Origin of the sequence: Micromonospora sp. NBC_00858 (assembly GCF_045207365.1) — a bacterium.
Taxonomy (GTDB): Bacteria; Actinomycetota; Actinomycetes; order Mycobacteriales; family Micromonosporaceae; genus Micromonospora.
On sequence record NZ_CP108828.1, the window covers coordinates 5379492 to 5436198 of the forward strand.

Annotated in this window: 55 protein-coding genes (2 of these 55 only partly in view); 17 read left to right on the forward strand and 38 right to left on the reverse strand. The window is 72.0% G+C overall.

The genetic code is table 11. The annotated features are described in order from the left end of the window. The 8 genes from OG990_RS24975 to OG990_RS25010 all read right to left on the reverse strand — a co-directional run. Positions 1-152 carry the 5' portion of a uracil-DNA glycosylase gene (locus OG990_RS24975; protein ID WP_406077356.1) on the reverse strand. Its footprint begins 589 nt before the window's first position, so 152 of the gene's 741 nt are visible here — the first part of the coding sequence; its start codon is at positions 150-152; the stop codon falls past the left edge of the window. Continuing rightward, on the reverse strand, positions 145-831 hold the full coding sequence (locus tag OG990_RS24980) for a dienelactone hydrolase family protein (protein ID WP_406077357.1): 687 nt from the start codon (positions 829-831) through the stop codon (positions 145-147). Before OG990_RS24980 ends, OG990_RS24975 begins: the two co-directional genes overlap by 8 nt. A 213-nt stretch (positions 832-1044) precedes the next feature. Next, positions 1045-1557 (reverse strand): hypothetical protein, encoded by a 513-nt coding sequence (locus OG990_RS24985; protein ID WP_406081871.1) that lies wholly within the window; start codon positions 1555-1557, stop codon positions 1045-1047. A gap of 100 nt (positions 1558-1657) precedes the next feature. Continuing rightward, positions 1658-2674: an HAAS signaling domain-containing protein gene (locus tag OG990_RS24990; RefSeq protein ID WP_406077358.1), complete on the reverse strand. Its 1017-nt coding sequence runs from the start codon at positions 2672-2674 to the stop codon at positions 1658-1660. After that, a complete protein-coding gene (locus tag OG990_RS24995) occupies positions 2671-3003 on the reverse strand; it encodes a PadR family transcriptional regulator (RefSeq protein ID WP_074316865.1) in 333 nt (110 codons plus the stop codon). The genes OG990_RS24990 and OG990_RS24995 overlap by 4 nt, the downstream gene beginning before the upstream one ends. Positions 3004-3191: 188 nt before the next feature. Beyond that, on the reverse strand, positions 3192-5051 hold the full coding sequence (locus OG990_RS25000) for a protein kinase domain-containing protein (protein WP_406077359.1): 1860 nt from the start codon (positions 5049-5051) through the stop codon (positions 3192-3194). Positions 5052-5296: 245 nt separating this feature from the next. After that, the gene (locus OG990_RS25005; RefSeq protein WP_406081872.1) at positions 5297-6238 is read right to left on the reverse strand and encodes an exopolyphosphatase; all 942 of its coding nucleotides are present in this window, start codon (positions 6236-6238) and stop codon (positions 5297-5299) included. Positions 6239-6260: 22 nt separating this feature from the next. After that, positions 6261-7304, reverse strand: coding sequence for an ArsR/SmtB family transcription factor (locus OG990_RS25010; protein WP_406077360.1), 1044 nt, complete (start codon positions 7302-7304; stop codon positions 6261-6263). 105 nt (positions 7305-7409) lie between these two features. On the opposite strand from OG990_RS25010, the gene OG990_RS25015 reads away from it, so the two are divergent. Further along, a complete protein-coding gene (locus tag OG990_RS25015; RefSeq protein WP_328423587.1) occupies positions 7410-8291 on the forward strand; it encodes a PHB depolymerase family esterase in 882 nt (293 codons plus the stop codon). On the opposite strand, the gene OG990_RS25020 is transcribed toward OG990_RS25015, so the two are convergent. Genes OG990_RS25020 through eno form a run of 4 tightly spaced genes read right to left on the reverse strand, consistent with a single transcriptional unit; the run spans position 8292 to position 11380 of the window. Next, positions 8292-8834, reverse strand: a complete 543-nt coding sequence (locus tag OG990_RS25020) for an amino-acid N-acetyltransferase (protein ID WP_406077361.1) — start codon at positions 8832-8834, stop codon at positions 8292-8294. Further along, positions 8831-9388, reverse strand: a complete 558-nt coding sequence (locus OG990_RS25025) for a DUF501 domain-containing protein (protein ID WP_328423583.1) — start codon at positions 9386-9388, stop codon at positions 8831-8833. The genes OG990_RS25020 and OG990_RS25025 overlap by 4 nt, the downstream gene beginning before the upstream one ends. Before the next feature lie 34 nt (positions 9389-9422). Beyond that, the gene (locus tag OG990_RS25030; protein ID WP_328426311.1) at positions 9423-10064 is read right to left on the reverse strand and encodes a septum formation initiator family protein; all 642 of its coding nucleotides are present in this window, start codon (positions 10062-10064) and stop codon (positions 9423-9425) included. A 32-nt stretch (positions 10065-10096) separates the two neighbouring features. Further along, positions 10097-11380 carry a phosphopyruvate hydratase gene (gene eno / locus OG990_RS25035; protein ID WP_328423581.1) on the reverse strand — a complete coding sequence of 428 codons (1284 nt, stop codon included), beginning with the start codon at positions 11378-11380 and terminating at the stop codon, positions 10097-10099. A gap of 213 nt (positions 11381-11593) precedes the next feature. On the opposite strand from eno, the gene OG990_RS25040 reads away from it, so the two are divergent. Then, complete coding sequence (locus OG990_RS25040) at positions 11594-12286, forward strand: hypothetical protein (RefSeq protein WP_355602547.1); 693 nt, start codon at positions 11594-11596, stop codon at positions 12284-12286. Beyond that, a complete protein-coding gene (gene nudC / locus OG990_RS25045) occupies positions 12283-13140 on the forward strand; it encodes an NAD(+) diphosphatase (protein ID WP_406077362.1) in 858 nt (285 codons plus the stop codon). The genes OG990_RS25040 and nudC overlap by 4 nt, the downstream gene beginning before the upstream one ends. Before the next feature lie 31 nt (positions 13141-13171). Here nudC and OG990_RS25050 read toward each other — a convergent pair whose 3' ends face one another. The 4 genes from OG990_RS25050 to mfd form a co-directional block, all read right to left on the reverse strand. After that, the gene (locus tag OG990_RS25050; protein ID WP_406077363.1) at positions 13172-14791 is read right to left on the reverse strand and encodes a DUF885 domain-containing protein; all 1620 of its coding nucleotides are present in this window, start codon (positions 14789-14791) and stop codon (positions 13172-13174) included. A 95-nt stretch (positions 14792-14886) separates the two neighbouring features. After that, complete coding sequence (locus OG990_RS25055; RefSeq protein ID WP_406077364.1) at positions 14887-15879, reverse strand: nucleoside triphosphate pyrophosphohydrolase; 993 nt, start codon at positions 15877-15879, stop codon at positions 14887-14889. A 2-nt stretch (positions 15880-15881) separates the two neighbouring features. Continuing rightward, positions 15882-16670, reverse strand: coding sequence for a hypothetical protein (locus OG990_RS25060; RefSeq protein WP_355602540.1), 789 nt, complete (start codon positions 16668-16670; stop codon positions 15882-15884). A gap of 47 nt (positions 16671-16717) precedes the next feature. After that, entirely contained in the window at positions 16718-20359 is a 3642-nt protein-coding gene (gene mfd, locus OG990_RS25065; protein ID WP_406077365.1) for a transcription-repair coupling factor, read from the reverse strand. Positions 20360-20802: 443 nt separating this feature from the next. Here mfd and OG990_RS25070 point away from each other — a divergent pair, with 443 nt between their 5' ends. After that, a complete protein-coding gene (locus OG990_RS25070; protein ID WP_406077366.1) occupies positions 20803-21717 on the forward strand; it encodes a cyclase family protein in 915 nt (304 codons plus the stop codon). A gap of 85 nt (positions 21718-21802) precedes the next feature. Here the strand turns inward: OG990_RS25070 and OG990_RS25075 are convergent, their stop codons facing one another. After that, the gene (locus OG990_RS25075) at positions 21803-22378 is read right to left on the reverse strand and encodes a hypothetical protein (RefSeq protein WP_406077367.1); all 576 of its coding nucleotides are present in this window, start codon (positions 22376-22378) and stop codon (positions 21803-21805) included. Continuing rightward, on the reverse strand, positions 22378-23418 hold the full coding sequence (locus OG990_RS25080) for a S66 peptidase family protein (RefSeq protein WP_406077368.1): 1041 nt from the start codon (positions 23416-23418) through the stop codon (positions 22378-22380). The genes OG990_RS25075 and OG990_RS25080 overlap by 1 nt, the downstream gene beginning before the upstream one ends. Before the next feature lie 297 nt (positions 23419-23715). Between OG990_RS25080 and ppc the strand changes: the two genes are divergently transcribed. Further along, positions 23716-26502, forward strand: coding sequence for a phosphoenolpyruvate carboxylase (gene ppc, locus OG990_RS25085; protein ID WP_406077369.1), 2787 nt, complete (start codon positions 23716-23718; stop codon positions 26500-26502). A gap of 64 nt (positions 26503-26566) precedes the next feature. On the opposite strand, the gene OG990_RS25090 is transcribed toward ppc, so the two are convergent. Continuing rightward, positions 26567-27400, reverse strand: coding sequence for a hypothetical protein (locus OG990_RS25090; protein ID WP_386985122.1), 834 nt, complete (start codon positions 27398-27400; stop codon positions 26567-26569). A gap of 54 nt (positions 27401-27454) precedes the next feature. Between OG990_RS25090 and OG990_RS25095 the strand changes: the two genes are divergently transcribed. Then, the gene (locus OG990_RS25095; protein WP_328423557.1) at positions 27455-28618 is read left to right on the forward strand and encodes a DNA recombination protein RmuC; all 1164 of its coding nucleotides are present in this window, start codon (positions 27455-27457) and stop codon (positions 28616-28618) included. A 45-nt stretch (positions 28619-28663) separates the two neighbouring features. Here OG990_RS25095 and OG990_RS25100 read toward each other — a convergent pair whose 3' ends face one another. Then, the gene (locus tag OG990_RS25100) at positions 28664-29089 is read right to left on the reverse strand and encodes a hypothetical protein (protein WP_386985124.1); all 426 of its coding nucleotides are present in this window, start codon (positions 29087-29089) and stop codon (positions 28664-28666) included. Positions 29090-29147: 58 nt separating this feature from the next. Further along, positions 29148-30134, reverse strand: coding sequence for a 4-hydroxy-3-methylbut-2-enyl diphosphate reductase (locus OG990_RS25105; RefSeq protein ID WP_328423553.1), 987 nt, complete (start codon positions 30132-30134; stop codon positions 29148-29150). Positions 30135-30313: 179 nt separating this feature from the next. Between OG990_RS25105 and xseA the strand changes: the two genes are divergently transcribed. Both xseA and OG990_RS25115 read left to right on the forward strand, forming a co-directional pair. After that, entirely contained in the window at positions 30314-31528 is a 1215-nt protein-coding gene (xseA, locus tag OG990_RS25110; RefSeq protein ID WP_406077370.1) for an exodeoxyribonuclease VII large subunit, read from the forward strand. Positions 31529-31574: 46 nt separating this feature from the next. Beyond that, the gene (locus tag OG990_RS25115) at positions 31575-31796 is read left to right on the forward strand and encodes an exodeoxyribonuclease VII small subunit (RefSeq protein WP_203174416.1); all 222 of its coding nucleotides are present in this window, start codon (positions 31575-31577) and stop codon (positions 31794-31796) included. Positions 31797-31869: 73 nt separating this feature from the next. Here OG990_RS25115 and OG990_RS25120 read toward each other — a convergent pair whose 3' ends face one another. From OG990_RS25120 to OG990_RS25130, 3 genes are all read right to left on the reverse strand, one after another. Further along, positions 31870-32718, reverse strand: a complete 849-nt coding sequence (locus tag OG990_RS25120) for a hypothetical protein (protein ID WP_406077371.1) — start codon at positions 32716-32718, stop codon at positions 31870-31872. A 235-nt stretch (positions 32719-32953) separates the two neighbouring features. Next, positions 32954-33757: a hypothetical protein gene (locus OG990_RS25125; RefSeq protein WP_406077372.1), complete on the reverse strand. Its 804-nt coding sequence runs from the start codon at positions 33755-33757 to the stop codon at positions 32954-32956. Between the two features lie 117 nt (positions 33758-33874). Next, positions 33875-34648, reverse strand: a complete 774-nt coding sequence (locus OG990_RS25130) for a DUF4245 family protein (RefSeq protein WP_406077373.1) — start codon at positions 34646-34648, stop codon at positions 33875-33877. Positions 34649-34804: 156 nt separating this feature from the next. Between OG990_RS25130 and glpX the strand changes: the two genes are divergently transcribed. Beyond that, a complete protein-coding gene (glpX, locus tag OG990_RS25135; protein WP_328423540.1) occupies positions 34805-35836 on the forward strand; it encodes a class II fructose-bisphosphatase in 1032 nt (343 codons plus the stop codon). Then, entirely contained in the window at positions 35833-36804 is a 972-nt protein-coding gene (locus tag OG990_RS25140) for a DMT family transporter (protein WP_406077374.1), read from the forward strand. The genes glpX and OG990_RS25140 overlap by 4 nt, the downstream gene beginning before the upstream one ends. Before the next feature lie 33 nt (positions 36805-36837). Here the strand turns inward: OG990_RS25140 and OG990_RS25145 are convergent, their stop codons facing one another. Beyond that, positions 36838-37755, reverse strand: a complete 918-nt coding sequence (locus OG990_RS25145; protein WP_406077375.1) for an NAD-dependent epimerase/dehydratase family protein — start codon at positions 37753-37755, stop codon at positions 36838-36840. Between the two features lie 138 nt (positions 37756-37893). Between OG990_RS25145 and OG990_RS25150 the strand changes: the two genes are divergently transcribed. Next, positions 37894-38595, forward strand: a complete 702-nt coding sequence (locus tag OG990_RS25150; RefSeq protein ID WP_406077376.1) for a TetR/AcrR family transcriptional regulator — start codon at positions 37894-37896, stop codon at positions 38593-38595. A 19-nt stretch (positions 38596-38614) separates the two neighbouring features. Here the strand turns inward: OG990_RS25150 and OG990_RS25155 are convergent, their stop codons facing one another. The 7 genes from OG990_RS25155 to OG990_RS25185 all read right to left on the reverse strand — a co-directional run bounded on the left by OG990_RS25155 (position 38615) and on the right by OG990_RS25185 (position 45679). Continuing rightward, positions 38615-40207, reverse strand: coding sequence for a hypothetical protein (locus OG990_RS25155; RefSeq protein WP_406077377.1), 1593 nt, complete (start codon positions 40205-40207; stop codon positions 38615-38617). Positions 40208-40272: 65 nt separating this feature from the next. Then, positions 40273-41241 (reverse strand): NAD(P)/FAD-dependent oxidoreductase, encoded by a 969-nt coding sequence (locus OG990_RS25160; protein ID WP_406081873.1) that lies wholly within the window; start codon positions 41239-41241, stop codon positions 40273-40275. Positions 41242-41346: 105 nt separating this feature from the next. Beyond that, a complete protein-coding gene (locus tag OG990_RS25165; protein ID WP_355602508.1) occupies positions 41347-42000 on the reverse strand; it encodes a rhomboid family intramembrane serine protease in 654 nt (217 codons plus the stop codon). Between the two features lie 113 nt (positions 42001-42113). Beyond that, positions 42114-42791 (reverse strand): lytic transglycosylase domain-containing protein, encoded by a 678-nt coding sequence (locus OG990_RS25170; RefSeq protein WP_328423524.1) that lies wholly within the window; start codon positions 42789-42791, stop codon positions 42114-42116. Positions 42792-43069: 278 nt separating this feature from the next. After that, positions 43070-44485: a PhoH family protein gene (locus OG990_RS25175; protein WP_355602506.1), complete on the reverse strand. Its 1416-nt coding sequence runs from the start codon at positions 44483-44485 to the stop codon at positions 43070-43072. A gap of 428 nt (positions 44486-44913) precedes the next feature. Further along, the gene (locus tag OG990_RS25180; protein WP_406077378.1) at positions 44914-45303 is read right to left on the reverse strand and encodes a hypothetical protein; all 390 of its coding nucleotides are present in this window, start codon (positions 45301-45303) and stop codon (positions 44914-44916) included. A gap of 31 nt (positions 45304-45334) precedes the next feature. Beyond that, a complete protein-coding gene (locus OG990_RS25185) occupies positions 45335-45679 on the reverse strand; it encodes a hypothetical protein (protein ID WP_328423520.1) in 345 nt (114 codons plus the stop codon). Between the two features lie 264 nt (positions 45680-45943). Here OG990_RS25185 and OG990_RS25190 point away from each other — a divergent pair, with 264 nt between their 5' ends. The 3 genes from OG990_RS25190 (at position 45944) to otsB (ending at position 47795) form a co-directional block, all read left to right on the forward strand. Next, a complete protein-coding gene (locus OG990_RS25190; protein WP_328423519.1) occupies positions 45944-46387 on the forward strand; it encodes an XRE family transcriptional regulator in 444 nt (147 codons plus the stop codon). A gap of 162 nt (positions 46388-46549) precedes the next feature. After that, complete coding sequence (locus tag OG990_RS25195) at positions 46550-46903, forward strand: hypothetical protein (protein ID WP_355602500.1); 354 nt, start codon at positions 46550-46552, stop codon at positions 46901-46903. Between the two features lie 67 nt (positions 46904-46970). Next, entirely contained in the window at positions 46971-47795 is an 825-nt protein-coding gene (gene otsB, locus OG990_RS25200; RefSeq protein ID WP_355602498.1) for a trehalose-phosphatase, read from the forward strand. Positions 47796-47826: 31 nt separating this feature from the next. Here otsB and OG990_RS25205 read toward each other — a convergent pair whose 3' ends face one another. The 4 genes from OG990_RS25205 to OG990_RS25220 form a co-directional block, all read right to left on the reverse strand. Further along, positions 47827-48597, reverse strand: a complete 771-nt coding sequence (locus tag OG990_RS25205) for an isoprenyl transferase (RefSeq protein ID WP_328423513.1) — start codon at positions 48595-48597, stop codon at positions 47827-47829. Positions 48598-48628: 31 nt separating this feature from the next. After that, on the reverse strand, positions 48629-49771 hold the full coding sequence (locus OG990_RS25210; protein WP_406077380.1) for an NAD(P)/FAD-dependent oxidoreductase: 1143 nt from the start codon (positions 49769-49771) through the stop codon (positions 48629-48631). Between the two features lie 874 nt (positions 49772-50645). Beyond that, positions 50646-51518, reverse strand: a complete 873-nt coding sequence (locus tag OG990_RS25215; protein ID WP_406077381.1) for a hypothetical protein — start codon at positions 51516-51518, stop codon at positions 50646-50648. 37 nt (positions 51519-51555) lie between these two features. Next, the gene (locus OG990_RS25220) at positions 51556-53400 is read right to left on the reverse strand and encodes a phosphoenolpyruvate carboxykinase (GTP) (RefSeq protein ID WP_328423503.1); all 1845 of its coding nucleotides are present in this window, start codon (positions 53398-53400) and stop codon (positions 51556-51558) included. A gap of 439 nt (positions 53401-53839) precedes the next feature. Between OG990_RS25220 and OG990_RS25225 the strand changes: the two genes are divergently transcribed. The 3 genes from OG990_RS25225 (at position 53840) to OG990_RS25235 (ending at position 55730) form a co-directional block, all read left to right on the forward strand. Next, on the forward strand, positions 53840-54376 hold the full coding sequence (locus OG990_RS25225; RefSeq protein WP_406081874.1) for a GtrA family protein: 537 nt from the start codon (positions 53840-53842) through the stop codon (positions 54374-54376). A gap of 62 nt (positions 54377-54438) precedes the next feature. Beyond that, complete coding sequence (locus OG990_RS25230) at positions 54439-55152, forward strand: GtrA family protein (RefSeq protein ID WP_406077382.1); 714 nt, start codon at positions 54439-54441, stop codon at positions 55150-55152. Further along, positions 55149-55730, forward strand: coding sequence for a MaoC/PaaZ C-terminal domain-containing protein (locus OG990_RS25235; RefSeq protein ID WP_406077383.1), 582 nt, complete (start codon positions 55149-55151; stop codon positions 55728-55730). The genes OG990_RS25230 and OG990_RS25235 overlap by 4 nt, the downstream gene beginning before the upstream one ends. Before the next feature lie 40 nt (positions 55731-55770). Here OG990_RS25235 and OG990_RS25240 read toward each other — a convergent pair whose 3' ends face one another. Further along, positions 55771-56343, reverse strand: a complete 573-nt coding sequence (locus OG990_RS25240) for a PH domain-containing protein (RefSeq protein WP_328423497.1) — start codon at positions 56341-56343, stop codon at positions 55771-55773. A 178-nt stretch (positions 56344-56521) separates the two neighbouring features. Continuing rightward, positions 56522-56707, reverse strand: partial view of a biotin--[acetyl-CoA-carboxylase] ligase gene (locus OG990_RS25245; protein ID WP_386985157.1) — the end only. 690 nt of this gene lie beyond the right edge of the window; the window shows 186 of its 876 coding nt (coding positions 691-876); the start codon falls outside the window, past its right edge; its stop codon occupies positions 56522-56524.

The following is a 56707-nucleotide window of genomic DNA, read 5'->3' on the forward strand; positions in this document are numbered from 1 at the left end:
AAGGCGGCCCGGCGGGTGCGGGCCACCTCCTCCCGCCACCGGACCAGTCGGGGGCAGGCGAAACAGTCGCTCACCGCGGCGTCCAGGTCGGCCAGGTCGGTCGCCCGCGCTGCGCGGGCGACCACCTGCTCCGGGGTACGCGGCTCAGCCAAGCTTGGCCCGGAAGAGTTCCAGGGTGCGGGCGAAGGCGCTGGCGGCGGCGCGCTGGTCGAACGCCTCCGGCCGGTCGTCGTTGAAGAAGGCGTGCGAGGTGCCCGGGTAGTCGTAGAGGTGGCAGGTGCCGCCGGCCTCCTCGATGGCCTGGCGGGCGGTCTGCACGCCGTCGGCGGCGGAGGTGCCGTCCTCTTCGGAGCAGTGGATGACGGCGGCCTTGCCGGCGTAGTCGCCCCACACGGGGCTCATCGACTCCCAGGGCAGCACGGGGTAGAAGCCAGCGGTGGCGACGATCCGCTCGGAGAGGGTCGCCGACCAGAGGGCCAGGCTGCCGCCAGCGCAGAAGCCCACCGCACCGACCTTGCCGGTGACCTCCGGTCGCCCGGCGAGGTAGTCGGCAGCGCCGGCGATGTCCTTCGCCGCCTCGTCCATCCGCATCGCCATCAGCAGCCGCTGCGCCTCGTCCGGCTCGCTGGTGGTCTCACCGTGGTAGAGGTCCGGGGCGAGGGCGACGAAGCCGGCCTCGGCGAACCGGTCCGCCACCGACCGGATGTGCGGGACCAGGCCCCACCACTCCTGGATGACGATGACGGCGGGGCTGGCCAAGCCGCTGGCGGGTATCGCGAGATACCCCTCGCTCGTCCCCCCGTTGCTGCGGTAGCTCACCATCTCGCCCATCGGCCGTCCTCCTAGCGGTCAGTCATCGTTGGCTGGTCGCCCAGTGGTCCTACGTGCCGGTAGCCTGCCACGCCACGCCACCCCCCGGGAAGACGCGGGAACAGTGGCATTCACCTCCCGTTCGCCCGGCGGTGACCCCGGGTACGCCGACGGCGGCGGGGGAAGCTTCCCCGCCGCCGTCGTTCGTGCTGCTGCCGTCTGTCGGTGCTCCAGTCAGGCCTTCTTCGTCAGGCACAGCAGGTAGCCCGTCTTGCCCGGCTCGATGTTGTAGAAGACGTAACCCTCTTCGCCTTCCTTCAGGTACTGGTCACAGGCGGTGCCGGCCTTGGCCTGGGCCTCGGTCTGCCCGTCCACCCGACCGACCACGCTGTACGCCGCGTCCGTGGAGGTGCACTCCACGACCTTGGCGCCGTCGACCTCCTCCTCCTCGGTGCCGGTGATCTCGGGCAGCTCGGCGATGCAGTCGCCGGCCTTGGCGTCGGCGGTCTCGTCCTTGTTCAGGTAGTTGCCGATCGCCGAGCCGACACCGAACTTCAGGCCGGCGATGACGACGAACACGAGGATCGCGCCGACGATGCCGAGCGCCTTCTTTGCACCGGACTTCTTCGCCTCCGGCTCGGCCGGCGGCGGCGTCTCGACGGCCGGCTGGGGCGGCACGGCGTCGGACGCGGGGGGCGGTGCGACCTGCTCTGACACGGGGGGTCCTTCCGAGGGATTGATGAGCAGACGACACCGTAACGATCATTGATTTACGGCGTCGTCCCGCTCGCCTCGTCCGTTCAGCTATTTCCCAGCTTCGTCTGCATGATCCAGTTCACATCGTCCGTCAGCCCGTCACAGTGGGAGTCGGTTCGCCACTCGGGGTGCTGGTCGGCGTCGCGGTCGGGCCCGCCGTGGGCTCACCGGTGGCCGTCCCGGGCGTCGTGGCCGGGGGCGCCGTCGGCGCCGGGCTCGGCGTCGTCGCCGGAGCTGCGGTCGGTGCGGGCGCGCCCGGAGCCCGGGGTCCGAAAGGCGCCTGGTCCGGGCAGTACGGGTACGCCCGCAGCAACGGCTTGGCATAGGCGTCGGCCAGGTCCGCGCAGTCCGGGTAGCCGAGCCGGATCGGGTCGCCGTTCTGGTCGAAGAGCCGGGCATTTTCCACGAGCCGGCCCTCGCTGTCGTAGACGAAGACGTCCCGGACCCGGTCGTACGGATTGTCGACCGACGTCGGGTCGTAGCCGTAGTCGCCGTAGCGCATCCGGTCCTCCGCCTGCATCAGAGCGGCGAGCGCGAAGACCACCAGCACCGCGCTGCCGACCTGCATCGCCGATCGCGGCCAGCGGGTCAGTCGGGCGGAGCGACGACCGAGCCAGATCGAAGCGAGCACGAAGCCGACCAGCATGATCAGCCCGGCGAGCAACTCGCCGCCGAACCGGGGCAACAGACCGAAGCTGCCACCGGTGCTGATCACGGTGACGAGCATCGCCGCCAGGTAGCCGCGCAGCACCCACCAGCCGGGACGTAGCAACCGGAGGAAGTCGCTGGCCGTCTCGTACCCCAGCGGTGGACCGAGCCGGGTATCGACGGCACGCAGCCGGCTGCGGAACCGGACCACGGTCGCGGCGACCCGCTGGTCGAGGTTGCGCCCGCTGGCCGGGGCACCGGCGGCGGCCCGCAGCTCGGCGGCGTACGCCTCGGGCTCGCCCAGCCGCTCGACCAGCGTGCCGTCGGCCTCGGCGGCCACCTCGGCGAGGTGGTCGGGCAGGTCCTCGGTCAGCTCGTCGCGCTGGGTGGGCGGCAGGTCGGCCAGCGCCGCCCGGACCCGTGCCACGTAGTCGGTGATTTCCTGCTCCGTGACGGTCATGCCGCCATCCCCCGATCGTCGAGCAGACTGTCCATGGTGGTGGCGAACGAGCGCCAGAGCTTGCCGGAGCGGGTCAACTGGTCACGCCCGGCGGCATTGAGCGAGTAGTACTTCCGGTGCGGCCCGGATTCGCTCGGCACGACGTAGGTGGTGAGCAGGCCGGCGGCGAAGAGGCGGCGCAGCGTGCCGTAGACCGAGGCGTCGCCGACCTCTTCCAGGCCGGCCTCGCGCAGCCGGCGCAGGATGTCATAACCGTAACCGTCCTCCTCCCGGAGCACGGCGAGGACGGCCAGATCGAGCACGCCCTTCAGCAACTGTGTGGTGTCCACGCACTGCACACTACTGTGCAATGCGAAATAGCGTCAACGAAACGCGCCGCGCGGTCGAGCCACGCACCTGGATCGCCTCCGGATGCTCGCCCGGACCGCGTACCTGAGCAGCTACTTCTCCCGCAGCGGGCGTTCGCCCCCGACTCGCCTGCGGCCTCGGACAGCCGGTCAGGATCGCAGGATGAAGCTCACGACACCACCCGCCAAAGCTGGTTCTGGCTGCTGTTGCACACACCATAGGAAACCTGCTGGCCGGGGCCCTCGGAGGTCAGGCACCCGCTCGTGTTCCGCTTGCGGAGCTGACGCCTCTCCGAGTCGTAGACCCACCCGAAGCCGTTTCCGCTGCCGACCGATGACAGCACGCCGACCCCGTCGTAGCCGACGGTGAGCTGCTTGGAGGGTGCGGACTTCACGACCAGGGCATCGCCAGACGACTCGAGTTGCCATCTCTGGCCGGGAAGGTTCCGCCAGTCGGCGGTCACCACCTTCGAGCCGTCATTCGTGCCGGTGGTGCTGAGAACGGTGCCGTCGGAGCTCACGATCACCATGTTGTCGGGGTTGAACGGCCCCGAGGGCAACGCCGGGGCACGAGGAGCGGTCTTGGTCGGTTCCGCGGTGCCCGAATCGTCCTTGGCCGGCGTCGCACCGACCGAAGGGCTGGTAGCCGCCCCTGGGCCACCGCTAGCCGCCCCTGGGCCACCGCCGGGCGTACCGGTCACACCGGGCGTACCGGGCGCGTTGGGATCGTTGGCAGGGCGGGAGGTCCCGTCGGCAGGTGGGGAGGAGACGGCTGCGGCGGCAGCACCGATCGGAGAGTTGCCGACCGAAGGGTCGCGGGGTGTCGCGCCGCCATTGGCGAGATAGGTCCCGCCCAGTACCGCCACAAGCACGCCGATCGCCGCGGCGATAGCCGGTCGACGCCATTTCCGGCGCCGGGTGTCGATCGGCGACATGGCATGGGTCGTCAGATCCGGTAGCTTCGTCGGGTTCGCGGCGACCGGCTCGGGAACGGTATCCCGTTCAACAGCGACGGTCGTGAGCCCGTCCGGGCCGATCGATGCGGTGGCGGTCAAAGTCGGTGCGAGGCCGGTCAGAGTGGGTGCGAGGCCGGGTGGCCTGACCGGGATGGTCAAAGCGGTCCCGGCCTGGGGAAGGGTCTCCTCAAGGCCGACGGGCAGCCAGCCTTGCCCGGCGGCTGCCGCGCTGCGGTCGGTGTAGGCGGCGATGACGTCCTGCGACGTCGGGCGCAGATGCGGCTCCTTGGCCAGGCACCGACTGATCAGCTCCCGCAGTCCCGGATCGGTGATTCCGTCAAGATCGGGTTCGCCCTGCGTGACACGGTAGACGAGCGCCACGTCGCTGCCGGCGCGGAACGGAGCCCTCCCGGTGGCGGCGAAGGCGACGACCGAGCCGAGCGCGAAGACGTCCGTGGCAGAAGTGGATCGCTCCCCGCGCAGTTGTTCCGGTGACATGTAGGACGGGGTGCCCATCCGGATGCCGGTCTGAGTGAGGTCGAGCTCGCCGTCGGCCCGGGAGATGCCGAAGTCGATGACGCGGGGGCCGTCGGCGGCGAGCAGCACGTTGCCGGGCTTCAGGTCTCGGTGGACGATGCCGGCGGCGTGGATGGCTTTGAGGGCTTCGGCCACCCCTGCGGCGAGTCGCCACACGCCGTGCAGCGGCAATGTTCCGTGGCGCGCGACGGCGACGGCGAGATTGGGACCCGGCACGAAGGCGGTCGCCAGCCACGGGCGGACGGCTTCGGAGTCGTGGCTGACCACGGGGGCGGTGAACACACCGCCGACCCGCCCGGCGATCGCGGCCTCGCGCGCGAAGCGGGCGCGGAAGGAGGGATCGGTCGAGTAGGGATCCTTGACGACCTTCACCGCCACAGCCCGGCCGGCCTGGGTCACTCCAAGATAGACACGACCCATGCCACCTTCGCCTATCCGGCCGAGCAGCCGGATGTCGCCCACCGCATCGGGATCGCCCGGGTCGAGAGGGAGGAACTCCAGCCCCAGATCGGGCAAGGTCGGGATGAAGTCGTTCACTCGGCGCTCCCTCGTCGTCGCAGCGATGCTACAGAGTTGGAAAGGCCGCGACGCGTCGGCACTGTCTAATCACGACGGACGGGTGATTGACGCCCCTTCAGCGCGATTCATCCAACACCGTGAACGTTTGTCGCCGCACCAGTGCCTCGCCATGCAGCCGTGAAAGGGTAATCCGCGCTCCGTGGAGCGGTGCTGGTCGCCGAGCCGGTCCCCCGACATCGCCGATCTCGTGTCGATCAACCCAGCTAGTTCGAGGCCGGCTGGAGGCTCCAGGCGATGCCGTCGAGGATGTCGTGCTCCGAGGCGACCACCGACGGCATCCCGGCCCGCTCCATGATCACGCGGAGCACCAGCGCGCCCGCCCCGATCACGTCGGCCCGACCCGGGTGCATCACCGGGATCGCCAACCGCTGCTCACGGGTCTGACCCAGCAGGTCCGCGGTCACCTGAGCCACCGCCTCGTACGACACCCGGGCGTGGTGGATCCGCTCCGGCTCGTACTCCTGCAGGCCCTGCGCGATGGCGACCACGGTGGTGACCGACCCGGCGAGGCCGACCAGCGTGGCCGCCTCCCGACCGGGCACCGCCGCGAGCGCCCGGTCCACCGCGGCCGCGATGTCGGTCTGCGCGGCGGCGACCTGATCCGGCGTCGGTGGGTCTCCGGCCAGGTGCCGCTCGGTCATCCGGACACAGCCGATGTCCACCGAGATCGCCGCACGGACCCCGTCGGCCCGGTCACCGACCACGAACTCGGTGGAGCCACCGCCGATGTCGACGACCAGGAACGGCTCCTTCGCGTCGGCGGGCAGCCCGCGTACCGCACCGGTGAACGAGAGCCGGGCCTCCTCGTCGCCGGTGACCACCTCGGGCGCGACCCCGAGGGTGCGCTGCACCATCTCGGTGAAGTCGGCGGCGTTGGCGGCGTCCCGGGAGGCCGAGGTGGCACACATCCGCACCCGCTCCGCACCCAGCTTCTCGATGTCGGCGGCGTACGACGCCAGCGCCACCCGGGTCCGCTCGATCGCCTCCGGCGCCAGCCGGCCGGTCCGGTCCACGCCCTGCCCCAGCCGGACGATCTCCATGCGCCGGGTCAGGTCGACCAGCGGAGCCTGCGGCCCGGCCGACGAATCGGGCAGGTCAGCGACCAGCAGTCGGATCGAGTTGGTCCCGCAGTCGATGGCCGCCACACGCGTCGTCACGGCAGCAACCTTACGGTAGGACCGGCGGCCCTCCGGCGGCTTGCCCAGCCGAGGGCCACGCCTCGGAGCAGGCCGCCCCCGGGCCCGCCCCCAGCACACCCGCACCGAGCGGTGTCACGTGGTGCCGGACGGCCCCACCGTCCCGCTCGCTGGCGATCAGGCCGGCCTCCCGCAACGCGGTGGCATGCTCCGACGCCGACGAGAGACTGATCCCGACGGCCCGGGACAGCGTGGTCGTGCTCAGCCCGCCCTCGTCCGCGAGCCGCCGCAGCACCAGCGCCCGGGTCGTGCCGAGCAGCCGCCCGAGGGAGTCGCCCGCCGCCGTGGCGGGCCGGTGCGGCATCGACGCCGGATAGACGAGCAGGATCGGGCGGCCCGGCTCGACCAGCACCCGGGGGCGGGGACCGGCCAACGGGGTGGGCAGCAGGAGGATCCCGTGGCCGGTGCCGCTCAACTCCCCATCCCACCAGGTGCGCACCTCCAGCACCGGCTCACGCCACCGGATCGCCGGGTGAAGCCCCCCGAAGAGGCCGGCCAGGCCGTGCAGCGCCAGTCGCTGGCTGGCGCAGGTCACCTGCTGCCGGTGCGTGGACACCAGATCGGGCCAGTGCGGCGCGAGGACGACATCGAACCAGGTGCGCACGGCCTGACCGAACAGGTCCAGCACCTCCGGGTCGGCCGCCGCGAACCGCCGCCGCAGCGGGGTGGCGGCCGCGTCGGCGTACGACTCGGTGACCTCGGCGCGGACCCGCCGCGCCGGCGCGGCCCGGATCGCTTCGAGGCCGGCCGCCACGGACTCCAGACCGTCGAGGGGGGTGACGAAGTCCGGCAGACGCCCCCGGTCGGGCAGCAGGTGTCGCAGGATCGCGGTGGCGGCCTGCGCGTCGCCGGCGCCCTCGACCGCCGCCGCCCGCTCGGCCAGGGCCGGCGCCATCACCGCGACCGTCGGATCGCGCAGCCACTGACCGGCCAGCAGCGCGGTCCCGACCGGGTGCAGCCGGTCACCGAACCGCACCCGGCACAGGTCCGCCGGCCCGAGCCGAAGCCGAAGCATGGGAACAGCCTGCCTGCCTTCGCCCTGGACCGAAAGGGTTGATCCACGAACGGAACACGCCCACTGTGGACCACGGGTCGACGAGGGGTGGCCGACGTGCGACGGATGTTGGCATTGCTGACGGGGCTGTGCCTCATCGTGGTGGTCGCGGCGTGTGGTCAGCGGGGGCGACCCTCGTCGACCCTGTCCGCACAACCCTCGGCGTCGACCGAACGCCCGGCGCCCGGCGACCACCGGCTCACCCTGCGACACAACGGGGTGGACCGCGCCTACCTGCTGCACGCCCCGCCCGGGTACGACCCGAACCGGCCGCCCGCCCTGGTCATCGCGCTGCACTTCTACCCCGGAACCGGCCCCTTGATGCAGGAGCTGGGGGGCCTGGACGCCAAGGCCGACAAGGACAACGTGCTGGTCGCCTACCCCGACGGGCTGGGCGGCGGCTTCAACGCGCTGATCTGCTGCGGCAAAGCGGACGACGTCGGTTTCCTCACCACCCTCACCGACCACCTGGTGCAGACCTGGCGCGCGGACCCGAACAGGGTCTTCCTCACCGGCATCTCGAACGGCGGCGACATGAGCTTCCGGGCGGCGGTGGAGGGCGAGGGCCGGTTCGCCGCGATCGGGGTGGTCAGCGGCGGCTACAGCGGGTCCCTGACCACGTCCGAGAGCTACGTGCCGAAGAGCCCGGTCTCCGTGATCACCTTCATCGGCGGCCAGGACCGGTACGCCTCGATCTTCCAAACCGGCATGCAGACCTGGCAGCAGCGGCTCACCTGCCGGCCGAGCCCGAAGGCGTCCGGGGTGCCGGGGGTGACCCGGACGGTGGCGGGCTGCGCGGACGGCAGCGAGGTCAGCGTCTACACCATTCCCGACATGGGCCACAGCTGGCCGGGAGCGACATCCGGGCAGCTCGCCGCATCCACCGCAGGCCTGTCGGCCACCGACCTGATGTGGGAGTTCTTCGCCGCGCATCCCCGGCGGGCCTGACTACAGGCGCAGCAGCATCCGGGTGTTGCCCAGGGTGTTCGGCTTGACCCGCTCCAGGTCCAGGAACTCCGCGACACCCTCGTCGTACGAGCGCAGCAGCTGCTCGTAGACCTGCTGGGGCACCGGCGCACCGTCGATCGCCCGGAACCCGAACGAGGCGAAGAACCGGGTCTCGAAGGTGAGCACGAAGATCCGCGCCACACCCAACTCCCGGGCCGCGTCGATCAGCTCGCCCACCAGCCGGTGGCCGATCCGCAGGCCGCGACACGACGGATCCACCGCGACCGTGCGGATCTCCGCCAGGTCCTCCCACATCACGTGGAGCGCGCCGCAGCCCACCACGGCGCCGTCCTCGGACCGGACCGCCACCCGGAACTCCTGCACGTCCTCGTAGAGGGTGACGGTGGCCTTGCTCAGCAGTCGCCGGTCGTCGGTGTAGGTGTCGACCAGCCGCCGGATGCCCCGCACATCCCCGGTGCGGGCACGCCGCACCAGGATCTGAGCGTCGGCACCCGCTACCGGGGACACGGCGTCCGCGCTCATTCGGCCGTCGGCACGTCCACGCACGGGCCGGCCGTCCACCAGGGTTCGACCAGCTCCAGCGTCTCGTCGCCGAACGGGTTCACCCCGGGGCCTGCGCCCAGCGCGTGCCCCAGGTGCACGTGCAGGCACTTCACCCGGCCCGGCATCCCGCCGGCCGAGATCCCGGCGATCTCCGGCACCTCGCCGATCGCCGCCCGGCGGGCGAGGTAGTCCTCGTGCGCGGCCCGGTAGTGGGCGGCCAGCTCCGGATCCGTCGACAGCCGCTCGGCCATCTCCTTCATCAACCCGGCCGACTCCAGCCGGCTGCACGCCGCCGTGGCCCGGGGGCAGGTCAGGTAGTACAACGTCGGGAACGGGGTGCCGTCGGCGAGACGAGGCGTCGTCTCGACCGCGTCCGGCAGGCCGCACGGGCAGCGGTGGGCCACCGCCCGGGTACCCCGGGGCGGGCGGCCGAGCTGCGCGGCCACCGCGGCCAGGTCGGCCTCAGTGGCCGGCTCGCGCTGCGGCAGGGGTACGGAATCCGCCGCCGACTCCGGCGGTGGTACGACAGTCACGGTGCCCATCTCTCCTGGTGCGCTGGTCGGTGGATCACTTGCCCGGCTGTTGGCTGTCCGCCGCCTGGACGCTCGACCAGAGCGTGTCGTACCAGGTCACCGGACCAGCCGGGGCGCCCGAACCGGCCGGCTTCCCGGCGTCCCGGGCGGCGCCCTCCGGGTCGTGCAGCACCACCATCATCTTCTCGCCCGGCCGGCCCATGAAGAACCGCTCCCGGGCCTGCGTCTTGATGTACTCGGCGTCCTGCCACTTGGCCGCCTCGCTGGCGAGCTTGGCGATCTCTTCTTCCTGCGCCGCCTGGGCGGCCTCCATCCGCTCGATGTCGGCCTGCTGGTCCAGGTAGACCCGGACCGGGTAGGTGTAGGCGAGGGCAAGGGCGATCAGCACCGCGAACAGCACGGTGGCCCGGCCGGTGAAGCGACGGGGGTGGGGTGCGGCGAGCCGCTTGACGGCACCGCCAGCGGCGGTCCGTCGGGCCGCGGCGGGGCGGTTCGCGGAGCGGACCCCGTCGGCACCCCGGGCCGCGCCCGGTGCCCGACCGGCGGCGCCTCGCGGCTCGGCGCGTACGCCGGCCTCACGGACCGATCCCCGGGTGGCCCGGCCACCGCCCGGCCGGCCGGACTGACCCGACCGGCGGGCGGGACGCTGACCACCCGGTGTGCGGCGCTGCTGCATCGTCACACCCCTCCCCCGAGGCTTCTCGCGTCTCAGGCCGAACGGTAGCGCGGGAACGCGCCGGCACCGGCGTAGCGCGCCGCGTCGGCCAGCTCCTCCTCGATCCGGAGCAGCTGGTTGTACTTGGCGACCCGGTCCGAGCGGGCCGGCGCGCCGGTCTTGATCTGACCGCAGCCGGTGGCCACCGCCAGGTCGGCGATGGTGGTGTCCTCGGTCTCGCCGGAGCGGTGGCTCATCATGCACTTGAAGCCGGCCCGGTGGGCCAGGTCCACCGCGTCCAGGGTCTCGGTCAGCGAACCGATCTGGTTGACCTTGACCAGCACCGCGTTCGCCGCCTTCTCCGCGATGCCGCGGGCGATGCGCTGCGGGTTGGTGACGAACAGGTCGTCGCCGACGATCTGCACCCGGTCACCGATCGAGGCGGTCAGCGTCTGCCAGCCGCTCCAGTCGTCCTCCGCCAGCGGGTCCTCGATCGACACGATCGGGTAGTCGCCGGCCAGCTTGGTGTAGTAGTTGCTCATCTCCTCGGCGGACTTCGCGGCACCCTCGAAGGTGTAGGTGCCGTTGTCGAAGAACTCCGTCGCCGCCACGTCGAGGGCGAACACGATGTCGGTGCCGAGCCGGTAGCCGGCCTTCTCGACCGCCTCGGCGATCAGGTCCAGCGCCGCGGCGTTGGTCGGCAGGTTCGGCGCGAAGCCACCCTCGTCGCCCAGCCCGGTCGACAGGCCCTGCTTCTTCAGCACCGACTTCAGCGCGTGGTAGACCTCCGCGCCGGAGCGCAGCGCCTCACGGAAGGTGGGCGCGCCGATCGGCGCGATCATGAATTCCTGGATGTCGACGTTGGAGTCGGCGTGCGCGCCACCGTTGAGGATGTTCATCATCGGCACCGGCAGCAGGTGCGCGTTCGGGCCGCCCAGGTAGCGGAACAGGCTCAGCTCAGCGCTGCCGGCGGCCGCCTTCGCGACCGCGAGGGAGACGCCGAGGATGGCGTTCGCGCCCAGCTCCGACTTGCTGTCGGTGCCGTCGATGTCGAGCATCTTCTGGTCGATCAGCCGCTGCTCGCTGGCCTCGTACCCGATGATCTGGTCGACGATCTTGTCTTCGACGTTGGAGACCGCCTTCTCCACGCCCTTGCCCTGGTAGCGGTCGGCGTCACCGTCGCGCAGCTCGATCGCCTCGAAGGCGCCGGTGGAGGCGCCGGAGGGCACCGCGGCGCGGGCCACCGTGCCGTCGTCCAGGCCGACCTCGACCTCGACCGTCGGGTTGCCCCGCGAGTCGAGAATCTCCCGGGCGACGATTCCCTCGATGGTTGCCACTGAGTCGCTCCTCGTTGTTGTGATCCGGTCCGTGGGTGGGCCGCGACGGTGCGGCTGAGGCAGGTGTTGAACGCAGCGTATCGGGCCACGGGAACGGGCACGGCGTCGCCCGCGCACCCGAGTCGCCTCTCACTGACGGACATTCCCGGATTTCCGGGCGTCAACCGGCAACTGGTTTGCGCTGCGCCGACCCGATCCACCAGGCTGGTCGCCATGCCCGCCGCCTCGACCACCCTCCGCATGCTCGCCGTGTCGGTCATCGCGTCGCTCACGGTCACCGGCTGTCAGACATTCGAGGACGCCGGACGCGCCATGGGGCGTTCCGATCTCGTCAACGACCTCGCCGCCCGGCTCGACCGGGCCCTGGAGTTGACCTACTCGGCCGAGTATCAGCTCCCCGGCGGCGAGAGCGCCGCGATAGCGCAGGCGCAGGACCCGGCCCGCTCCACGTACAGCTACCCGGGTGGGCGGCTCACCGTCACCCCGGAGGCGGTAACCCGGTGCACGGCGGCCGGCGGCCGCACGGAGTGCACCATCGTCGCGCCGCCGACCCCGGCCAGCAAGCCCACCGTGGCGCTCTTCGACGAGGCCAACCGGCAGGGCCTGGTCACCCCGCCGGTAGTGGTCGGGCTGCTGACCGCCGCCGCACTCGACCCGCAGGCGGTCATCAAGCAGAGCGACACCACCATCGCCGGGCACCACGCCACCTGCGTCGAGGTACAGCGGTCGGACGGCGACTTCACCGCCTGCGTGACCACCGACGGCGTGCTGGGCAGCTTCACCGGGCCGATCGACGGCAAGCCGATGGAGTTGGCGCTGAGCCGCTACTCCGAGACGGTGGCGAAGGACGCGTTCGACCCGCCCGCCGGCGCCGGGGTGGTGGACCGCCGGCCGGGCGGCTCGTGACCGGCCCGACCGTCGGGTCCGCGCCGCACGTCGGGTTCCAGCCGGCGGCCGACCTCGGCCGCCCGCCCGCGCCCACCGACCTCGCCCTGCCGGTGATCGGCGCGAAGCTGCTGACCGCCGCCGACGGGACCGTGGCGCGGGTCGCCGACCTGCCCGCCGACATCCGATGGGTGCCACTGGGCACCCTCGACGGGGTGCCCGCATGGGCGACCGACCTGGCCACGGCCGACGAGTTTTCCGGCCGGGCGCGCGGCTGGGCGTCGCTCGCCGCCGAGGTGCCCGAGCCGCTCGCCACCCTGGCCGGCCGAGCGTTGGCGGTGGTCACCTGGCGGCGTACCCACCGGTGGTGCGGCGCCTGCCGGGCCGAGCTGACCGACCTGCCCGGCGAGTCGGCCCGCCGCTGTCCCGACTGCGACCTGTACGTGCCGATGCAGCTCTCCGCCGCGGTGCTGGTCGCGATCACCCGGCCAGGCCGGGCCGGCGAGGCGGACCAGTTGCTGCTGGTCCGGCACGCCACCGGGCCGACCGGGCTGTGGGCACTGGTGGCCGGCTTCGTCGAGGCCGGCGAGACGCTGGAGGCGGCCGTGCACCGGGAGGTCGGCGAGGAGGTCGGGCTGACCGTCGACGGGCTGGCCTACTTCGGCAGCCAGCCGTGGGCGATCTCCGGCCCCGGGGTGCTGCTCGCCGGCTTCACCGCCCGTGCCGCCGACCCGCATGCCGAGCCGGTGGTCGACGGCCGGGAGCTGACCCAGGCCCGCTGGTTCGGCCTGGACGCGCTGCCGGCGGAGCTGCCGCCCGCGTACTCCATCTCGCGCTGGCTGATCGACGCCACGGTGACCGCCGCGCGGCGCTGAACGCACCCGGACGGCGCTCGATCGGGGCGGGTCAGACCCCGAGCAGGGTCCGCAGGTGGCGCGGGGGCGGGCAGTCGTGGGCGAGCATGGCGTCGTGCCAGTCGCGCACCGACACCCCGTCCGGGCGGGCGGCGGCGATCTCAGCCACCTCGCTGTACCCCACGAAGTAGGTGGAGAGCTGGGTGGAGGTGAGCAGCGACCGGCGCCACTTGCCGGCCGCCTCGCCCTCCTCCTGGAAGCCGCGCTCCGTCATCAGCGCCATCGCCTCGGCCTCAGGCAGATCCTCGGCGTGCACCAACTGGTCGAGCAGCGCGTTGATGGTCATCCGCAGCTGCATCTTGAGCTGCTGCAACCGCACCGGGAGGCCACCGAAGCCGAGCCCGGCCATCAGCTCCTCGGCGTAGACGGCCCAGCCCTCGACGAACGGGCCGGACCTGGCCAGCGCCCGGACCCGGGTGCCGCCGACGTAGTGCCGGGCGTGGGCGAGCTGGAGGAAGTGCCCGGGCATCGCCTCGTGCACGGTCAGGTTGCGGATCATGTGGTCGTTGTACTCACGGTAGAACGACTCGACCCGGTGCGCCGGCCAGTCCGACGGGGTGGGCGCGATGCAGTAGAAGGTCGGCAGGGCGGCGGTCTCCAGCGGGCCGGGCGCGTCGCAGTACGCCACCGCGACGCCCCGGGCGAACTCCGGCATCTCCTGGATCACGCACCGGTCGTCGACCAGAGAGACCAGGTCGTGCGCGCGGACGAAGTCGGTCGCCTCGTCCAGGGTCACCCCGGCCAGCTCGACGATGGTCCGGTCGTCCGGGTGCTCGGCGGCGAGCACGTCCAGCGCCCGGCGTACCGCCGCGTCGTCGGCCTGGCCACCGACCAGCTCGACGGCCGCCTCGCGGATCTCCGCGGTGACCCGGTCCAGGTTGGCCCAGGCGCGGCGCTGGATCTCGGCGGCGCCCAGCTCGGTGTCCAGGGTGTGCCAGAGCCGGGCCTCCCAGCGGCGGCGGCCCAGCCGAGGGTCACGGCCCGGGCTGGCGTCGGCGGCCAGGCCGATGCGCAACCAGGCGACGAACTCCTCCAGAGCGGCGATCGCCGCGGTGGCCGCCGGCTCCACCCGGTCCAGGCTGCTCGGCGCCTGGGCGAGCAGCGCCGGCAGCTCGTCGCGGATCAGCGCGGCCGTGCCGGTGAACTGCCCGACCGCCGTCTCGGCGTGGATCCGCGGCATGTCCCGCAGTGTCGCGCGCGCGGTCGCCAGGGCGTCCGGTACGGCGGCGAGCCGGCCGGCCAGCTGGGTCAGCCGCACCTCGGCCGGGGCGTACGGGCGGGCCAGCAGCGCATGCAGCAGCGGGCCCGGGTTGTGGCGCAACGGGTTCCACTCGTGCGACCGGATCTCGGTCAGCTCGAACAGCTCCCGATCCACGAAGGAGGTGAGCAGCGCGTGATCGACCTGCTCCTCGACGTCGAACGAGTCAGGGTCCTGTTCGGACAGCGCGTTCGCCGCGTCGGAGAGCATCGCCCGGTCGGCGGCGAGCGCGTCGGCGGACAGGTCCGGCAGCCGATCGTCGTACCGATGGTCCCCGGCTGCGGTGGCGGCCCCCGGCCGACTCTCCAGCAACGCCTCGACAACCCGCTCCGCCAAAACCCCGAACGCTTCCACCCCCCGACCCTACCGACCGCCCTCCCCCAGCCGCGTTGATCAAGAGGTTTGCGTCAGGATCCGGCCCGGAGCTGACGCAAACCTCTTGATCAACATCATTCGGCGGGGGGTTCGGCGGGTGGGGTTTCGGCGGCGCGGACGGCCTTGGCGTACGCCAGGGTGGTGCGGCGTAGGGCGGCTTCCGGGTCCAGGTTGGCCTGGCGGGCTGCGGCGACCGTGGCCAGGAGGCTGGCGCCGAGCCTTGCCTCCTCGTCCACCTGGGAGTCGGCCAGTGGGGGCGGGACGGCCAGACCGACCCGGGCGGCGCGGTCCAGGATCGTCGCGGCCAGGGCGAGGGCGGGCTGGCTCAGCGCCACACCGTCCAGCACCGAGTCACGTGCCTTCTCGGCCCGCTTGATCCGTTCCCAGTTGGCGGTGATCTCCTCCAGCGTCCCCGCCTCGGCACCGGCGAAGACGTGCGGGTTGCGCCGGATCATCTTGTCCACCAAGCCACCGGCGACGTCATCGACATTCCAGCGCTCGCCCTCGGGCAACTCCTCGGCGAGCCGGGCGTGCAGCACCACCTGCAGCAGCACGTCACCCAACTCCTCGCGGAGCGCGTCGGTGTCGTCGGCGCTGATCGCGTCGTACGCCTCGTAGCTCTCCTCCAGCAGATAACCGGCGAGGCTACGGTGCGTCTGCGCCCGCTTCCACGGGTCGCCGCCCGGGGAGGCCAGCCGATCCAGCACGGCCACCGCGTCCAGCAGCCGCGCGCCCGGCGGATCCCACGAGCCGTACATCAGCTCCAACTCGGCCAGACCCGGCTCCCGGGCCAGCCGTAGCCCCAACTGCCGGGCCAGCGACTCGTCGCCGGCCGGGCCGGCCAGCCAGACCACCGTGCCGTGTGCCGCCACCGTGTCCAGCAGCGGCTGCGTCGCCGGGCCGTCCACGAGGGTGACCTCGGCGCCCGCCTGGCGCATGGCCGTGGTCAGCTCGCTCTCCGCGCCGGTCAGCACTGGATGCGCGCGTACGACATCCCAGGCGGCGGAGGTCAGCAGGCCGGCCGGGAGTCGGGGCGAGGTGACCAGCAGGACGATCCGTGCCGTCATGCTCAGCTGGCCGTGCCCTCGGCCTCCGGGGCCGCGCTCGACGGCACCGGCTCCGGGGTGGAGATGTCGGTGACCGGGCCAGCCTCGTTGATGTACGGAAGCGAGTAGAAGACCAGCGCCTCGCCGGTGCTCACCACCGACGGCACCCCGACCGCCCGGTAGCGCGGGTTGATCGAGACGTCGACCTTGGTGGCTTCCTCCTCCAGCGCGGTGCTGAGCGCGGTGGCGGCGCGGACGAAGCCGCCGTCACCGAACGCCCGGCGGACGTCGGCCACCGACATCCCGCCCTGGATCGCGCCGGTCTTCGTGAGGGCCTGGTAGACGGCCATCATCGAGTCGTCGCTCAGGTCAGCCGGCGGAAGCTGCTGGTTGAGCACCTGGAGCAGGTCGATCCACTCGCCCCAGAGCTTGGCGTACTCGGTGCTGGCCGGCACCCGCAGGTTCTGTTCCAGCTGCTGCGGGGTCACCTCGTCGGGCACCTGGAGGTTCTTCGCCGCCGCCACCCGCTTGCCCAGCTCAAGGCTGATCAGCAGGTTCACCACGTCCTGCCGGGTGACGGCGGACCGCAACTGCTCGGGCGAGGGCGTCGCACCGGCCTGGCTGGCCTCCTGCCGGACCGCGTCGCCGAACTTCGCCTGCACGTCGGCGTAGATCGCATCGACACGGTCCACCGAGTAGGTGGCGTCACCGACGTACGCGGCGACGTCCGGTGCGGACTTTCCGCAGGCGGCGAGGGAGAGGACACCCAGGGCCGCGACGCTGGCGGCGGCGATCAGACGGCGAGCACGCATGCCCGCCACTCTCTCATGCCCTCTCCCGTGCTGTGACGGCCCCCACCTCACCCGGCCGCGACCGCCAGCGGGGCGGGGGCGCCCAGCACATCGGAGAGCAGTTGGGCGCACCACTCCAGCAGCGCCTGGTCGCGCAGCGGCTCGCCACCGACCCGACGGGTGCTCGGCCGGGGCACGCTGACCTGGTCGGTGGCCTGCTTGTAGACCGCGTCCGGGTGGTAGCGCTTCAGCCGTAGCTGCTTGGAATCCGGCAGCGGCAGCGGCCCGAACCGCACGTGCTTGCCCTGCATCGACACGTCGGCGAGGCCGTACCGGCGGGCCAGCAGGCGGAACCGGGCCACCGCGACCAGGTTCTGCACCGGTGCCGGCGGCTCGCCGTACCGGTCGGTCATCTCGGCGACCACCTCGCGCAGCCGTTCCTCGTCGCGCGCCTCGGCGAGCTTGCGGTACATCTCCAGCCGCAGCCGCTCCACGCTCACGTAGTCGTGCGGCAGGTGCGCGTCGACCGGCAGGTCGATCTTGACGTCCGCCTCCTCCTCCGGCCGTTCGCCCTTGAACGCGGAGACCGCCTCGCCGACCATTCGCACGTACAGGTCGAAGCCGACCCCCTCGATGTGCCCGGACTGCTCGCCACCCAGCAGGTTGCCGGCACCCCGGATCTCCAGGTCCTTCATCGCCACGTACATGCCGGCGCCCAGCTCGGTGTGCTGGGCGATGGTGGCCAGGCGCTCGTGGGCGTGCTCGGTGAGTGGCTTCTCCGGTGGGTAGAGGAAGTAGGCGTACGCCCGCTCCCGGCCCCGGCCGACCCGGCCACGGATCTGGTGCAGCTGGGCCAGGCCGAGCAGGTCGGCCCGCTCCACGATCAGGGTGTTGGCGTTCGGGATGTCGATGCCGGACTCCACGATCGTGGTGCAGACCAGGACGTCGAACTCCTTCTCCCAGAAGCCGACCATGACCTTCTCCAGGGCGTCCTCGCCCATCTGGCCGTGCGCCACCGCGACCCGCGCCTCGGGCACCAGCTCGCGCAGCCGCCGCGCCGTCCGGTCGATCGACTCGACCCGGTTGTGCAGGTAGAAGACCTGCCCGTCACGGAGCAGCTCGCGGTGGATCGACGCGGCCACCTGCCGGTCGTCGTGCGCACCGACGAAGGTGAGGACCGGGTGCCGCTCCTCCGGCGGCGTGGCGATGGTGGACATCTCCCGGATGCCGGTGATCGCCATCTCCAGGGTGCGCGGGATCGGGGTGGCCGACATGCTCAGCACATCGACCGAGGCCCGCAGGGTCTTCAGGTGTTCCTTGTGCTCGACGCCGAAGCGCTGCTCCTCGTCGACGACCACCAGACCCAGCTGCTTGAACCGGGTGGCGGTCTGGAGCAGCCGGTGGGTGCCGATCACGATGTCGACGGTGCCGTCGGCGACCATCTCCAGCGTCCGCTCGGTCTCCTTCGGGGTCTGGAACCGGGACAGCTGCCGGATCTCCACCGGGAACTGGCTCATCCGCTCGGCGAAGGTGTTGTAGTGCTGCTGCACCAGCAGCGTGGTCGGCACCAGCACCGCCACCTGCTTGCCGTCCTGCACCGCCTTGAACGCCGCCCGGACCGCGATCTCGGTCTTGCCGTAGCCGACGTCGCCACAGATCAGCCGGTCCATCGGGACGGTCTGCTCCATGTCCCGCTTGACCTCGTCGATCGCGGCGAGCTGGTCCGGCGTCTCCTGCCAGGGGAAGGCGTCCTCCAACTCCCGCTGCCAGGGCGTGTCCGGGCCGAACGAGTGACCCTTGGACGCCTTGCGGGCGGCGTAGAGCTGGATCAGCTGCGCGGCGATCTCCCGGACCGCCTTGCGGGCGCGGGCCTTGGACTTCTGCCAGTCCGAGCCGCCCATCTTGTGCAGGGTCGGCTGCTCACCGCCCACGTAGCGGGAGAGCTGGTCGAGCTGGTCGGTCGGCACGAAGAGCCGGTCGCCGGGCTGGCCCCGCTTGCTGGCCGCGTACTCGATGACCAGGTATTCCCGGCTGGCGCCGTTGACGGTGCGCTGCACCAGCTCCACGTACCTGCCGATGCCGTGCTGCTCGTGCACCACGTGGTCGCCGGCCTTGAGCTCCAGCGGGTCGATGGTGTTGCGCCGCCGGCTCGGCATCTTGCGCATGTCCCGCGTCGAGGTGCCCCGGCCGCCGGTCACATCGTTGCCGGTGAGCACGACGAAACGGGACGCCTCGTCGACGAACCCGCTGCTCAACGCCCCACAGGTGACCACCAGCTCGCCGGGGACCGGCGCGGTCGGCACCTCCTCGACCAGCCGGGCGCCCAGCCCGGCGTCGCGCAGCACCTCCACTGCCCGCTGGGCGGGACCGTGCCCCTCGAAGACCAGCGCGATCGACCAGCCCTCGCCGGCCCAGCGCTTGAGGTCGTCGACCAGCCGCGCGGTCTCACCGTGGTAGAGCGGGGCCGGCTGGGCCGCCAGGGTCACCGCGATGGCGTCGTCGGGGCTGACGGCGGCCTGCTCCGGCGCGTCCTCCCAGGGCTGCCGCGTCTCGGCCGTCTCCGCCTCGACAAGGCCGAACGGGGACAGCGTCCACCACGGCTGGCCGAGCTTGCCGGCGGCGGCCCGCACCTCACCCAGGGTGCGGAAGGCGGCGGCGCCGACGTCCACCGGGGCCTGGCCGCCGATCGCGGCGGCGGCCCAGCTGGCCTGGAGAAACTCCTCCGAGGTACGCACCAGGTCGTGCGCCCGGGTGCGGATCCGCTCCGGGTCGCAGAGCAGCACGTGGGTGCCGACGGGCATGGCATCCAGCAGCAGCTCCAGCGAGTCGGGGCCGACCAGCACCGGCGCCAGCGACTCCATCCCCTCCACCGGGATGCCCTCGGCCAGCTTGTCCAGGATCTCCGCCAGCTCCGGGTGCTGCTCGGCGAGCGCGGCGGCTCGATCGCGGACCGGCGGGGTGAGCAGCAGCTCCCGGCAGGGCGGCGCCCAGAGCAGGGGGACCTGCTCGATGGTCCGCTGGTCGGCGACAGCGAAGGTGCGGATCTCCTCCACCTCGTCGCCCCAGAACTCGACCCGGGACGGGTGCTCGTCGGTGGGCGGGAAGACGTCCAGGATGCCGCCGCGCACCGCGAACTCACCGCGCTTGGTGACCAGATCGACCCGGGCGTACGCCATGTCGATCAGCCGGCGGGCGACCTCCTCCAGGTCCGCCTCGTCGCCCGCGGCGAGCTGCACGGGCTCCAGGTCACCGAGCCCCTTGAGCTGCGGTTGGAGCAGCGAGCGGACCGGGGCCACGAGCACCCGCAGCGGCCCGGTGCGGCCGTGCGCGTCGGCCGACTCCGGGTGCGCCAGCCGGCGCAGCACAGCCAGCCGCCGGCCGACGGTGTCCGAGCGGGGGGAGAGCCGCTCGTGCGGCAGCGTCTCCCAGGATGGGAAGACCGCCACCTGATCGGCCGGCAGCAACCCGGCCAGCGCGGCGGCCAGGTCGTCGGCCTCCCGGGTGGTGGCGGTCACCGCCAGCACGGGCCGCCCGGCCCCGCCACCGGTGCCGTCGGGGTCGGCCGCGACGGCGGCCACCGCGAACGGGCGCAGCGCCGATGGGGCCGTGATGTCGAGGCCGTCGACCTGCGCGGCACCGGAGCGCGCCAGGTCACGCGCCCGGGCCAGCCCGGGGTCGGCCAGCGCGGCGGAGAACAGACCGGTGAGCATGTGATCACTTCCAGGGGATTCGACGCACACGACTGCTACCCCTCGTCCGGTCGGACGGGGGGTGCACGAGAACCAGCCTATCCCCGTCCACCGACATACACCCCCTTCCGCCCAGGTCCACGCCGCGCGCCGTCACCCCGCGCCACTCGCCCCGCCCCACAGCCCGCGCCGCCCCGGTCCCCGGTGCCCTGTGCCCCGCGCCAGAGCCCGTGCCGCCCCGCGCCCCGCGCCCCGCGCCCCGCGCCCCGCGCCCCGCGCCCCGCGCCCCGCGCCCAAGATCGACACAACTTCAGGGAAATAGTGGCCTCAGCGCGCCGGGACACCACTACTTCCTTGAAGTTGTGTGGATCTTCCCGCACGCACCGCGCGGAACGACCCGCGATCCCGCGGACCGCGCGGATATAGATCTTGACGGGTACGGGGGGTCGTGATCAGGTTCGGGTATGAGCGGGCAGTGGAGGGCACAGTTCGACGCTGAGGTGAGCTTCGCCAATGGCGGTGGGCTGCGCACCGAAGGGTTCCGGCTGGACATCCCGGGTCGGGAGATCACCGACGAGGACCTGGCCGCGCTGTTCGTCCGGCATCTCGGGCTGCTGATGGTCGCCGAGGTCCGGATCAGCGCGAAGACAATCATCGAAGAGCCGCACAAGGGCGGCCGAGGAGTCACCGTCGGTGAACCCGGCGCTGGCCGTCGGCTCGTCGAGCTGAGCCACGTGATCAGCGACGGGATGACCACTCTGCCCGGCTGGCCAGGGCCCCGGATCGGCGACTGGCTGACCTTCGCGGCGTCGCGGGCGAACTACGCGCCGGGCACCGAGTTCCGGGTGGCTCGGATCGACATGATCGCCAACACCGGTACGTACCTGGACACCCCCGCCCACCGCTGGTCCGACGGAGACGACATGGCCGGAGTGCCGCTGGACCGGCTCGCCGACCTGCCCGGCGTCCTGGTCCGGGTGCCGGCGGGGACCCGCGCGGTGGACCGGCTGATGCTGGCGCCGTACGAGGTGGCCGGGCGCGCGGTGCTGCTGCACACCGGGTGGGATGCGCACTTCGGCACCGAGCGGTACGGCGCGCCGGAAGCGCCACACCTGACCGGGGACGCCGCCCAGGCGCTGGTCGACGCCGGTGCGGCCCTGATCGGCATCGACTCGATCAACATCGACGACATGAGCCCGTCGGCCGGCGGTGAACGCCCCGCGCACAGCACGCTGCTCGCCGCCGGCATCCCGATCGTGGAGCACCTGACCGGTTTGGACGCGCTGCCGCCGAGCGGTTTCCGGTTCACCGCCGCCCCACCGATGGTGGCCGGCATGGGCACCTTCCCGGTCCGCGCCTTCGCCACCCTCGACGCCTGACGCCGGCGTCGCGGGCGCCCCAGCGGACGCGGAGGTCCCGGTCGACACGGCTCTTGCCGCTTGCCAGCGTGCGACCGGAGACACCTCACGAGCCATGTACGCCAGGGCCGAGCACGGTCAGACCAGCGACCCGGGCCAGCCACTCGGCGCGTGCCAACTCCCGCTCCTGGGCGCCGACGTGCACGAAGACGGTGTGCTCGTCGGCCGGCTCGGTGGCCCAGATGTCCGCGGCGTTGAGCACCAACTGGACGTACGCGTGCTTGAACTGCCCGGGCAGGTCCCGACAGGGCACCGCAGGCCAGCCGTAAAGCCACCAGTCCAGCCGCGCCCGGTCCGGCCCGACGGCCTCCGCCAGCCGCCCCTCCAACAGGCCGAGACCGCACACCACCACCTCGACGTCGAACGGCGGATCCGCAGGGTCCTGCGGCCCCGTCTCGTCCTCCCGGGCCAGCTCCGCCCACATCCGGTCCTCCCCGTCCGCGCCCAGCCAATGGCCGTACGCGTCGAGGTAGCGGGGCAGACCCGAATGCCGCCCGGTACGCGCCAAGAGCTGCACCTCCGTGTCGCGCAGGTTGGCCACGCTCAGCAGGTGGCCGACGGCGTGCAACGCCCGGTCGACGTCCGTCGTCCGCAGAATCGGGTACGCCCGCGAGTTGCTCATCAGTAGCGCACGGAGATCCGGCGCTCGACGGCGTCGACGAGGACCTCCCCGCCGTACGGGATGATCAGCTGCGGGTCGGCGTGCCCGAAGTCGACGTCGAAGACCAGCACCGAGTCCGGGGCGTACTCGGCGCATGCCCGGGTCACGGCGGCTCGCTGCGCCGCCGCGTACGCCCGGCGCTGGTCGAGGGTGTGCGGCCGGTCGAAGTCCCACGCCTTGGCCCGGCCGACCAGCACCGCCGGGAAGCCGGCGAGCAGGCCACGCTCCCCCAGGTTGCGCAGGATCCGGTACACCTCGGTGTCGGAGGGCAGCTCCTGCGAGGTCTCGATCAGCAGGACCGACCCGGCCAGGGCCGTCGCCGAAGGGACCCGGTCGGCGGCGAGCAGCCAGTGCAGCACCTCCAGGTTGCCGCCCCAGGTGCGCCCCCGCACCACGCTCGACGCCCCCTGCCAGTGCCAGCCCTCGCCGGGGAACATCACCGGCTCGTCGGCCAGCGTCGCGGGATCCCGCCAGTCGCCCGGCTCGTCGCCCCACTCGGTCGCCGGGGCGAGGTCGTACCAGCCGGTGGTGAACAGCGCCGCCCGCAGCGAGTCGAAGGTCAGCGGGTGCGGCGCACCCGGCCGGCCGAGGTGCACCAGCACCGACCCGCCGTGGTACCCCACGATCCCCAGCCGGTGCAGGTGGTTGAGCACGTTGGTGTTGTCGGAGTAGCCGAAGTAGGGCTTCGGGTTGGCCCGCAGCACGTCGTCGTCGAGGTGCGGGGTGACCGTGATCAGGTCCTCCCCGCCGACGGTGGCGAGCACCGCCGTGATCGTCGGGTCGGCGAACGCGGCGGTCAGGTCGCGGGCCCGGTCGCGCGGGTCGGCCCCCATCACCCGGGTGGTCGGGTACTCCACCGGGTCCAGGCCGAACGCGTCGCGCAGCCGCCGCAGTCCCAGCTCGTAGACGTGCGGGAACAGAGCCGGCAGACCGGCGGAGGGGGAGACGACGGCGACCCGGTCGCCCGGCTTCGGCTTGGTGGGATATCGGGGCGCGTCCATGATCAAACGGTAGCGGGCGGGGCCAGCGGATTTCGCCCGGCGAAACGCCGCAAGCCGGACAACGGCCGCCCTAGGCTGGGCTGGTGGACGAGGTGGTGCTCGGGCTGGCCACGCTGCTCGCCGCGACCCTGGTCCGGGGCCGTCGGGCGAGCATCCGCGCGGGGCGTTGAGTGATCTCCGAGGTGTTCCGCGTCACGGCGCACCACGCGGAGAGCCCCTCCTGCCACCCGGCCCCGCGCGGATACCATCCAGGTAGTCGGACAGCGCTGTCCTTCGTACTCACGTAAGGAGCGCATCGTGACCGACCAGCATGACCACGACGGCCCGGACGCCGCGCTGCGCGCCGACATCCGCCGGCTCGGCACCCTGCTCGGCCAGACGCTGGCTCGCCAGGAGGGCCGACCGCTACTCGACCTCGTCGAGGAGATCCGCGCCCAGGTACGCACCGACGCCCCGGCGGCCGCCCAGCGGCTCGGCGGGCTCGACGTGACCACCGGCACCAAGCTGGCCCGCGCCTTCTCCACCTACTTCCACCTGGCCAACATCACCGAGCAGGTGCATCGCGCCCGGGACCTGCGCCGCCGCCGCGCCGTCCAGGGCGGCTGGCTGGACCAGGCGGCCAAGATGATCGCCGAGCGCGGGGTGCCGGCCGAGGAGATCGCCGCCGCGGCCCGTCGGCTGGCGGTCCGGCCGGTCTTCACCGCGCACCCCACCGAGGCGGCCCGCCGCTCGATCCTGTCCAAGCTGCGGGCCATCGCCGACGAGCTGGACACCGAGACGGCCAACGCGATCCTCTACGGCGCCAGCGACGAGGGCCCGGCGAACCGCCGGCTGGCCGAGCTGCTGGACCTGATGTGGCAGACCGACGAGCTGCGGCTGGACCGGCCGGACCCGACCGACGAGGCCCGCAACGCGATCTACTACCTGCGCGACCTGTACGCCGAGGCCGCCCCCCAGGTGCTCGACGACCTGGCCGACACGCTGCGCACGCTCGGCGTGGAGACCTCGCCGACGGCCCGCCCGCTGAGCTTCGGCACCTGGATCGGCGGTGACCGGGACGGCAACCCGTTCGTCACCCCGGCGGTCACCCGCGAGGTGCTGACCATCCAGCACGAGCACGGCATCGCGGCCACCGAGAAGGCGATGGACCACCTGATCAACGAGGTCTCCGTCTCCCGCCGGCTGCGCGGGGTGTCACTGGACCTCTCCGCCAGCCTCGCCGCCGACCTGGACGCGCTGCCCGAGGTGGCGCCCCGGTTCCGCCGGGTCAACGCCGAGGAGCCGTACCGGCTCAAGGCGCGCTGCGTGAAGGCCAAGCTGGCCAACACCCGGCAGCGGCTTCGTCAGGGCATGGCGCACACGCCGGGCCGGGACTACCGCGGCTCCGCCGAGCTGATCGCCGACCTGGAGCTGCTGCGCGCCTCGCTGGCCCGCAACTCCGGGCAGCTCACCGCCGTCGGTCGGTTGGCCTCCACCATCCGGACGGTCTCCGCGTTCGGTCTGCACCTGGCCACCATGGACGTCCGGGAGCACGCCGAGGCGCACCACGCGGTGCTCGCCCAGCTGTACGGGGCCGTCGGCGAGGTCTCCGACTACCCGGCGCTGACCCGGCTGGAACGCACCAAACTACTCGCCGACGAGCTGACCGGCCGCCGGCCGCTGTCCACCCTGGACACTCCGCTCTCCGAGGCGACCCGCAAGACGTTCGACGTGTTCAGCACCATCCGCGAGGCACAGGACCGGTTCGGCGCCGAGGTGATCGAGTCGTACATCATCTCGATGACCCTGGGCGTGGACGACGTGCTGGCCGCAGTGGTGCTGGCCCGCGAGGCCGGGCTGGTGGACGTGCACAGCGGTCGCGCCCGGATCGGGTTCGTACCGCTGCTGGAGACCCCCGCCGAGTTGAACGCCGGCGGCGAACTCCTCGACGAACTGCTGTCGCTGCCCGCGTACCGGGCGCTGGTGGCGGCCCGGGGTGACGTGCAGGAGGTCATGCTCGGCTACTCGGACTCCAACAAGGAGGCCGGGATCACCACCAGCCAGTGGTCGATCCACCGGGCACAGCGCGCGCTGCGCGACGTGGCCGCCCGACACGGGGTGCACCTGCGGCTGTTCCACGGCCGGGGCGGCACGGTGGGGCGCGGCGGAGGGCCGACGCACGAGGCGATCCTGGCCCAGCCGTACGGCACCATGGACGGCGCGATCAAGGTGACCGAGCAGGGCGAGGTGATCTCCGACAAGTACACCCTGCCGTCACTGGCCCGGGAGAACCTGGAGCTCACCCTCGCCGCGGTGCTTCAGGCGACGCTGCTGCACACCGCCCCCCGACAGCCGGCGGAGATGCTGGAGCGCTGGGACGCCACGATGGACGTGGTCTCCGAGTCGGCGTACCGGTCGTACCGGTCGCTGGTCGAGGACCCGGACCTGCCGGCGTACTTCTGGGCGTCCACCCCCACCGAGCTGCTCGGCGCGCTGAACATCGGCTCCCGGCCGGCGAAGCGTCCGAACACCGGCGCGGGACTGTCCGGGCTGCGGGCCATCCCATGGGTGTTCGGCTGGACGCAGACCCGGCAGATCGTGCCGGGCTGGTTCGGCGTCGGGTCCGGGCTGGCCGCCGCCCGGGAGGCCGGGCTGGCGGACGTACTGGCTGAAATGCATCGCAACTGGCACTTCTTCCGCACGTTCCTGTCCAACGTCGAGATGATGCTGACCAAGACCGACCTGAGCATCGCCCGCCGGTACGTCGAGACGTTGGTGCCGAAGAAGCTGCACCCGATCTTCGAGCAGATCGAGCAGGAGTACGAGCTGACCAAGCGGGAGGTGCTGGCGGTGACCGCCTCGCCCGCCCTGTTGGAGAACTCGCCGGTGCTCCAGCGCACCCTGGCCGTACGGGACACCTACCTGGAGCCGTTGCACCACCTTCAGGTGGCGCTGCTGCGGCAGTACCGGGAGTCCGGCGCCGCCGGACGGGCGGTGGCCACCGCGCCGGGTGGGCGACGCGCCCCGAGCGATGGCACGGCCCTGGAGCGGGCGCTGCTCACCACGGTGAACGGCATCGCCGCCGGGATGCGCAACACCGGCTGAGCGACGGCACAGACAGGCCCCGGTCGCGCTGACCGGGGCCTGTCCGCGTGTCACTCAGCGACGCTCACCAGTCGCCGCCGCCGAAGTCCCCGCCACCGAAGTCGCCACCGCCAAAACCGCCACCGCCGAAGTCGCCTCCCGCGTAGTCGCCACCGCCGTAGTCCCCGCCCGCGTAGTCCCCGCCGCCGGCGTCGCCACCCTGGTCCGCGCCACCGAAGTCCTGGTCGCCGCCCTGGTCACCGCCGTCCGCGCCCTGCTCGGCACCGGCACCGCCGTCCTGGTAGCCGGGGTCGGCGAAGGCCGGCGAGAACAGCGCGTCGGCGATCAACATGCCGCCGAGCACACCGGCACCCGCGCCCAGCGCCGTCTTCCACCACGGCGTCGAGTACCAGCCGGACGGCACCGGCCGGCCCTGGTACCGGCCACCGGGGTAGTAGTAGGGCGTCTCCCGGCCGGGTTGCGGGCCGGCCCGGAAGGTCTGCCCCTGCACGTCGACCTCGCGCTCCTTGGTGAGCTGCCCGACGCCACGCGCCGCAGCCAACTGCGGCACCTCGGGGCCGGGATCGATGCCCAGCGCCGTCCGTGCCGCCCGGATGTACGCCAGCCCCTCCAGAGCGGTCTCCCGGGCCAACCCGAACTGGTGCGGCGTACGCGCCTGCTCCAGCTGCGAGCCCGCCGCGTTGTACCGCTCACCGGCGTCGGACAGGGCCTGGCGGACCGCCGGCTCGTCACCGTGCAGGTTCATCAACTGCCCGCCGAGGCGCTCGTACCAACGCTGCGCCTCCGCGCGGGCGTCGCCGAGCTCGGTGCGCCGACGGGCGGTGGCCTGGGTACGGATGAGCGCCGCGGCGCCCAGCGCGCCCACCAGCACGATGGCGAGGCACAGCACAAGTTCCATGTATCCGAACGTACCCCCGGGTGTCCCGTCGTATCCGTCTGGCAAGCTCCGGTGATGGACGTCTCGACGCTGCTCCTGGTGATCGTGTGCCTCGGCACCGGTGGGGCGGTGGGCTGGCTCGCGGCCCGGTCGCGGTCGGCGGCCGACATCGCCCGGCTGGATGCCACCCTGACCGCCACCCGGGAGGGCGAGGGGCGGCTGGAGCAGTCGATGCGGGCGCTGAGCTACGAGGCCACCGCCCAGTCCCAGGAGGCGGTGGCCCGCGCGGTGGCGCCGCTGCACGACACCCTGCGCCGCTACGAGCAGCGGGTGGCCGAGCTGGAGCACGACCGGGTCGACGCGTACGCCGAGCTGCGCGAGCAGGTCCGCTCGATGAGCGCGGTCTCTGGCGAGCTGCGCACCGAGACCAAACAGCTGGTGGCCGCGCTGCGGGCGCCGCAGGTGCGGGGCCGCTGGGGCGAGCACCAGCTGCGCCGGATCGTCGAGGCTGCCGGCATGCTGGAGCACTGCGACTTCTCCGAGCAGGTCACCGCCGACGCCGACGGGCAGGTCGTCCGCCCGGATCTGGTGGTCCGGCTGCACGGCGGCCGGTCGGTGGTGGTGGATGCCAAGGCGCCGTTCGACGCGTACCTCACGGCGATGGAGGCCCGCGACGAGCGCGGCCGGGACACCCACCTCGACGCGCACGCCCGGCACCTGCGCGGGCATGTCGACGCGCTGGCCGCCAAGTCCTACTGGACCGCGTTCGACAGCTCGCCCGAGTTCGTGGTGCTGTTCGTCCCCGCCGACCCGTTCCTCGACGTGGCGCTCCAGCGTGACCCGACGCTGCTGGAGCACGCCTTCACCCGCAACGTGGTGCTGGCCACGCCGGCCACCCTGGTCGCCCTTCTGCGCACGGTGGCTTACTCCTGGCGACAGGAGGCGCTGGCCCGCAACGCGCTGGCGGTGCACACGCTGGCCCGGGAGCTGTACAGCCGGCTCTCCACCCTCGGGGACCACGTGGGCAAGCTCGGGTCGTCGCTGGCCGGGGCCGTGACCGCGTACAACCGGGCAGTCGGCTCACTGGAAGCCCGGGTGCTGGTCAGCGCCCGCAAGCTCGCCGAGCTGGGCGTCTCCGACGAGGAGCTGGCCAGCCCCGCCCAGGTCGAGCTGACTCCCCGCCAGCCCCAGGCACCCGAGCTGCTGGACGACGTCATCCCCGCCGACCACGACCGCTGAGCGACGCCGCCGGTCGCCGGTCGGCGGGCTGGCCCACCGGCCGGGTCAGCTCGGGTGCGCGCCCTCCACGACGAACGGGGTGCCCTGCTGGCAGGTGGTCATCATGCCCGGCTCGACCCGGCCGGTGACGGTCACCCGGGCACCGGCGGTCAGCACGTCCCGGGGGCCCCCGATCAGCAGGTAGCCATCCAGCAGCAGACAGTTCGGCTCCACGCCGCGCGTGATCGTGCCGGTCAGCTCGGTGGCCCCGACCGGCGGTGGGAGGGTCGGTCCACCGGGTGGCTTGAGCGTCGAGGAGGGTGCGGGTGTCGCCGGCCCGGAGGGCGACGGGACGGTCGCGGACGGGCTGGGCTGCCCGGTGACCGGTGACGGCCCGCTCGGGACGGGGGTGCCGGGGCCGTCCGTTTCGCCGCAGGCGCTCAGCGCCGCGCAGACCAGCAGGGCGGGGACGACGAGCCGAAGGGTCCTCATGCCCGGTTCGACGTGCCGGGGCGGCGGGGCGTTCCCGCCGGGACCCGGCCGACGCTGATCAACCGCGGGCCGCCGCGGCCTTCATGTCCCGCTTCAGCTCCTGCGGCAGCGAGAAGGTGAGCCGCTCGTTGGCGGTGGTGATCTCCTCCACGTCGGCGAACCCGCGCGCGGCCAGGTGCTCCAGCACCTCCTGGACCAGGTCGTCCGGGACGCTCGCGCCGGAGGTCACGCCGACGGTGCGGGCACCGGTCAGCCAGGCGTCGTCGATCTCGCGGGCGAAGTCGACCAGGTGACCGGCGCGGGCGCCGGCGTCCAGGGCCACCTCGACCAGCCGGACCGAGTTGGAGGAGTTCGTCGAGCCGACGACGATCACCACGTCGCACTCCGGGGCAATCTCCTTGACCACGTGCTGCCGGTTGGAGGTGGCGTAGCAGATGTCGTCGCTGGGCGGGGACTGGAGCAGCGGCAGCCGCTGCTTGAGCCGGGCGACCGTCTCCAGCGTCTCGTCCACCGACAGCGTGGTCTGGGAGAGCCAGACCACCTTCTCCGGGTCACGGACGGTGATCTTGTCGACGCCGTCGGGGCCGTCCACCAGTTGGATGTGCGCGGGAGCCTCACCGGCGGTGCCGACGACCTCCTCGTGCCCCTCGTGGCCGATCAGCAGGATGTCGTAGTCCTCGGCGGCGAAACGCTTCGCCTCCTGGTGCACCTTGGTGACCAGCGGGCAGGTCGCGTCGATCGCCTTCAGCGACCGCTCCTTCGCCTGCTCGTAGACCTCGGGGGCCACGCCGTGCGCGGAGAAGATGACGGTGGCGCCCTCCGGCACCTCCTCGTTTTCCTCCACGAAGATCGCCCCCAGCGCCTCCAGGGTCTGCACGACGTGCTTGTTGTGCACGATCTGCTTGCGGACGTAGATCGGGGCGCCGTAGAGCTTCAGCGCCTCCTCGACGGTCTGCACCGCGCGGTCGACGCCCGCGCAGTAGCCGCGGGGCTTGGCCAGGAGCACGCGCTTGCCGGTCTGGGGGGTCGCCTGAGCCTCGGTCACGAGCCCATCGTACGTGTCCCGCCTCCCACCGACAGCGCCTGCGAGCCGCACCACACCCCACGCCCCCCCCTCCCCGCCCCGCCCACGCCTGACCTCGGTGATCAAGAGGTTTGCGTCAGAAACGCGCCCGGAGCTGACGCAAACTTCTTGATCACCGCGAGGGTCCGTAGGGTGGGCGGGTGAGCGACGGGGCGCGGAGCAGTGCGGAGGAGCCGTGGCCGGTTCGGGTTGTCAGCCAGAAGGTGGGCGCCTGGATCGCGAAGCTCGGCTGGGTGTGGGTGGACGGGCAGGTGGCGCAGATCAGCCGCCGACCCGGGGCCAGCACCGTCTTCCTCACCCTGCGTGACCCGTCGGCCGACCTGAGCCTGACCGTCACCACCAACCGGGACGTGCTGGACGCCGGCGCGCCGGAGCTGCGCGAGGGCGCCCGGGTGGTGCTGCACGCCAAACCGGAGTTCTACGCCGCCCGGGGCACGCTGAGCCTGCGGGCCGACGAGATCCGCCAGGTGGGGCTCGGCGAGCTGCTGGCCCGGTTGGAGAAGCTCAAGAAGCTACTCGCCGCCGAGGGGCTGTTCGACCGGGCACGCAAGCGCCGGCTGCCGTTCCTGCCCGGCCGGATCGGGCTGATCACCGGCCGGGCGTCGGCGGCCGAACGGGACGTGCTGACCAACGCTCGACGGCGCTGGCCGGCGGTGGAGTTCCGCACCGTCAACGTGGCCGTGCAGGGCCCATCGGCGGTGCCGCAGATCATCGACGCGCTCAAGGTGCTGGACGCCGACCCGAGCATCGAGGTGATCATCATTGCCCGGGGCGGTGGCGGCATCGAGGACCTGCTGCCCTTCTCCGACGAGGCGCTCTGTCGCGCGGTGTTCGGCTGCCGTACCCCGGTGGTCAGCGCCATCGGCCACGAGACGGACGCGCCACTGGTCGACTACGTCGCCGACGTCCGTGCCTCCACCCCGACCGACGCGGCCAAGCGGGTGGTCCCCGACCTCGCCGACGAGGTACGCCTCATCGGCCAGGCCCGGCACCGTCTCCAGCGGGCGGTACGCAACCTGGTCGACCGGGAGTCCCACCGGCTCGACGCGCTGCGTTCCCGACCGGTGCTGGCCCGCCCGCAGGTGATGGTGGAGCAGCGGGCGACCGAGCTGGCCGCGCTGCGCCAGCGTGCCGGACGCTGCCTGGACCACCGGCTCGGCGCGGCCGACGACGAGCTGCGACACACCCTGGCCCGGCTGCGCGCCCTCTCCCCCGCCGCCACCCTCGACCGGGGGTACGCGATCGTGCAGCGCGCGGACGGTCACGTGGTCCGCGCGGCAGCCGAGGTCGGCAAGGGCGACCCGCTGCGGGTCCGGTTGGCCGACGGCGAGCTGACCGCGACGGTGGACGGCTGAGTGGCGGGGCGCGACGGCCAACGAGTGGTGTGCTGAGATGGACGCGATGACTGACGACACGAAGGCCGGGCCGGACGAGCGGCTCAGCTACGAGCAGGCCCGCGCCGAGTTGGCCTCGGTGGTCGAGCGGCTGGAGGCCGGCGGCACGTCCCTGGAGGAGTCGCTGGCGCTCTGGGAGCGCGGCGAGGCGCTGGCGGTGATCTGCCAGCGCTGGCTGGACGGCGCCCGGGCCCGGATCGAGGCGGCCCGGCAGGACCCCGCCTCCTGACCGCCGGTGGGGCGACCGGAGTCGCCCCACCCGTTCGCCGCCACCGAGTCGATGGCGAACACCACGACGACGGTCAGTTGAACAGGCTGTACAGCTCAGCCGGCGCCTCGACGACCTGGGCCGCCGGCGGCTTCTGCGCTGCGGTGGCGGCACCGTAGTCGGAGTACGTCATCCGGATCTCCTGGGCGGCGGTCTGCCCGGCGGCCGGCATCTGCAGCACCAGCTCGGTGAGTCGGCCCTGCGGGTCCACCTTCGCGGTGAATGGGACGGTCTTCGCCTGCGTGCCGAGCGCGGCGATCGTGGCGGCGTTCAGCGAACCGGCCTCGGCCGCCTTGGTGACGTCGATGGTGCCGGCGTACATGCCGGTGCCGGTGCTCCGGACCTCGGTGATGCCCTGGGTCAGCACTGCGCTGCCGGCCGGGTCGACCTTGTCGAAGTCGAAGCCGAGGCTCCGGTTGCCCTTGATCCGGGTCTGATCCAGGTGCTGGTACTTACCGAGGTTGAGTTGCTTGATGGCGGGCAGGCTGTTGGCGGTGGGGCCGGTCAGCTCCAGCTTCACCCAGCTGTCCGGCTTGAAGTGGATCACGTCGAGCTTCATGGCGAGGTCGGATGAGGGACCGCCGATGGCGATCTTCATGGCCGCGCTCTGGCTCGGCTGGTGCACCTGGCCCTCCGCCGTCGAGCCGGCGCCGGCGAGGGTGAACCGGAAGTTCCCGTTGCTGATCTCCTTGGTGGAGTCGAGCAGCGCCTGCTTGGCATCGCCCGCGACGGGCGTGCCGGAAGGGGCCGCCGCGCCGGACGCGGTCGCCGTCGGCGACGCGGTCGATCCGGCGGTACCGGTCCCACCGTTGGTACAGGCGGCCAGGGCGGGCGTGAACAGCGCGGCGGCCACCAGGCCGGCACTGAGTCGTCGAACAGTCATGTGTGTCTCCCAAGGGGGTCACCCGACGACCTGGTCGGCGCCGGAAACCGGGCGACGCAGCAGCACCGTCGGCTGCGCCGCGCGACCCGGGCCGAGCAGCGCGCCCGGGTCACTCCCTCTCTGTTCCCTGCCGACGCGCCGGACAATCACCGTTCCCTCCGATTACCCGAGGGTGATCGGTGCCGGGAAGACCGGACCGGGGTGGCCCCTGGCCACCCCGGTCCGCCCTGTCGACCTACTTGAACAGCTCGTACGTCTCCGCCGGAGCCTCGACGACCTTGTCCGCCGGCGGCTTGTGCGCACCGGCGCCGGTCCCGTAGTCCGCGTAACCGATCTTGATGTCGTGCGCCGCGGTCTCGCCGGCGGCCGGCACGGAGATGGCCAGTTCGGTGAGCCGGCCCTGCGGGTCCAGCTTGGCCGTGAACGGCAGCGCCTTGGCCTGCGCGCCCAGCGCCGTGACGACCTCCTCGTCGAGGGCGGCCGACTCGGTGGCGGCGGAAATGTCGATCTTGCCGGTGTAGGTGCCCTCACCGGTCTTCTGCACCTCGGTCACGCTCTTGACCAGCGCGTCACTGTCGAGCGGGTCGAGCGTCTCCGGGTCCAGCTGGAGATCCTTGACATCCTTGATCTTGGTCTTGTCGAGGTGCTGGTACTTGCCCTTGTTCTTTGCCGCACCGGGGACGGCGGCGAACATGGCGCCACCGAGGTCCATCTTGACCCAGCTCTCCGAGTCGATGTAGATCAGGTCCATCTCGATCGACATGTCCTCGGATGCGTCACCGAACTTCACGGTGAACTGTGCGCTGTTGCTGGGCTTGTGCACCAGGCCGCCGCCGGTCGTACCGTCCCCCACCAGGGTGAAGGTGAAGTTGCCCTTGGCGATCTCCTTGGTGGAGGCGAGCAGCGCTTCCTTCGGATCGGCCGGGGTGGACGGGCTCGGGGCGGCGGCCGGCTCGGCAGCGTCGGAGTTGCACGCGGCCAGGCCGGGGACGAGCAGGGTGGCGGCGAGGACGCCGACGCTCCACCGTCGAATGTTCACAAAAATCTCACTTCGCCGAGACGGACATGGCCCGGCATGCATGGTGCAGCCGGACCGAGCCGGGGCAGCCTAGCGAATGGCCCCGCCGGCCATGGAGGGCGTACGGAACGGGGCCGGTCAGCGCAGTGCGCCGGCGAGTTGGCGCAGTTCGTTGTCCCGAGCGTCGCCGACGACGACGACCGTACGGGTCGGCTCCAGCAGGACCAGCGCCTGCTGATTGCCCCGGGCGGTGTAGCGCTGCCAGGTGCGTCCGGCCAGCTCCGTCGGGCCCTGCGGCTGGGCCTGGTCGGTCAGCTCGGCCGGGAGCAGGCGCTCCGCCGGCACGCTGCTCTGCAACAGCTGCACACCCCGTCCTTCCGGGGTGAGGTAACCGATTCGCAGATTCGCGCCGCCCTCGACGGTCTGGTACCGGGCGCTGACCGTACGCCAGTCAGAGCCGAGCCCCTGCGGCCGGCTCACCGGGAAGGCGTTCGCCGACTGGGCCTGGTCGATCGCTGGCGCCGGATCGACCGTGGCGGCCTGGTCTCCACCGAGGAAGCCCCGGTAGAACGCCAGCAGCAGCGCGATCGGGACCAGCAGTACCAGCAGCGATATCGCCATGTCCTTCGGCGACCGCTCGGATCGGGCTGATTGCACAGGCGGCGGCGGTGCGGGCCGCTCGCCGGTCTCCACGGCGTCGACCCCGGCCACGGGTCGGCCCGGGGCCGGTTCGTTCACCGGTGGCGCGGCGGCCGGGCCCGACGCGACCAGGGCCGGCTCGCCGGCCGGCGGCGTCGTCGGGTCGGTCATGGCGGGCTCACCACCGGGGCCGGTGGGGACGGCGGCCGGCGGCTGGCCGCCGGGCGGCGTGCGGTCGGCGGGTACGCGGTCGGCTGGCTGAGCGGGTTCCACCCTGCCATCTTCGCAGCCGCCCGACCGGCGGTATCCGGCCCATCACCGCCCCGCGCCGAGGCCGGGTCAGCCATCGTGTGAGGATCAGCGACAAAGCCGGCAGCGGGCCACGCCCTGCCGGTCGTCCCCGCACCGTCGCGAGGAGGAGCAGCCGTCATGACGAACACCAGGACGCGGATCCCACAGGATCTCGACCGTAACCTTGCCCTCGACCTGGTCCGGGTCACCGAGGCCGCGGCGATGGCCGCTGGCCGCTGGGTCGGCCGGGGCGACAAGGAGGGCGGCGACGGGGCCGCCGTCGACGCCATGCGCAAGCTGATCAACTCGATCCAGATGCGCGGCGTCGTGGTGATCGGCGAGGGCGAGAAGGACAACGCCCCGATGCTCTTCAACGGCGAGCAGGTTGGCGACGGCACCGGCCCGGAGGTCGACGTCGCCGTGGATCCGGTCGACGGCACCACGCTGATGAGCAAGGGCATGCCGAACGCGTTGGCGGTGCTCGCCGTCTCCGAGCGGGGTGCGATGTTCGACCCGAGCGCGGTCTTCTACATGGAGAAGCTCGCCGTCGGGCCGGCGTACGCCGACGTGGTGGACATCAACGCCGGGGTCGCCGAAAACCTGCGCCGGATCGCCAAGGTCAAGGGCACCGACGTCTCCGAGGTGACGGTCTGCGTGCTGGACCGCACCCGCCACGACGACCTGGTCACCCAGATCCGCCGGACCGGGGCGGGCATCCGGTTCATCTCGGACGGGGACATCGCCGGCTCCATCGCGGCAGCCCGGGGCGAGTCGGACGTCGACGTGCTGATGGGCATCGGCGGCACCCCCGAGGGCATCATCTCCGCCTGCGCGCTGAAGTGCATGGGCGGAGCGATGCAGGCCAAGCTCTGGCCGCGCGACGCCGAGGAGCGGGAGAAGGCGCTGGCCGCCGGGCACGACCTGGATCGCGTGCTGAGCACCGACGACCTGGTCACCGGGGACAACTGCTTCTTCGTGGCGACCGGCGTCACCTCCGGCGACCTGCTGCGCGGAGTTCGCTACCGGGCCGGCGGCGCGTACACCCAGTCGATCGTGATGCGCTCGAAGAGCGGGACCATCCGGGTGATCGACTCGTACCACCGGCTGGAGAAGCTGGCGCTCTACTCGGCCGTCGACTTCGACGGTCGGCCGCTGGCCGAGCAGGAGTGACCGCCACCGGCACTGCGACACCGCAGTCCCTCTCAGCCACCCGCCGGATCACCGGCGTCGCGCTGGCGTCGGTCTCCGGGGTCGCGGTGGCGGTGCAGTCTCGAATCAACGGCGAGCTGGGGGTACGCCTGGCCGACGGGTTCGCCGCCGCGGTGGTCTCGTTCGGCCTCGGCCTGCTGGTGCTGCTGGTGCTGGTGCCGGCCACCCCGGGCGGGCGACGGGGTCTGGTCGCGCTGCGGGCCGCCCTCACGGCGGGCGCGCTGCGGCCGTGGCAGTGCCTGGGCGGAATGTGCGGGGCGTTCCTGGTGGCCACCCAAGGGCTCACCATCGGCTCGTTGGGCGTGGCGGTCTTCACCGTGGCGGTGGTCGCCGGCCAGACCGGCAGCAGCCTCGCCGTGGACCAGGCGGGGATCGGGCCGACGGGCCGGCAGCCGATCACCCGGCAGCGGCTGGCCGGTGCGGTGCTCACCGTGCTGGCCGTCGCCCTGGCGGTCGGCGACCGACTCGAGGACCCGGGCACGCTGGCGCTGGCCCTGCTGCCGCTGCTGGCCGGGGTGGGCATCGCCTGGCAGCAGGCGGTCAACGGCCGGGTCCGGGCGGCGGCCGACAGCGCGTTGACCGCCACACTGGTCAACTTCGCCGTCGGCACGGTCACCCTGCTCGTCGCGTTCTCGATCGACCTCGCGGTACGCGGCTGGCCGACCGGCCAGCTGCCGACCGAGCCGTGGCTCTACCTGGGTGGCCCGATCGGCATCGTGTTCATCGCGATCGCCGCGGCGATCGTGCGCTTCACCGGTGTGCTGCTGCTCGGCCTGGCCACCATCGCCGGTCAGGTCGTGGGGGCCGTCCTGTTGGACCTGCTGCTGCCCACGGCGGCCTCGCACCTCGGCGTGGACACCCTGCTCGGGGCGGCGCTGACCATGGTGGCCGTGCTGATCGCCGCGCTCGCCCCGCCGTCCCGCCGCTGAGCCACTGGCGGGTCGGCGGCGGGGACGGGCGGTTCAGCGGCGCAGAGCTGCGACGATCTCCGTGAGCGCGTCGTCCAGCGGGGTCGGCTCGACACCCAGGGCGGCGGTGGCGGCGGCCGAGTCCATCAGGAACGGCCGGTCGAACTGGTAGGCGGTCTCCCGCAGTTCCCGGACGAACGGATTGGCCAGGCCGCCCAGCCACAGCACCGGGTAGGGCATCCGGGTCAGCCGCGGCACGGGCACTCCGGCCAGCGCCGCCGCCCGGGTGGCCAGCTCACGCATCGGTGCGGCGGGCGCGCTGGGCACGTGCCAGGGCCGTCCCCACGCGCCTGCGTCGGTCGCGGCGGCGACGAGGGTACGGGCGACGTCCGGGATGTACGTCCAGGTGTGCGGGGCGTCCCAGTCGACCGGCAGGAAGACCCGCTGCCCGGCGAGCACCCGGGGCAGCACCATCATCGCCAGCGAGGTGCCGCCCACACCGAGATAGTCGGAGCCCCGCACCTCGGTGACCCGAGCCCGACCGGCCCGGTGGGCGGCGAGAGCGTCGGCCCACATCTGGTTGCGTACCCGCCCCTTGGTGCCGGTCGCCGCCGGTGAGGTCTGCTCGGTCATCGGGCCGTCGACGGGTCCGTACCCGTAGAGGTTGCCGACCGTGGCGAGCACCGCGCCGGACCGCTCGGCGGCGGCGAGCAGCGCACCGGCCAGCGGCGGCCAGTCGATGGACCAGCGGTGGTACGCCGGGTTCGCGCAGTTGTACAGCGCCTGCGCGCCGTCGGTCAGCACGCTGAGCCGGTCGACGTCAGCGGCGTCGGCGGCGATCCGTTCGATGGACGGGTGCTCCGGCCCGGCACCCCGGCGACTGATCACCCGGACCCGCTCACCTCGTTCGGCGAGAAGGCGGGCGGTCGCGGTGCCCACCGGGCCGGTGCCGACGATCACGTGCAGTGCCATGGGAACTCCTTGGAAGCGGGGGTACGAATCAAGAGCGGTGCTCTCGGTTGCTCACCCAGCATGGCCCGCCAACACGACTGCGTCAAGAGCAGTGCTCTCTTTTTTGATTGGCGCTCCGATCCGTGGCAGACTGGCCCCATGCCCGCTTCCTCGATCCGCGCCCGGGTCCGCGCCGAAATGCTCGACGAGATCAAGGTGGTCGCCCGCCAGCACCTCGCCACCGATGGCGCGAACCTCTCGCTGCGCGCGGTGGCCCGGGACATGGGCATGGTCTCGTCGGCCATCTACCGCTACTTCCCGAGCCGCGACGACCTGCTCACCGCGCTGATCATCGAGGCGTACAACGCACTCGGCGAAACGGTGGAGGCGGCCGCGGTCGCCGCCCCCGACCGGGTCGACCTCCGCGCCCGCTGGCAGGCGGCCTGCCGGGCGGCCCGGGACTGGGCACTCGCCCACCCCGCCGAATACGCGCTGCTCTACGGCAGCCCGGTCCCCGGGTACGCCGCCCCGGACGACACCGTCGGCCCGGCCCAACGCCCCCCGCTGACCCTGGTCAGCCTGCTCCGCGAAGGGCTGGAGGCCGGCCTGCTCAGCCCGCCGCCCGCCGAAGAGCTGCCGACGCCGCTGCACGACGACCTGACCGACCTGGCCGACGCGTTCTTTCCCGGCTTGCCCCCCGCCCTGCTGGCCCGGGGCATGGCCGGCTGGACCCAGCTCTTCGGGCTGATCAGCTTCGAGCTGTTCGGCCGGCTCAACCGGACCGTCGAGCACCGGGACGCGTACTTCGACCACCAGGTCGGGCTGCTGGCCGACCTGATCGGCCTGCCCCAAACGGGCTGACCGGAGTGGACATCACCGGTCAGCCCGGTGGCACCGACGTCCACGGCGGCGGGTAGGACGGTTCGACGTGGACGCGAACCGGGTCCGGCAACCGGGCCACCCACCAGGCCAGCAGCAGGCCGGGCACGGTGGCCAACCCGGCCAGCAGCAACGCCACCCGACCTCGCTCCGGAGCGCCGTACAACCAGCCGGTCAACGGCAGGCCGACGAGAATCAGGGTGAGCAGGAACCCGCCGGCCACCCGGGCGGTCCACCGACGGGTCCCACCCGCGTACCACGCGGAGCCCAGCATGACGATCGCCGTCAGCGCACCCAGTGGCAGCACGGCCATCAACACCGCCAGCACCGTGCCGAGATCATCGCTGCGGGGCCAGACCGCCGCCAGGGCCACCACGACGAAGGACATCGACAGCGCACCGGCGAGGCCGGGCCAGAAGGGGCCGCCGCGGCGGCGGACGGTCAGGTGGGCGGCGACGACGGTAACCAGGAACCCGAGGGTGAGCGCCACCGCGACGACAAGCAGCACGTCGGTCTGCCGCTGACCCGGCCCGCCATCCTCCAGCGCCGGCAGACCCCTCCAGTACGTTCCCTGTGGACCCTCCTGCCCGAGGAAGCCGTCGCGCCGCCATTCGCCGTCCGGCAGGCGGCGCAGGAAGCCGTCCCGGCCGTTGGCGACCAGCACCCCGTGACCACCATTGACGGTGGGATAGACGATCAGCTCGCGGGAGGCGAAGTGCCGTTGGATGTCACCCGGGTTCGGGAACCGGCGGGCCAGCTCCTCACGCCGCCCGTCCGACACCTCCCAGGCGGCCCGCCAGCTCACACCGGCGTCGTCGCTCTGCTCCACCCGCAGCTGACCCGCGACCACCCGGTAGCACCGCCGCGGCTCGGCCTGCACGCACGCCTGCCGGTGCGGATCGTCGAGGTCGGACAGTCGCGGCTGCTCGGCCTCCGTGGCGAGCCGCCAGGTGGTCGCGCCGTCGTCGCTGACGGCCCACTGCCCGTCCGCCGCACGCTGCGGCCAGGACGTGTCACCCGAGCCGACCGAGATCGCCGGACGGTCGTCGAGCAGGGTGACGCCGAGGGCGTACGGAAAGTAGGCCGGGCTGGTGGCGGTCACCGCGACCAGCGCCAGCGGCAGCACCACCAGCAGCCGTACCAGCCGGGCCAGCCGGTATCGCACCGGCCGCTCACGGGCCCGCGTCCAGCTCCACCAGGCCAGCGTGAGCGCCGGCAGGGTGAGCAGGTCGGTGGGGTCGGCCCGGACCAGCGACGGCCCGGCCAGCGCGCTCCAGGCCGACGAGGCGACGTCGGCGGCGTACCCGCTGGATTTGACGACCGCGAACCCGGCGCCCACCGCGACCAGCCCGGCCAGCGCGGCGGCCCGGGCCGGCAGTCGCGGCACCAGGAGGGTCAGCAGCACCGCGACCAGTGGGGGCGCGAGCAGCAGGCCGGCGACGTCGCTGAGCTTGCCGGTCAGCAGGCCGGGGAAGGCCGGCTTCAGCAGGTGATCGTTGACCACCAGGACGACCAGGGCGAGCAGCGTCGCCGGGTGGCAGAGCCAGGCCAGCGCCGTGGGTGCGCCGTCGTGCGGTGTCTCGGGACCGCTCATCCCATCAGGGTCGCGTCGGGGCGTCTCGGTCCGGCTACGGAGCGGTCTGCTTCCGATACCGGCGTTCAGCCGGCGTCGGAGGAGTGCCCGGGGAACAGGTGGGCGCTCGGGTCGATGGCCACCGCCGCGTTGTTCACCGCCGTCGCGGCCTCGCCGAAGCCCGTCGCGATCAGTCGGACCTTGCCCGGGTACTCGGTGATGTCACCGGCCGCGAAGACCCGGGGCAGGTTCGTCGCCATCGCGCTGTCCACCAGGATGTGCCGGCGGTCCAGCCGCAGCCCCCACTCGGCGAGCGGGCCCAGGTCGGCGGTGAAGCCGAGTGCGGCCACCACGGTGTCCACCGGCAGCGTCTCGGCCGCGCCGCCGCGCACGGTCACCTCGGCACCGGTCACCGTGCCGTCCCCCAACAGCCGGGTGACCTCGGCGTTGACCACCACCCGCACGGGCAGCGACAGCACCCGGGCAACCGTCGAGGCGTGCGCCCGGAACTTCTCGCGTCGATGCACGAGGGTCACCGAGCGGGCCAGCGGTTGCAGCGTCAACGCCCAGTCGAAGGCCGAATCGCCGCCACCGACGATCAGCACGTTCCGGTCGGCCAGCTCGGCCGGCTCGGTGACGAAGTAGACGATCCCCGCCCCGGGAGCGCCGTCGGCGCAGGGCAGCGGCCGAGGGCTGAAGCTGCCCAGCCCGCCAGTGACCACGACGGCGCCGCAGGCCAGCTGCTCACCGCCGGCCAGGCCGAGCACCGGCCGGTCGTCGGCGTACGAGAGCTTCTCGGCCCGGGTGCCGAGCAGGTACTGCGGCCCGAACGGGGCGGCCTGGGCGACCAGGTTTGCCACCAGGTCGCGGCCCTTGACGGCGGGGAAGCCGGCCACGTCCAGGATCAGCTTCTCCGGGTACATCGCGGTGACCTGTCCACCGGGCTCCGGCAGCGCGTCGATCACCGCCACCGACAACCCTCGGAACCCGGCGTAGTACGCCGCGAAGAGGCCGGCCGGACCGGCCCCGATCACGGCGATGTCGACCTCGCGCATGGCGTACCGTCGCTTTCCGCTCACGGATCAACGCTTGCTGATCTCGACGGTAGGCGGGTGGCAGCGGTCGGGCAAGCACGTCCCAGGGGCGCGCCGAGGAACCGGTCAGGACAGGCTGAGGGTGGACCCGGAGTAGTCGGGACCACCGGCGACCGGCCGGCGACGGCGGAACAGGATCGCGGCCACCACCCCGCCCAGCAGCCCGAACAGGTGGCCCTGCCAGGAGATCCGCTCGTCGGTGGGAAGGATGCCGACCAGTTGCCAGCCGTAGAGCAGGCCGACCAGCAGGAAGACCGCGAAGTTCCACCAACTGCGTTCGAAGATGCCCCGCGTGAGCAGGATGCCCAGGTACCCGAAGATCACCCCGCTGGCGCCGACCACGACCGAGTTGGGCGAGCCGGTGAACCAGACGCCGAGCCCACTGACCAGGATGATGATCAGGGTCGACCAGAGGAACCGGCGGGCGCCGGCAGCGAGCACGAAGGTGCCCAGCAGGATCAGCGGGATGCTGTTGCTGTAGAGGTGGTCGAAGCCGTGGTGCAGGAACGGGGAGAAGAAGACCCCGTCCAGCCCGTCGATGCGCTTCGGGATGATGCCGGCGGTGGCGTCCAGGCCGAACGCCAGCCCCTGGTCGACGGCCTCGATGAGGAAGAGGAACGGGACCACCGCGCACATCGCGACGAAGGCCCGGCCGAGCGCCGCGTAGAACGCCTCGGTGCCGAACCGGTTGGGGTCGCCGCTTCCAGGGTGCAGGGTCACTCCACAACTGCTATCAGCAAAATGGCTCAGCCGCCACTCGCGTCCCGCCCTGGCGGGCCCGGTACGTGTGATGGCGGGGCGGGTGATCGCCCACCCACCCCGCCATCGACCCGTCAGTAGTGGCCGTTGCTCTGGAAGTAGCCCCAGGCACCGCAGGGCGTGTCGTACCTGCCCTTGATGTAGCCCAGCCCCCACTTGATCTGGGTGGCCGGGTTCGTCCGCCAGTCGTCGGCGACGGTACCCATCTTGCTGCCCGGCAGGGCCTGCGGGATCCCGTACGCACCGGACGAGGAGTTGCTGGCCTTGTGGTTCCAGCCGCTCTCCTTGGTCCAGAGCTTCTCCAGGCACGGGAACTCGGCGATGCCGAAACCCGCCTCGATCATCATGGCGCAGCCGATCTTGCGGTTGCCGCTGAACTCGGCGCAGGACGCCGGGATCGGCCCGTCGTACGGCTTGGGGGCGGCGTTCTGGGCCTCCCGCTCGCGCTTGCGGGACGCCGCGGCTGCCTCGGCCTTACGGGCCCGCTCAGCGGCTTCCTTGGCGGCCTGCGCCGCCCGCAGCTTGGCCTGGTACTCGGCGGCCCGCTGCTTGGCGAACTTCACCTGGTGGGCGGACTGCCGCTCGCGCTGGTACGCGAAATCAGCGCGGTCGACCTCGAGGCCGACCTGCGCGGTCAGGCCCTGTTGCTGGGTTTCCCGGTCGTCGCCCAGGTAGAAGCCACCGGCAACGCCCACAGAGAGCAACGCGACAGCAGCCGTACGGGCGCCCAACCGGCTCCACAGCCGACTCACGAAGTGGTCCCTTCGTCGGGGGCAAGGACGCGGCGCGGCGTCAGGCCACAGGAGGGCCGTCAGCCGTACCGCGAGCGCCCCGACCGGTGCCGGTCGCGCCGACGCACCGACCTTCGCCGATGTCCGTCCATCTCGGGACGAACGATCACCAACGATGCCTGTGGTGCGTGGACGCTCGTGGGACACCATCGCGCACAGTGAGGCTGATGGGAAACCAACCGACCCGTTTGTGATCTGCGCCACACAAAAAATGCGGACAAAACCCTATATAAGCACCATCAGAGTGGGATGTCCTCCAACAGATCCGTCACCATCGCTGCGATCGGCGACCGCTCCGAACGGCTGAGCGTGACATGGGCGAAGAGCGGATGGCCCTTGAGCGCCTCGATGACCGCCGTCACGCCGTCATGCCGGCCAACCCGCAGATTGTCCCGCTGGGCCACGTCGTGGGTGAGCACCACCCGTGAGCCCTGCCCGATCCGGGACAGCACGGTCAGCAGGACCCCGCGCTCCAGAGACTGGGCCTCGTCCACGATCACGAAGGCGTCGTGCAGGCTGCGCCCACGGATGTGGGTCAGCGGCAGCACCTCCAGGATGCCCCGCGAGGTGACCTCCTCCAGAACGTTCTCGTGCACCACCGCGCCGAGCGTGTCGAAGACCGCCTGCGCCCACGGCGACATCTTCTCCGACTCCGACCCGGGCAGGTAGCCCAACTCCTGGCCGCCGACGGCGTACAGCGGGCGGAACACGATCACCTTCTTGTGCCGACGGCGCTCCATCACCGCCTCCAGCCCGGCGCAGAGCGCCAACGCCGACTTGCCGGTGCCGGCCCGACCGCCCAGCGAGACGATCCCGATCGACTCGTCGAGCAGCAGGTCGAGGGCGACCCGCTGCTCGGCCGAGCGGCCGTGCAGCCCGAACGCCTCTCGATCGCCCCGGACCAACCGCACCGACTTGTCCGGCAACACCCGGCCGAGCGCGGAGCCGCGCGCCGAGTGCAGCACCAGGCCGGTGTGGCAGGGCAGCCCGGCCGCCTCGTCGATGTCGAGCGACTCACCGGCGTACAACCGACCGATCTGCTCCTCACCCAGCTCCAGCTCGGACATCCCGGTCCAGGTCGGATCGCTGGCCTGGCCGTGCCGGTACTCGTCGGCCCGCAGGCCCACCGAGGCGGCCTTGACCCTCAGCGGCATGTCCTTGCTGACCAGGGTGACCTCCCGCCCCTCGGCGGCGAGGTTGAGCGCCACGGAGAGGATGCGGGCGTCGTTGCTCTCGGTGCGGAACCCGGGCGGCAGTACGCCGTCGTCGGTGTGGTTCAGCTCCACCCGCAGCGTGCCGCCGACGTCGTTGGCGGGCACGGGACGATCCAACCGACCGTGCTGGATCCGCAGCTCGTCGAGCATCCGCAGCGACTGTCGGGCGAACCAGCCCAGCTCCGGATGGTGCCGCTTGCCCTCCAACTCGGTGATGACCACCAGTGGCAGCACCACCTCGTGCTCGGCGAACCGGTGGAATGCCGCCGGGTCGGAGAGCAGCACGGACGTGTCCAGGACGAACGCCTGGCCGGCTGGTCGCGGCTCCTTGGGATCGGCCGGCGCGGCGGCCGCCGTACGGCGGCTCCGGGTGGCGCGGCGGGTCGTGGCAGTCGCGGCCGGGGTCTGGTCGGCACCGGCGGTGGTACGGCGAGTCGTCACAGGCCTGCTCCGACGGATGGGCACCCGGCCACCCGTGTTCCGCCTCGTCCGGTGCCCGGAGACACGGGGTCGGATGCGGGCCCCGTGCGCGAGGTCGCAGGTCCGGGCGGGCCGGTTGGCTCGGGAGAACCCCGTGCCATGCCTAGACGCTAGCGGCGGCGGACCGTCCCGGCTAGAGGGCGATCGTGGATCTCCGGGGACGGCCGTGTGAACAGCCCGCCGACCGGGGTGCTGGCTGGCCGGGAAGAGTACGGCCGGGATTGGCGCGGCGAAGCCGGCCGGGATGCATGCCCCCTGCGCGCATCCCGGCCGGCGGGGCCACCGTCACCGGTCTGACGTGGCCCCGACGGTGCGTGTCCGCCGCGGACGACGCACCGCGCTCGTGGTGGCGGTCGGCGGGTCCGCGCTTGACGGCCCGCCGACCGACCTCAGCCGGTCCGTCGGACGAGCGTGCCGGTCGGGTGCCGCCCGGTGATCGGGGCGGCCGGCGCGGTGAACGACGAGCCGGTGTAGGTGGTGCCGGGGCCCACGACAGCGCCGGCCCGGGCGACGGTGCCGGGGCCAGCGCTGGTGCCGGCGCGGGCAACGGTGCCGGCGGAGCGGACTGCGCCCGTTGGAGAGACCGACAGGGCGGAGGCGATCGCGGCCTGGGCGTCGCGGCGGCGCCGGTTCCAGGCACCCCGGTCGCCGTCGAAGTAGCCCTGCCGGTAGCCGAAGCGGTAGCCGATGCGGTAGCTGAGCTGCCCATGCAGCCGGCCGGCCGCGTAGCTGGTCGCACCGAGCACCAGGACGAGGAAGACCGCGAGGAATGGGCTCATCGGGCGGCTCCGGCCGGCCCCGGACGTCGGGTCATCGCTCCTCCGGCTCGACGGTGGTGGGATCCGCGACCAGCAGCCGGTCCAGGTCGTCGGTGCTGACCTCCTCGACCAGCTCGACGCTGATCCGGCAGCCGTCCAAGACGACCTCGGCGACCGAGGAGCGGCGGATCTCGCCGCCCGCGTCGTAGACCCGGACGCTCAGCTCAGGGCAGCCGAGATGGGTACGCCAGGAGTTCCACTCGTCGCGGTCGCCGACGCTCAGCGACAGGTAGCGGCAGCCTCGGGCGAGGTAGAGGCGCCAGGGGGCGCTCAGCCCTGCGGCCACTCCCTCGGCGATCAGCCCGAAGGCCTGGGCTCGGGTGGCGAGCTCGGTCACCACACCTCCCAGGCACCGAAGGCGTGACGCATGTGAGCACCAGTCGTCTCATGCACGAGACACACCGTAGATTGTCCCATGAGCGTGACAGTATCAGCTTTTCGGGCGTTTACCGCCACCACTAGGAGCATCTATTCTGCCCGGGTGAGACCCCTCAAGAGCGGCGCTGGATCGTTTACCAGAAATCCGAAGCATCCGTCACGTTCGCGTGACAGCAGCGTGCCAGAGCACGCCCCCACAGCCGGGTGGCCGTACCGTCACGGGGTGACCGAGACGGCCAACGCGCGGAAGATCGCCTTCGCCACCTTCGTCCGGCGTGCGCTCGACGAGGCGCGGGCGACCCGGGCCTGGAGCGGCACCGAGGTGTCCCGGCGCACCGGCGTCTCCCGGCAGACCATCAACCGGTGGGTCCGGGGCGACTGGGCCAGTGATCCGGAGGCCGAACGGGTGGTCGCCTTCTGCGAGGGCCTCGGGCTGAATCCGGCCGCCGCCTTCGCCGCGCTCGGCTGGGACCGCACCGCCGCCGGCCCTCGCGCCGGCCAACCGGCACCTCCGATGGACCCGGACGTGGAGGCGTTGCTGCGCCGGCTGGTTGATCCGAACGTGTCGGACGCGGAGAAGTTCCACATCCGCGAAACCATCCGTTACCTCGCATACCGACCAACGTTGCCGACCGATGTCCGAAAAAGAGGGAATCAAGCAGGGTAGTTCCTCAGATGGCGAAAGAACGCCTGGTCGGGTTCATTCGTTTGCCTCCGGGGCCGGAACGGGCACGCTAGCGTCCCTATTCGTACTGCTTGGGCTCGTCATCGGCGGGGGGACGGGACAAGGCCGAACCCAGCCCTGCGGGACAAAAGGAGGGGTCTGTCCATGACCCTGAAGTGGTTGGCAGTCGTGGTCGCCACGGTGTCGATGACACTGTGGCTGACCGGCAACGTGGTGACCCTCGCGGTCAACGGCGGGCAGCTTCCAATGCTCGTCAACCTCCTCGCGCTCACCAGCGCCGGCACCGCGGTCATCCTGGCCGTCGTCGCCGAGCTGCACGAGCGGCTGAACGACCGGATCAGCGCACTCACCGAGTTCCTGGTCGCACGGCTCAATGAGATCGAGAACCACACCGGTGATCGCAACACCGGGTTCGTGGAGGGATATCTGCTGAGCCACGGCCAGGATGCTGCGGTGGTGCCGTTCGGCCGCCGCGGACGAGGGGCCGCCGAACGCTGACCACGCGCCGCCGAACGGGCCCGCTCGGCCAGGAATGAGCCCCGATCGCCGGGGTACGCTGACGCGCGTGCCGCCGTTGAATCTGGGCAATCAGCAGCCGAGGACCCCGTTGAACGCCGACCAGGCCTGGCGAACCACCGCCGGCCGGGCCGGGGGGACCGTGCTCTTCTTCGACTTCGACGGCACGCTCGCGCCCGTCGACGACGATCCGACCGCGGTACGCCCCGCTCCCAAGGCGCTGGCCGCCATCGAGGCGCTGGCCCTGGTGGTGCAGCGGGTCGCGATCGTCTCCGCCCGACCGGTCGAGTTCCTCCGGGACCAACTCGGTGGGCTCGCCGGCGTGGATCTCTACGGCCTCTACGGGCTGGAGCACAGCCACTCCGGCGGCGAGACCGTCACGGAACCGGCCGCGCTGCCCTGGGTGCCGACCATGGCGGAGCTGGCCGACCTGGCTCGGGCGGAGCTGCCGCCGGGCACGCTGGTCGAATACAAGCGGCTCTCCGTCGCGCTGCACTGGCGTACCGCGCCGCAGCTCGGGCCGACCGTGCAGCAGTGGGGGCAGGCGCAGGCCGACCGACTGGGGCTGCGGGTGCAGGCCGGGCGGATGGTGCTGGAGCTCAAGCCGCCCGTCGACCGGGACAAGGGCATGGTCATCGGCGAGGTGGTCCGGGATGCCACCGGCGCCTGGTACTTCGGCGACGACGTCTCGGACATCAAGGCGTTCGCCGCGCTGCGCGCCCGGGCCGCCGCCGACCCGGACTTCTTCGGCGTCTGCGTCGCGGTGGCCAACCCGGAGACCGGCCATGAGGTGGCCAATGCCGCCGACCTGACCATCGAATCCCCGGCCGCTCTGGGTGACTTCCTCACCCGGGCGCTGACCCACCTGCCCTGAGCGGGCCGGGTGTCTGAGTGGCGCTGCCCGCTCAGACGCCGTAGCGGCGTTGCCGGGTGGCGTACGAGCGGAGTGCGCGCAGGAAGTCGATATGCCGGAAATCCGGCCAGTTGAGCTCGCAGAAGTAGAACTCCGAGTGCGCGGACTGCCAGAGCATGAAGCCGGACAGGCGCTGCTCGCCGCTGGTGCGGATGACCAGGTCGGGGTCGGGCTGGCCGCGGGTGTAGAGGTGCTCGCTGATGTGCTCGACGTCCAGCACCTCGGCCAACTCCTCGATGGTGCCGCCGGAGGCGGCGTGCTCCAGCAGCAGCGAGCGGACCGCGTCAGTGATCTCCCGCCGGCCGCCGTAGCCCACCGCGATGTTGACCTCCGCGCCGCCGCTGCGCTCCCGGGTGCGCTCCTCGGCGCCCTTGAGCGCCGCCGCGGTCTGCGCGGGCAACAGGTCGAGCGCGCCGACGATGCGCAGCCGCCAGGGGTTGCCCTCCTCGGCCAACTCCACCACCAGATCCTCGATGATCTTCAGCAGCGGGTCCAGCTCGCGGGCCGGCCGGCGGAGGTTGTCCGTGGCCAGCAGGTAGAGCGTGACGTGCCCGATGCCGGCCTGGTCGCACCAGCCGAGGACGTGTTTGATCTTCGCGGCGCCGACCCGGTGCCCGTCGTTCGGGTCGACGAAGCCCATCTCCCTCGCCCACCGGCGGTTGCCGTCGCACATCACCCCGACGTGTCGGGGCACCGGCTTACCCGCGAGCTTCGCCGTGAGCCGGCGCTCGTACACGGAGTAGATAAGGTTCCGCAGCGTCATCACCTAGCAGCGTAGCGACCCGCGGGGCGGATCATCGCCTCGGAGGCCCATCCCCGCCTGGCAGCGCGATGCCGATCATGGCCAGGGTGCGGGCGGTGAGCCGCCCGTCGCCGAGTCCCAGCTCCACCACATCGTCGAACACCCGGTCGTCCCGACGGGCCGCCCGGACCGCCGCGTCGACCACTCGCCGGCGTCGCGCCAGCCAGGCTGCCACCGAGCTGTGCCGCAGGTGGGTGCCGAGGCGGCGGCGCAGTCCGTCGGCGTAGCGACGCGCGGCACCCTCGGGTGCGTGAGCCGCCGCCGCCCCGGCCAGCGCGCCGGAGAGCAGCGCGTAGAAGATGCCCTCCCCGGTGAACGGGTTGATCAGCGACAACGCGTCCCCGACCAGCAGGGTGCGGCCCTGCCCCGGTGCGGGCCGATGGGTGGACAGCGGCAGGTGGTGGGCGCGCAGCGCGGTCACCGTCCCGAGGTCGGTGCCGGGCAGCAGCGCGGCCAGCCGGTCGAGCAGGTACGCCCGGCTCAGCGGCTCACCGCGCAGCACTTCCCCGTACCCGACGTTCGCCCGCCCGTCGCCGATCGGAAACGACCAGGCGTACGCCGGCCAGCGCGCCTGCGACGTGACGATGACCTGCTCGGACGGGCCGGGCAGCGCCGGCGCGTACCCCCGGATGGCCAGCGCCAGGTGCCGGTCGGGGTTCGCCGGGTGACCGAGTGCCCGGCGCACCACCGACCCGGCGCCGTCCGCGCCCACCACCACCCGGCCGGACAGCTCCCCGTCGAGCACCACCCGGTCGGCACGCGGCTCGACCTGGCGGACGGTGTGCCGGCGCAGCTGCGCGCCGGCAGCCACCGCAGCCGCCACCAGCCGCGCGTCGAAGACCTGCCGGGGCACGGTGTACGCCGGCCGGGGCAGCGCCCGGGCCACCGCGCCACCGCCCGGGGCGATCATGCGCAGCGCGGGCAGCGGGGCGTATCCCGCCACCGCCTCGGTCACGCCCAGTTCGGCGAGCACGTCCACCGAGTGCGCGGCGATCCCGTCGCCGCACGCCTTGTCCCGGGGAAAGTCGGCCCGGTCCAGCAGGAGCACACTGGCACCCGCACGGCGGGCCGTCAGCGCGGCGGCCGCCCCGGCCGGCCCCGCTCCCACCACCACCACATCGAACTCGTCGCTCACCGCGCGCCTCCCTCCCGCCGACGCGGCCCGGCCCTTCCCGCCCCCGGCGAGCCGCCTGCGCCGCTCGACGCCGGCCGCTGTGACCGACGCCACCCGCCATCCTGCCCCCTGCCCGCCCGCGTCGACCGGTCCTCAACGGCCCGGCCGGGCCGAAATCCCAATCCCCAATCGCCGCCGCCTACGCCCCACCCGGCCCCTGCCCCCGGCTTGGGTTCCAGGCCGGCCGCGACCAGTTGCGCCCGGGCTTCCGTTGAATCCCCGTTGGTCAGCGCACCTGTCCGGGCCCCTGTCGAGCTGCCCCAGATATGGGGCACCGGGACCAGACGCGCAGGCGCAGGCGCAGTCCAGCCGGTCCAGGTGTGGGGCAGCTCGATAGGTCCCACCCGCACGCACACGCCAGCCGGTCCATATCTGGGGCAGCTCGACAGCGACCACCGCACGCACGCCACCCCGGTCCAAATCTGGGGCACCTCGACAGGTCCCACCCGCGTGCACACGCCAGCCCGGTCCATATCTGGAGCAGCTCGACAGGTCCCACCCACACGGCACACGCCAGCCCGGTAAAAATCTGGGGCAGTTCGACAGGGGCCACCCACACGCCAGCCGATCCAGCCGATCCAAATATGGGGCAGCTCGATAGGCCCACACACACAGGCGGCGGTCCTCGCCGCGACCGCCGCCGACATCGCACGCCATCTGTCTCTGAGGCAGAGACAGGACACCCGCACGCGTAGGCCAGTCCGCCTTATCGGAGGCCCGCCGACAGGTGGGTACGGCCAGGTGGAAGGGGTCCAGCCGCATCCGCCGCGCCGCGCACCTGCCAGGCCGAACCGGTACAACCCAGGACTGCGGGGCATCGACCGGGCGCCCCGGTTCAGGCTGGGACGGCGGCGTCGGCGGCGTCGGCGGCGGCGCGGGGCGCTCGCCAAAGTCCGTGCAGCGTCAGCGCGGCGGCGGCGAGCAGCGGGCCGCCGTCCCGGACCAGACCGTCCACCCCCAGCAGCCACCAGCACAGCGGCAGGTCGACGGCGAGCACAGCCACCGTGACGACGACCAGCAGCCCGCGAGCCCAGTCCTTGCCGCGCATCAGGAACGCGGTGCAGAACAGCACCGCGTAGCTGGCCGCGATGCCGGCGCCGAACCAGAACAGCACGGCCGGCACCGCGGCCAGCCGACCGTCCAGGATGGATCCGCCGGCCACCAGCGCCGGCACCAGCATCAGCGGGCTGTAGGTGAACGCCGCGACCCGGCTGGTCAGCAGCCAGGCGCTGGCCTGTGGCCGACGCGGCGGGGTCTCCCGCCAGGAGATGCCGGCTCGGTCGATGACCAGCCGGGGCCGGTGCCGGACGAGGTGACCGGCCAGCGCCGACGAGCGGTAGAGCAGCCAGACCACCGCCGCACAGAGCGCGGTGAGCGCGGCGAAGCCGAGCAACCCGGGCAGCGGAGGCACCCCCTGCCGGGGCACGATCAACCGGCCGACGGCGAAGATCGTGGTGACGGCGAGGATCAGCCCGAACGGGCGGGCCACGGTCCGGCCCCGGCGGACGTGCCCGATCAGCAACAGGAAGCCGAACGAGCGCAGCATGGCCCAGCCGGTCCGCACCGCCAGCCCGAAGCCCTGCTCCGGGGCGTACCACCAGTTGAGCAGCTCGACCACGACGGTGGCCGCCGCGGTCGTCGCGAGCAGGATGGTGAGCACCCGGACGGCGGACGGCCGCCGGACCTCGGTCTCGGCGGCCGTCCTCATGGGATCTGATGATGCCCGCGAAGGGCGATCTTCACACCTACCGTTGCGGCTGCGTGGCGTCCAGGCGGGCCCGCAGCGCGTCCAGCTCGGCCCAGAGCACGCCTGGCAGCTTGTCACCGAACTTCTCGAACCACTCGGTGACAAGCGGCAACTCGTTGCGCCACTCATCCGGGTCGACCTTCAGCGCGATCCGGACGTCCTCCGGGGTCATGTCCAGACCCTCGACGTCCAGTGCGTCCGGGGCCGGGACCATGCCGATCGGCGTTTCCACCGCGTCGGCCCGGCCCTCGATCCGCTCGACGACCCACTTGAGCACCCGGGAGTTCTCGCCGAAGCCCGGCCAGAGGAACGAGCCGTCCGGGTCCTTGCGGAACCAGTTGACGTAGTAGATCTTGGGCAGCTTGGCCTCGTCGCCGTCGGTGCCCTTGCCCATCTCGATCCAGTGCCGGAAGTAGTCACCGGCGTTGTAGCCGATGAACGGCAGCATGGCCATCGGGTCGCGGCGGACCACGCCGACCGCGCCGGACGCGGCGGCGGTGGTCTCCGAGGAGAGCGTCGCCCCCATGTAGACGCCGTGCACCCAGTCGCGGGCCTCGGTCACCAGCGGGATGGTGTCCTTGCGACGGCCGCCGAAGAGGATCGCGTCGATCGGCACGCCGTTCGGGTCGTAGTAGTCGTCTGCCAGGATCGGGCACTGGGTGATCGGGGTGCAGAACCGGCTGTTCGCGTGCGAGGAGAGGCCGTCGCTCTCCGGCGTCCAGTCGTTGCCCTTCCAGTCGATCAGGTGCGCCGGGGGCTCTCCCATGCCCTCCCACCAGATGTCCCCATCGTCGGTGAGGCCGACGTTGGTGAAGATGGAGTTTCCCCGGTCCAGCGTCCGCATCGCGTTGGCGTTGGTCTTCCAGTCGGTGCCCGGCGCGACGCCGAAGAGGCCGTACTCCGGGTTGACCGCGTACAGCCGGCCGTCCTCACCGAACCGCATCCAGGCGATGTCGTCGCCGATGGTCTCGACCTTCCAACCGGGGATGGTCGGCTCCACCATGGCCAGGTTGGTCTTGCCGCAGGCGGAGGGGAACGCGCCCGCGATGTGGTAGACCTTGCCCTCCGGCGAGGTGATCTTGAGGATCAGCATGTGCTCGGCGAGCCAGCCCTCGTCGCGCCCCATCACGCTGGCGATCCGCAGCGAGTAGCACTTCTTGCCGAGCAGCGAGTTGCCGCCGTAGCCGGAGCCGTACGACCAGATCTCGCGGCTCTCCGGGAAGTGCGAGATGTACTTCGTCTCGTTGCACGGCCACGCGACGTCCTGCTGGCCAGGGGCGAGCGGGGCGCCGATCGAGTGCAGCGCGTGCACGAAGTCCGCGTCGTCACCCATCGCCTCGAGGACCCTGGCGCCCATCCGGGTCATGATGCGCATCGAGGCGACCACGTACGGGCTGTCGGTGATCTCGACGCCGAACATCGGGCTCTCGGCCTCGACCGGGCCCATGACGAACGGGATGACGTACATGGTGCGCCCGCGCATCGAGCCGCGGTACAGGTCGGTCATCGTCCGCTTCATCTCGGCCGGCGCCATCCAGTTGTTGGTGGGGCCGGCGTCCGCCTCGTCGACGGAGCAGATGAAGGTGCGTTCCTCGACCCGGGCGACGTCCGTCGGGTCGGTACGCGCGTAGAACGAGTTGGGTTTCTTCTCCGGGTTCAACCGGATCAGGGTCCCGGCCTCGACCAGTTCGTCGGTGAGGCGGCGCCACTCCTCGTCGGACCCGTCCACCCAGACGACGCGGTCGGGGGTGGTCAGTTCCGCGACCTCACGGACCCAGGCGAGTAGTTTCGGATGGGACGTCGGGGCCTGATCGATACCCCGCACAACAGCCGGAGCAACCATGACACATCTCCTTGTGGTCGACGCTGACCGATCTATGGGATGCACGAGTCTCAGCGGCGCGATGCGTCGCCTTCGTGGAAACCTGGGATTGGCCTCAGCGTAAACCGGGCAGCCTTCCGAGTCAGTGGGACAGGTTGTGAAGAACTGCACAAGGTACGGCCACGCTGCGGCATCACGATCTGATACCCGCTTTCCTGCGCAGTTTCACGCAAATCTTGTTGTGCACCCCGGTCGACGCGAGTCGCGGTCCGGCCGTGGACCGGTCCCGCCGACCGGTTGGTTGATTCCCGTTCCGTGGCGCGTCAGTCCTCCGGATTGGTTACGCTGCGTTCAACAGCGGCGCACCCGACGGAGGGTCGGAACCAGTGACGACGCCTGCTCGCCGTTGCTACCCCGCTGACTGGTCAACAGCCGGTAGGCTCGGCCCGTGGCCGCCACAATGACCGGGGAGCAACCGGGTCCCCGGCAGACCAGGCCGGGTCTGGTCCGGGCACTGCTCGACCGTTTCGGTCACCTCGTCCGCGAGTTGAGCAAGTTCGCCACGGTGGGCGGCATCGCCTTCCTCCTCGACTTCGCGCTCTTCAACTACCTGACGACCGCGCGCGGCATGGAGCAGGTGACGGCGAAGACGATCTCCACCGTTATCGCGGCCTCCGTCGCCTTCGTCGGCAACCGGTTCTGGACCTGGCGGCACCGCCAGCGCAACAACCCGGCCCGGGAGTACGCGCTGTTCTTCTTCTTCAACGCCGTCGGCCTCGGCATCGCGGTGGCCTGCCTCGCGATCAGCCGGTACGGGCTGGGCAGCATCTGGCCGGCCGTGTTCCAGACGCGGCTGGCCGACAACGTCGCCAGCTTCGTCGTCGGCACGGGCCTCGGCACGCTGTTCCGATTCTGGTCCTACCGGCGGTTCGTCTTCGTCGAAGCGGGAACGCGGCCCGTTCCGCAGGTGAAGCACGACCGTGACCACGGGGCGTGACCTGCCGCCCACTCGTTCGGCCGGTGATCGCCGGCTTCACCGACTGACCTAAGGTGTTTCGCATGCGTCTTGTCCGTCTGCTGCCTGAGCGCTGGCAGAAGTTCATCCACGAGGCGCTCAAATTCGGCATCGTCGGCGGCATCAACACCGTCATCAATTACGCGGTGTTCAATGCACTTGCACTCACCGTCTTTGCCGACGGTCAGTTGAAGGCCACCGTGATCGCGACCATCGTCGCCACGATCACGTCGTATCTAATGAATCGCCACTGGACGTACCGGGATCGCCCGAAATCGGCGCTCCGACGGGAGTACGTCCTGTTTTTCCTTTTCAACGCGACCGGCCTGATCATCGAGCTGGGTGTGCTGGCCGCAGCCAAGTACGGGCTCGGCGTGAACAGCCTGCTGGCGCTGAACGTGGCCAAGACGGGCGGCGTCCTATTGGCCACGCTGTTCCGGTTCTGGTCGTACCGGACCTTCGTCTTCCAGCCCATCGAACCAGCCGAGGCCGAGGCGAAGGCCGAGCCCACCTGGCACAGCATCCCGCGTGACGAGTGGGACAACGTGGCCGAGATGGACCCGGTCGCCGAGATGGCCGAATCCGTCTCCGAGCTGGAGGAGGCGCATTCCGATGAGCGCCCGGCCCCGACACCCAGCCCGAACGGCGCTCCCTCTCAGGGGCGGCCCACGCCGCTGACCGCCGGCCTCACCGCCGACCTGGACGCGGAACTCGCTGCGGAGCTGCATGTCGGCACCCGGCGCACGCCCCGCCGGTGACCGCGCCCACCGCGCGCTCCGGCACCGGAGCCCCCGCCGAGCTGTTCTTCGAGGACCTCGTGCCAGGTCTCACCGTCGACTTGGGCGTGGTCACCGTGGACGGCGACGAGATGGTGGCCTTCGCCCGCCGCTTCGACCCACAGTGGTACCACGTCGACCCCGAGCTGGCCGGGGCGAGCCGGCACGGCGGGCTGATCGCCAGCGGCTTCTACACGGTCAGCCTGTTCATGCGGGCGTACGTCGACCACCTGCTGTCCCGGGCGGCGGCGGACGCCTCCCCTGGCCTGGAGGAGTTGCGCTGGCTGGCCCCGGTACGTGCCGGGGACCGACTCGCTGTCCGGGTCGACGTGATGGGCGCCCGGCCGTCCACCGCCCGCCCGGGCCTCGGCACCGCCAGCCTCACCGGCACCATGCTCCGCCTCGGCCCGGACGACCGGCCCGAACAGGAGGTGCTGCGGACCCGCTTCCGCGGCTGGTTCGCCCTCCGCCCGACCGAGCCTGCAGCGGAGAACATCCCGCCCGAGACGGGCGGCCCGGCCGAAACTGGCGCCCTGACCGAGAGCAGGCCGGCGGACTGACCCGCCCCGGCCCGTCGGCCGGGGCGGAAGTGCGTCGGGGTCAGCTCGTGGTGTCGCGGAGCGGCTTGCCCTCGCGCATGTCGGAGAGGATGTCGCGCATCTCCCCATCGCCCAGCGAGTGCTTGTCGTGCTGCGCCTCGACCAGTTCGTACAGCTTGGTCTGCACCCGGCCGACACCCGGGACGTCGGCGAGCACCGACTGGCCCCGCTCTCCGGCGGACTCGATGGTGAGCGTGCCGCAGCCGAGCACCCGCTCAAGGAAACGCTGGTTCATCGAGTGGTCGTTGATCCGGGTGAGCGGGATGTCCCGCCGGTCCCGGGAGAAGACACCCTGCTGGAGCAGCACCCGCTCGTCGGTGAACAGATAGTGCGTGGTGCGCCAGACCAGGAACGGCCACAGCCCGAGCCAGAGTGCCGCGACCAGGGCGATCACCCCGATCACGGCCAGCGCGATCGACCCACCGCCGCTCGAGGGGAGCAGCAGCACGCCGGCCACCACCGCGGCGATGGCGAGCACCAGCACCGCGATCGGCCGGATCAACGCCTTCCAGTGCGGGTGTAGGTGCAGCACGACATGCTCGTCCTCGGTGAGCACGTCTTCGGGGAACGCCACGGCAAACCTCCAACGCAGAAATGACGCGCTGACCGTAAACCCCCCACCCCTGTACACAACATCCGCCACGCGGCCCCCATCCCACTCTTCGCGATCTTGCGCCCTCGATCACCGCTACGCGGCTCTCGCCCGTTCTGCCGGAAAGCACCTGCAAGATCGCCAAACGGTGTGGTGCGGGTCAGCGGAGGTGGAGGACGTCGCCTGCGGCCAGGACGCGGTCGCCGGCGGGGGTGGTGATGAGGAGTTGGCCGTCGGCGTCGATGCCGGTGGCGGTGCCGGTCACGTCGTCGCCGTTGGGTAGGAGGACCCGCACCTCGCGGCCGACCGTGGCGCAGGCCGCCAGGTAGGCGTCACGCAGGCCGCT

What these genes read in the sequence shown, in the direction of transcription:
- OG990_RS24980 (WP_406077357.1), bottom strand. Translation starts at nt 831, where the DNA reads ATGGGCGAGATGGTGAGCTACCGCAGCAACGGGGGGACGAGCGAGGGG.
- OG990_RS24990 (WP_406077358.1), bottom strand. Translation starts at nt 2,674, where the DNA reads ATGACCGTCACGGAGCAGGAAATCACCGACTACGTGGCACGGGTCCGG.
- OG990_RS25010 (WP_406077360.1), bottom strand. Translation starts at nt 7,304, where the DNA reads ATGCTTCGGCTTCGGCTCGGGCCGGCGGACCTGTGCCGGGTGCGGTTC.
- OG990_RS25015 (WP_328423587.1), top strand. Translation starts at nt 7,410, where the DNA reads ATGTTGGCATTGCTGACGGGGCTGTGCCTCATCGTGGTGGTCGCGGCG.
- OG990_RS25020 (WP_406077361.1), bottom strand. Translation starts at nt 8,834, where the DNA reads ATGAGCGCGGACGCCGTGTCCCCGGTAGCGGGTGCCGACGCTCAGATC.
- OG990_RS25030 (WP_328426311.1), bottom strand. Translation starts at nt 10,064, where the DNA reads ATGCAGCAGCGCCGCACACCGGGTGGTCAGCGTCCCGCCCGCCGGTCG.
- OG990_RS25040 (WP_355602547.1), top strand. Translation starts at nt 11,594, where the DNA reads ATGCCCGCCGCCTCGACCACCCTCCGCATGCTCGCCGTGTCGGTCATC.
- OG990_RS25055 (WP_406077364.1), bottom strand. Translation starts at nt 15,879, where the DNA reads ATGACGGCACGGATCGTCCTGCTGGTCACCTCGCCCCGACTCCCGGCC.
- OG990_RS25060 (WP_355602540.1), bottom strand. Translation starts at nt 16,670, where the DNA reads ATGCGTGCTCGCCGTCTGATCGCCGCCGCCAGCGTCGCGGCCCTGGGT.
- mfd (WP_406077365.1), bottom strand. Translation starts at nt 20,359, where the DNA reads ATGCTCACCGGTCTGTTCTCCGCCGCGCTGGCCGACCCCGGGCTGGCC.
- OG990_RS25070 (WP_406077366.1), top strand. Translation starts at nt 20,803, where the DNA reads ATGAGCGGGCAGTGGAGGGCACAGTTCGACGCTGAGGTGAGCTTCGCC.
- OG990_RS25075 (WP_406077367.1), bottom strand. Translation starts at nt 22,378, where the DNA reads ATGAGCAACTCGCGGGCGTACCCGATTCTGCGGACGACGGACGTCGAC.
- OG990_RS25080 (WP_406077368.1), bottom strand. Translation starts at nt 23,418, where the DNA reads ATGGACGCGCCCCGATATCCCACCAAGCCGAAGCCGGGCGACCGGGTC.
- OG990_RS25090 (WP_386985122.1), bottom strand. Translation starts at nt 27,400, where the DNA reads ATGGAACTTGTGCTGTGCCTCGCCATCGTGCTGGTGGGCGCGCTGGGC.
- OG990_RS25095 (WP_328423557.1), top strand. Translation starts at nt 27,455, where the DNA reads ATGGACGTCTCGACGCTGCTCCTGGTGATCGTGTGCCTCGGCACCGGT.
- OG990_RS25100 (WP_386985124.1), bottom strand. Translation starts at nt 29,089, where the DNA reads ATGAGGACCCTTCGGCTCGTCGTCCCCGCCCTGCTGGTCTGCGCGGCG.
- OG990_RS25115 (WP_203174416.1), top strand. Translation starts at nt 31,575, where the DNA reads ATGACTGACGACACGAAGGCCGGGCCGGACGAGCGGCTCAGCTACGAG.
- OG990_RS25120 (WP_406077371.1), bottom strand. Translation starts at nt 32,718, where the DNA reads ATGACTGTTCGACGACTCAGTGCCGGCCTGGTGGCCGCCGCGCTGTTC.
- glpX (WP_328423540.1), top strand. Translation starts at nt 34,805, where the DNA reads ATGACGAACACCAGGACGCGGATCCCACAGGATCTCGACCGTAACCTT.
- OG990_RS25145 (WP_406077375.1), bottom strand. Translation starts at nt 37,755, where the DNA reads ATGGCACTGCACGTGATCGTCGGCACCGGCCCGGTGGGCACCGCGACC.
- OG990_RS25150 (WP_406077376.1), top strand. Translation starts at nt 37,894, where the DNA reads ATGCCCGCTTCCTCGATCCGCGCCCGGGTCCGCGCCGAAATGCTCGAC.
- OG990_RS25155 (WP_406077377.1), bottom strand. Translation starts at nt 40,207, where the DNA reads ATGAGCGGTCCCGAGACACCGCACGACGGCGCACCCACGGCGCTGGCC.
- OG990_RS25160 (WP_406081873.1), bottom strand. Translation starts at nt 41,241, where the DNA reads ATGCGCGAGGTCGACATCGCCGTGATCGGGGCCGGTCCGGCCGGCCTC.
- OG990_RS25180 (WP_406077378.1), bottom strand. Translation starts at nt 45,303, where the DNA reads ATGAGCCCATTCCTCGCGGTCTTCCTCGTCCTGGTGCTCGGTGCGACC.
- OG990_RS25195 (WP_355602500.1), top strand. Translation starts at nt 46,550, where the DNA reads ATGACCCTGAAGTGGTTGGCAGTCGTGGTCGCCACGGTGTCGATGACA.
- OG990_RS25205 (WP_328423513.1), bottom strand. Translation starts at nt 48,597, where the DNA reads ATGACGCTGCGGAACCTTATCTACTCCGTGTACGAGCGCCGGCTCACG.
- OG990_RS25215 (WP_406077381.1), bottom strand. Translation starts at nt 51,518, where the DNA reads ATGAGGACGGCCGCCGAGACCGAGGTCCGGCGGCCGTCCGCCGTCCGG.
- OG990_RS25220 (WP_328423503.1), bottom strand. Translation starts at nt 53,400, where the DNA reads ATGGTTGCTCCGGCTGTTGTGCGGGGTATCGATCAGGCCCCGACGTCC.
- OG990_RS25225 (WP_406081874.1), top strand. Translation starts at nt 53,840, where the DNA reads ATGACCGGGGAGCAACCGGGTCCCCGGCAGACCAGGCCGGGTCTGGTC.
- OG990_RS25230 (WP_406077382.1), top strand. Translation starts at nt 54,439, where the DNA reads ATGCGTCTTGTCCGTCTGCTGCCTGAGCGCTGGCAGAAGTTCATCCAC.